The sequence below is a fragment of the Amycolatopsis sp. cmx-4-83 genome (assembly GCF_046548815.1).
Classification (GTDB): Bacteria; Actinomycetota; Actinomycetes; order Mycobacteriales; family Pseudonocardiaceae; genus Amycolatopsis; species Amycolatopsis pretoriensis_A.
Genome location: NZ_JAEBEF010000005.1, coordinates 168,676 through 224,693, shown reverse-complemented (window position 1 = coordinate 224,693; position 56,018 = coordinate 168,676). Strand labels below are relative to the sequence as shown.

Annotated in this window: 50 protein-coding genes (2 of these 50 only partly in view); 27 read left to right on the top strand and 23 right to left on the bottom strand. The window is 72.2% G+C overall.

Features of this window, described 5'->3' with window-relative positions; all coding sequences use genetic code 11:
* Positions 1-1,068: the 3' portion of an FGGY-family carbohydrate kinase gene (locus tag ACLJQM_RS16760; protein WP_410631963.1), read on the top strand. It extends 486 nt beyond the left edge of the window; only the last 1,068 of its 1,554 coding nucleotides appear in the window; the start codon falls outside the window, past its left edge; it ends in the stop codon at positions 1,066-1,068.
* On the opposite strand, the gene ACLJQM_RS16755 is transcribed toward ACLJQM_RS16760, so the two are convergent.
* The 3 genes from ACLJQM_RS16755 to ACLJQM_RS16745 form a co-directional block, all read right to left on the bottom strand.
* Complete coding sequence (locus ACLJQM_RS16755; protein ID WP_247019335.1) at positions 999-1,340, bottom strand: hypothetical protein; 342 nt, start codon at positions 1,338-1,340, stop codon at positions 999-1,001. The two genes, ACLJQM_RS16760 and ACLJQM_RS16755, sit on opposite strands and share 70 nt — an antisense overlap.
* Before the next feature lie 218 nt (positions 1,341-1,558).
* The gene (locus ACLJQM_RS16750) at positions 1,559-2,449 is read right to left on the bottom strand and encodes a hypothetical protein (protein WP_410631962.1); all 891 of its coding nucleotides are present in this window, start codon (positions 2,447-2,449) and stop codon (positions 1,559-1,561) included.
* A 100-nt stretch (positions 2,450-2,549) separates the two neighbouring features.
* Positions 2,550-3,014 (bottom strand): GNAT family N-acetyltransferase, encoded by a 465-nt coding sequence (locus ACLJQM_RS16745; protein WP_410631961.1) that lies wholly within the window; start codon positions 3,012-3,014, stop codon positions 2,550-2,552.
* A gap of 70 nt (positions 3,015-3,084) precedes the next feature.
* Here ACLJQM_RS16745 and ACLJQM_RS16740 point away from each other — a divergent pair, with 70 nt between their 5' ends.
* Positions 3,085-3,666, top strand: a complete 582-nt coding sequence (locus tag ACLJQM_RS16740) for a TetR/AcrR family transcriptional regulator (RefSeq protein ID WP_360765705.1) — start codon at positions 3,085-3,087, stop codon at positions 3,664-3,666.
* Here the strand turns inward: ACLJQM_RS16740 and ACLJQM_RS16735 are convergent.
* Positions 3,663-4,445: a hypothetical protein gene (locus ACLJQM_RS16735; RefSeq protein WP_247019342.1), complete on the bottom strand. Its 783-nt coding sequence runs from the start codon at positions 4,443-4,445 to the stop codon at positions 3,663-3,665. The genes ACLJQM_RS16740 and ACLJQM_RS16735 overlap by 4 nt on opposite strands.
* A 153-nt stretch (positions 4,446-4,598) precedes the next feature.
* On the opposite strand from ACLJQM_RS16735, the gene ACLJQM_RS16730 reads away from it, so the two are divergent.
* Complete coding sequence (locus ACLJQM_RS16730) at positions 4,599-9,821, top strand: hypothetical protein (RefSeq protein WP_410631960.1); 5,223 nt, start codon at positions 4,599-4,601, stop codon at positions 9,819-9,821.
* Positions 9,822-9,823: 2 nt separating this feature from the next.
* Here the strand turns inward: ACLJQM_RS16730 and ACLJQM_RS16725 are convergent, their stop codons facing one another.
* Entirely contained in the window at positions 9,824-10,789 is a 966-nt protein-coding gene (locus tag ACLJQM_RS16725) for a GlxA family transcriptional regulator (protein WP_410631959.1), read from the bottom strand.
* A 52-nt stretch (positions 10,790-10,841) separates the two neighbouring features.
* Between ACLJQM_RS16725 and ACLJQM_RS16720 the strand changes: the two genes are divergently transcribed.
* The 6 genes from ACLJQM_RS16720 to ACLJQM_RS16695 all read left to right on the top strand — a co-directional run bounded on the left by ACLJQM_RS16720 (position 10,842) and on the right by ACLJQM_RS16695 (position 16,254).
* Positions 10,842-11,222: a cupin domain-containing protein gene (locus ACLJQM_RS16720; RefSeq protein ID WP_410631958.1), complete on the top strand. Its 381-nt coding sequence runs from the start codon at positions 10,842-10,844 to the stop codon at positions 11,220-11,222.
* 56 nt (positions 11,223-11,278) lie between these two features.
* A complete protein-coding gene (locus ACLJQM_RS16715) occupies positions 11,279-11,782 on the top strand; it encodes a winged helix-turn-helix transcriptional regulator (RefSeq protein WP_410631957.1) in 504 nt (167 codons plus the stop codon).
* Between the two features lie 69 nt (positions 11,783-11,851).
* On the top strand, positions 11,852-12,343 hold the full coding sequence (locus ACLJQM_RS16710; protein WP_360766212.1) for an SRPBCC family protein: 492 nt from the start codon (positions 11,852-11,854) through the stop codon (positions 12,341-12,343).
* Positions 12,340-13,365 carry an LLM class flavin-dependent oxidoreductase gene (locus ACLJQM_RS16705; RefSeq protein WP_410631956.1) on the top strand — a complete coding sequence of 342 codons (1,026 nt, stop codon included), beginning with the start codon at positions 12,340-12,342 and terminating at the stop codon, positions 13,363-13,365. The genes ACLJQM_RS16710 and ACLJQM_RS16705 overlap by 4 nt, the downstream gene beginning before the upstream one ends.
* A gap of 11 nt (positions 13,366-13,376) precedes the next feature.
* Entirely contained in the window at positions 13,377-15,683 is a 2,307-nt protein-coding gene (locus tag ACLJQM_RS16700) for a molybdopterin-dependent oxidoreductase (RefSeq protein ID WP_410631955.1), read from the top strand.
* A gap of 25 nt (positions 15,684-15,708) precedes the next feature.
* Positions 15,709-16,254 (top strand): dihydrofolate reductase family protein, encoded by a 546-nt coding sequence (locus ACLJQM_RS16695; RefSeq protein WP_410631954.1) that lies wholly within the window; start codon positions 15,709-15,711, stop codon positions 16,252-16,254.
* A gap of 36 nt (positions 16,255-16,290) precedes the next feature.
* On the opposite strand, the gene ACLJQM_RS16690 is transcribed toward ACLJQM_RS16695, so the two are convergent.
* Both ACLJQM_RS16690 and ACLJQM_RS16685 read right to left on the bottom strand, forming a co-directional pair.
* Complete coding sequence (locus ACLJQM_RS16690) at positions 16,291-16,530, bottom strand: hypothetical protein (RefSeq protein ID WP_410631953.1); 240 nt, start codon at positions 16,528-16,530, stop codon at positions 16,291-16,293.
* Complete coding sequence (locus ACLJQM_RS16685) at positions 16,500-18,026, bottom strand: AMP-binding protein (RefSeq protein ID WP_410631952.1); 1,527 nt, start codon at positions 18,024-18,026, stop codon at positions 16,500-16,502. The genes ACLJQM_RS16690 and ACLJQM_RS16685 overlap by 31 nt, the downstream gene beginning before the upstream one ends.
* A gap of 61 nt (positions 18,027-18,087) precedes the next feature.
* On the opposite strand from ACLJQM_RS16685, the gene ACLJQM_RS16680 reads away from it, so the two are divergent.
* Together ACLJQM_RS16680 and ACLJQM_RS16675 are read left to right on the top strand one after the other, a co-directional pair.
* The gene (locus ACLJQM_RS16680) at positions 18,088-18,915 is read left to right on the top strand and encodes a hypothetical protein (protein WP_410631951.1); all 828 of its coding nucleotides are present in this window, start codon (positions 18,088-18,090) and stop codon (positions 18,913-18,915) included.
* A gap of 177 nt (positions 18,916-19,092) precedes the next feature.
* A complete protein-coding gene (locus ACLJQM_RS16675; protein WP_410631950.1) occupies positions 19,093-19,809 on the top strand; it encodes a nitroreductase/quinone reductase family protein in 717 nt (238 codons plus the stop codon).
* Here ACLJQM_RS16675 and ACLJQM_RS16670 read toward each other — a convergent pair whose 3' ends face one another.
* From ACLJQM_RS16670 to ACLJQM_RS16650, 5 genes are all read right to left on the bottom strand, one after another.
* The gene (locus ACLJQM_RS16670; RefSeq protein ID WP_410631949.1) at positions 19,810-20,658 is read right to left on the bottom strand and encodes an LLM class F420-dependent oxidoreductase; all 849 of its coding nucleotides are present in this window, start codon (positions 20,656-20,658) and stop codon (positions 19,810-19,812) included.
* A 32-nt stretch (positions 20,659-20,690) separates the two neighbouring features.
* Complete coding sequence (locus ACLJQM_RS16665) at positions 20,691-21,380, bottom strand: TetR/AcrR family transcriptional regulator (protein WP_410631948.1); 690 nt, start codon at positions 21,378-21,380, stop codon at positions 20,691-20,693.
* A gap of 87 nt (positions 21,381-21,467) precedes the next feature.
* The gene (locus ACLJQM_RS16660; RefSeq protein ID WP_410631947.1) at positions 21,468-22,391 is read right to left on the bottom strand and encodes a phosphotransferase enzyme family protein; all 924 of its coding nucleotides are present in this window, start codon (positions 22,389-22,391) and stop codon (positions 21,468-21,470) included.
* Between the two features lie 11 nt (positions 22,392-22,402).
* Positions 22,403-23,596 carry a pyridoxal phosphate-dependent aminotransferase gene (locus ACLJQM_RS16655; protein WP_247019366.1) on the bottom strand — a complete coding sequence of 398 codons (1,194 nt, stop codon included), beginning with the start codon at positions 23,594-23,596 and terminating at the stop codon, positions 22,403-22,405.
* A gap of 21 nt (positions 23,597-23,617) precedes the next feature.
* Entirely contained in the window at positions 23,618-24,526 is a 909-nt protein-coding gene (locus ACLJQM_RS16650; RefSeq protein ID WP_410631946.1) for a hypothetical protein, read from the bottom strand.
* Between the two features lie 179 nt (positions 24,527-24,705).
* Between ACLJQM_RS16650 and ACLJQM_RS16645 the strand changes: the two genes are divergently transcribed.
* The 3 genes from ACLJQM_RS16645 to ACLJQM_RS16635 all read left to right on the top strand — a co-directional run bounded on the left by ACLJQM_RS16645 (position 24,706) and on the right by ACLJQM_RS16635 (position 26,473).
* Positions 24,706-25,005 carry a YciI family protein gene (locus ACLJQM_RS16645; protein WP_410631945.1) on the top strand — a complete coding sequence of 100 codons (300 nt, stop codon included), beginning with the start codon at positions 24,706-24,708 and terminating at the stop codon, positions 25,003-25,005.
* A gap of 119 nt (positions 25,006-25,124) precedes the next feature.
* On the top strand, positions 25,125-25,739 hold the full coding sequence (locus tag ACLJQM_RS16640) for a dihydropteroate synthase (RefSeq protein ID WP_410631944.1): 615 nt from the start codon (positions 25,125-25,127) through the stop codon (positions 25,737-25,739).
* Complete coding sequence (locus ACLJQM_RS16635) at positions 25,736-26,473, top strand: dihydrofolate reductase family protein (RefSeq protein WP_410632184.1); 738 nt, start codon at positions 25,736-25,738, stop codon at positions 26,471-26,473. Before ACLJQM_RS16640 ends, ACLJQM_RS16635 begins: the two co-directional genes overlap by 4 nt.
* A 17-nt stretch (positions 26,474-26,490) precedes the next feature.
* Here the strand turns inward: ACLJQM_RS16635 and ACLJQM_RS16630 are convergent, their stop codons facing one another.
* On the bottom strand, positions 26,491-27,480 hold the full coding sequence (locus ACLJQM_RS16630; protein WP_410631943.1) for an RNA polymerase subunit sigma-70: 990 nt from the start codon (positions 27,478-27,480) through the stop codon (positions 26,491-26,493).
* Positions 27,481-27,568: 88 nt separating this feature from the next.
* Here ACLJQM_RS16630 and ACLJQM_RS16625 point away from each other — a divergent pair, with 88 nt between their 5' ends.
* Complete coding sequence (locus ACLJQM_RS16625) at positions 27,569-28,030, top strand: YdeI/OmpD-associated family protein (RefSeq protein ID WP_410631942.1); 462 nt, start codon at positions 27,569-27,571, stop codon at positions 28,028-28,030.
* On the opposite strand, the gene ACLJQM_RS16620 is transcribed toward ACLJQM_RS16625, so the two are convergent.
* Positions 27,996-29,471, bottom strand: a complete 1,476-nt coding sequence (locus ACLJQM_RS16620; protein WP_410631941.1) for an amidase — start codon at positions 29,469-29,471, stop codon at positions 27,996-27,998. The two genes, ACLJQM_RS16625 and ACLJQM_RS16620, sit on opposite strands and share 35 nt — an antisense overlap.
* A gap of 113 nt (positions 29,472-29,584) precedes the next feature.
* Between ACLJQM_RS16620 and ACLJQM_RS16615 the strand changes: the two genes are divergently transcribed.
* Together ACLJQM_RS16615 and ACLJQM_RS16610 are read left to right on the top strand one after the other, a co-directional pair.
* Positions 29,585-29,887 (top strand): hypothetical protein, encoded by a 303-nt coding sequence (locus tag ACLJQM_RS16615; protein ID WP_410631940.1) that lies wholly within the window; start codon positions 29,585-29,587, stop codon positions 29,885-29,887.
* A 7-nt stretch (positions 29,888-29,894) separates the two neighbouring features.
* Positions 29,895-30,071: a hypothetical protein gene (locus ACLJQM_RS16610; protein ID WP_410631939.1), complete on the top strand. Its 177-nt coding sequence runs from the start codon at positions 29,895-29,897 to the stop codon at positions 30,069-30,071.
* A 43-nt stretch (positions 30,072-30,114) separates the two neighbouring features.
* Here the strand turns inward: ACLJQM_RS16610 and ACLJQM_RS16605 are convergent, their stop codons facing one another.
* Complete coding sequence (locus ACLJQM_RS16605; protein WP_410631938.1) at positions 30,115-31,194, bottom strand: DUF5937 family protein; 1,080 nt, start codon at positions 31,192-31,194, stop codon at positions 30,115-30,117.
* 99 nt (positions 31,195-31,293) lie between these two features.
* Between ACLJQM_RS16605 and ACLJQM_RS16600 the strand changes: the two genes are divergently transcribed.
* On the top strand, positions 31,294-32,514 hold the full coding sequence (locus tag ACLJQM_RS16600; protein ID WP_410631937.1) for an MFS transporter: 1,221 nt from the start codon (positions 31,294-31,296) through the stop codon (positions 32,512-32,514).
* On the opposite strand, the gene ACLJQM_RS16595 is transcribed toward ACLJQM_RS16600, so the two are convergent.
* Positions 32,471-33,049 carry a CGNR zinc finger domain-containing protein gene (locus tag ACLJQM_RS16595; protein WP_410631936.1) on the bottom strand — a complete coding sequence of 193 codons (579 nt, stop codon included), beginning with the start codon at positions 33,047-33,049 and terminating at the stop codon, positions 32,471-32,473. The two genes, ACLJQM_RS16600 and ACLJQM_RS16595, sit on opposite strands and share 44 nt — an antisense overlap.
* An 83-nt stretch (positions 33,050-33,132) precedes the next feature.
* On the opposite strand from ACLJQM_RS16595, the gene ACLJQM_RS16590 reads away from it, so the two are divergent.
* Positions 33,133-34,320, top strand: coding sequence for an epoxide hydrolase family protein (locus tag ACLJQM_RS16590; RefSeq protein ID WP_410631935.1), 1,188 nt, complete (start codon positions 33,133-33,135; stop codon positions 34,318-34,320).
* On the opposite strand, the gene ACLJQM_RS16585 is transcribed toward ACLJQM_RS16590, so the two are convergent.
* The 3 genes from ACLJQM_RS16585 to ACLJQM_RS16575 form a co-directional block, all read right to left on the bottom strand.
* Positions 34,282-34,677: an NUDIX hydrolase gene (locus ACLJQM_RS16585; RefSeq protein ID WP_360765772.1), complete on the bottom strand. Its 396-nt coding sequence runs from the start codon at positions 34,675-34,677 to the stop codon at positions 34,282-34,284. The genes ACLJQM_RS16590 and ACLJQM_RS16585 overlap by 39 nt on opposite strands.
* 16 nt (positions 34,678-34,693) lie before the next feature.
* Positions 34,694-36,361: a hypothetical protein gene (locus tag ACLJQM_RS16580; RefSeq protein WP_360765775.1), complete on the bottom strand. Its 1,668-nt coding sequence runs from the start codon at positions 36,359-36,361 to the stop codon at positions 34,694-34,696.
* Positions 36,362-36,437: 76 nt separating this feature from the next.
* Positions 36,438-36,797 (bottom strand): VOC family protein, encoded by a 360-nt coding sequence (locus tag ACLJQM_RS16575; protein WP_410631934.1) that lies wholly within the window; start codon positions 36,795-36,797, stop codon positions 36,438-36,440.
* Positions 36,798-37,057: 260 nt separating this feature from the next.
* On the opposite strand from ACLJQM_RS16575, the gene ACLJQM_RS16570 reads away from it, so the two are divergent.
* Together ACLJQM_RS16570 and ACLJQM_RS16565 are read left to right on the top strand one after the other, a co-directional pair.
* Complete coding sequence (locus ACLJQM_RS16570; protein WP_360765778.1) at positions 37,058-37,234, top strand: hypothetical protein; 177 nt, start codon at positions 37,058-37,060, stop codon at positions 37,232-37,234.
* Between the two features lie 207 nt (positions 37,235-37,441).
* Positions 37,442-39,934 carry a CHAT domain-containing protein gene (locus ACLJQM_RS16565; RefSeq protein ID WP_410632183.1) on the top strand — a complete coding sequence of 831 codons (2,493 nt, stop codon included), beginning with the start codon at positions 37,442-37,444 and terminating at the stop codon, positions 39,932-39,934.
* A gap of 91 nt (positions 39,935-40,025) precedes the next feature.
* Here the strand turns inward: ACLJQM_RS16565 and ACLJQM_RS16560 are convergent, their stop codons facing one another.
* Both ACLJQM_RS16560 and ACLJQM_RS16555 read right to left on the bottom strand, forming a co-directional pair.
* Positions 40,026-41,057, bottom strand: coding sequence for an aldo/keto reductase (locus ACLJQM_RS16560; RefSeq protein ID WP_410631933.1), 1,032 nt, complete (start codon positions 41,055-41,057; stop codon positions 40,026-40,028).
* A 1-nt stretch (position 41,058) separates the two neighbouring features.
* Positions 41,059-41,844, bottom strand: coding sequence for an SDR family oxidoreductase (locus ACLJQM_RS16555; protein ID WP_410631932.1), 786 nt, complete (start codon positions 41,842-41,844; stop codon positions 41,059-41,061).
* Between the two features lie 204 nt (positions 41,845-42,048).
* Between ACLJQM_RS16555 and ACLJQM_RS16550 the strand changes: the two genes are divergently transcribed.
* From ACLJQM_RS16550 to ACLJQM_RS16530, 5 genes are read left to right on the top strand one after another with little or no spacing between them, the layout of a single operon-like run.
* Positions 42,049-47,811, top strand: coding sequence for an SDR family NAD(P)-dependent oxidoreductase (locus tag ACLJQM_RS16550; RefSeq protein ID WP_410631931.1), 5,763 nt, complete (start codon positions 42,049-42,051; stop codon positions 47,809-47,811).
* Positions 47,805-51,641 (top strand): beta-ketoacyl synthase N-terminal-like domain-containing protein, encoded by a 3,837-nt coding sequence (locus ACLJQM_RS16545; RefSeq protein ID WP_410631930.1) that lies wholly within the window; start codon positions 47,805-47,807, stop codon positions 51,639-51,641. Before ACLJQM_RS16550 ends, ACLJQM_RS16545 begins: the two co-directional genes overlap by 7 nt.
* Positions 51,638-51,928, top strand: coding sequence for a phosphopantetheine-binding protein (locus tag ACLJQM_RS16540; RefSeq protein WP_247019403.1), 291 nt, complete (start codon positions 51,638-51,640; stop codon positions 51,926-51,928). The genes ACLJQM_RS16545 and ACLJQM_RS16540 overlap by 4 nt, the downstream gene beginning before the upstream one ends.
* Positions 51,916-52,692, top strand: a complete 777-nt coding sequence (locus ACLJQM_RS16535; RefSeq protein ID WP_247019405.1) for an alpha/beta fold hydrolase — start codon at positions 51,916-51,918, stop codon at positions 52,690-52,692. The genes ACLJQM_RS16540 and ACLJQM_RS16535 overlap by 13 nt, the downstream gene beginning before the upstream one ends.
* Positions 52,668-53,795 (top strand): glycosyltransferase, encoded by a 1,128-nt coding sequence (locus ACLJQM_RS16530; protein ID WP_410631929.1) that lies wholly within the window; start codon positions 52,668-52,670, stop codon positions 53,793-53,795. Before ACLJQM_RS16535 ends, ACLJQM_RS16530 begins: the two co-directional genes overlap by 25 nt.
* Here ACLJQM_RS16530 and ACLJQM_RS16525 read toward each other — a convergent pair.
* Both ACLJQM_RS16525 and ACLJQM_RS16520 read right to left on the bottom strand, forming a co-directional pair.
* Entirely contained in the window at positions 53,792-54,625 is an 834-nt protein-coding gene (locus ACLJQM_RS16525; RefSeq protein WP_410631928.1) for an ABC transporter permease, read from the bottom strand. The genes ACLJQM_RS16530 and ACLJQM_RS16525 overlap by 4 nt on opposite strands.
* Positions 54,622-55,557 (bottom strand): ATP-binding cassette domain-containing protein, encoded by a 936-nt coding sequence (locus ACLJQM_RS16520; RefSeq protein ID WP_247019409.1) that lies wholly within the window; start codon positions 55,555-55,557, stop codon positions 54,622-54,624. Before ACLJQM_RS16520 ends, ACLJQM_RS16525 begins: the two co-directional genes overlap by 4 nt.
* A 254-nt stretch (positions 55,558-55,811) precedes the next feature.
* Between ACLJQM_RS16520 and ACLJQM_RS16515 the strand changes: the two genes are divergently transcribed.
* Positions 55,812-56,018, top strand: the 5' end (the start) of a protein-coding gene (locus ACLJQM_RS16515; RefSeq protein WP_410631927.1) for a DUF6801 domain-containing protein. The gene runs 1,374 nt beyond the window's last position; only the first 207 of its 1,581 coding nucleotides appear in the window; it begins with the start codon at positions 55,812-55,814; the stop codon falls past the right edge of the window.

Below are 56,018 nucleotides of genomic sequence, written 5' to 3'. Positions count from 1 at the left end.
CTGGTGCACCGGCTGACCGGCCGGTACGTCCTGGACCACCACTCGGCCAGCCAGTGCACGCCGATGTACGACCTCGCCGCCGGCGGCTGGGCGGCGGACTGGGCCGAGCGCGTCGCACCCGGGCTGCCGCTGCCGGAACTGCGGTGGCCGACGGAGATCGCGGGCGAGGTCACCCCGGCCGCGGCCGCGGCGACCGGGCTGCCCGCGGGGTTGCCGGTGACGGCCGGGACGGTCGACGCGTGGGCCGAGGCGGTCAGCGCCGGCGTCCGCGAGCCGGGTGACGTCATGATCATGTACGGCAGCACGCTCTTCCTGGTCCAAGTGCTCGCCGAACCGCGCCCGCACTCCGGTTTGTGGAGCACCCGCGGCGTCGACCCGGGCAGTTTCACGCTCGCCGCGGGCATGGCGACGTCCGGCGCGGTCACCGGCTGGCTGCGGGACCTGGTCGGCGGTTCGTACGCGGAGCTGACGGCCGAGGCCGCTTCGGTGCCGGCGGGCAGCCGCGGGCTCCTGCTGCTTCCCTACTTCGCGGGGGAGCGGACGCCGTTGTTCGACCCGGCCGCGCGCGGGGTGCTGGCCGGGCTGACGACCGGGCACGGCCGCGCGGAGATCTACCGCGCGGCCCTCGAAGGCACGGCGTACGGCGTGCGCCACAACCTGGAAGCGATGGCCGTCGCGGGCGGTGCGGCCGGGCGGCTGGTCGCGGTCGGCGGCGGGACCACGGGCGGGCTGTGGACGCGCATCGTCTCCGACGTCACCGGGCTGCCGCAGCAGATCCCGGCCGAGACGATCGGGGCCGCGTTGGGCGACGCGGTGCTGGCGGCCGAGGCCACCGGCGTCGAGCTGGATTTCGCCCGCGTGAACCCGATCGCCGAGACGGTCGTGCCGGATCCGGGGGCCGGCGCGCGGTACGGGGAGTTCTACCGGCACTACCGCGCGCTTTACGAGGCCACGATCGAGACCACGCACTTCCTGGCCGCGCAGCAGCACGCGGCCGGTCAGCTCCGGGGCGCCTGCCGGCGGGTGGCCGCGCCCCGCCACCCGCGGCCGGCGGCCAGCCCCCGGTAGTGTTCCAGCGCCGCCACGGACTCGGTGACCTGCTCGAAGCTGGGCAGCGCGCGGACGTTGGCCACCAGCGTCATGTCCTTGCGCGGGATTTCGACGAAGCACACCTCGACGCCGGACCGCTCGGCCTCGGCGGCCACCTGGGCGCGCCAACCGGGGAGGTCGTGGTCGTCGCCGAGCCATTCGTGCAGGTAGACGCACCACTTGCCGCGCTGCAGCTCGCCCGCGATGGCCTCGAGATCGACCAGGTACGGATCGGTCACGCGTTCGGCCATGACCGTTCCCCGCAACACCAAGGCACTACTTCCCTCCTGCACTCCGGCGGTGACCCCTACCGTCCGGAAAGCGCTTCCTCCGGCGGTCACCTCCCCGTTTCCGCCGTGCAGCGCGCGTCGCCAACTTACCGGCGGAACGCGCTGCACGGCAACCGGATCGGCGGATCTTGACATCCCGTGCACGACTCGCGTGCGGATGCACGTGCCGAATGGACCTTTCAGCGCACCCGCAGGAGGTTCGGCGTGCCACCGAAGTACGCACTGTCCGTGACGTACAGTTCGCCGCCGCGCACGGCGATCGCGGTGGGGTTGGCCAGACCGTCCGAAGTGGACAGGATGGTGCGGACGCCGTCGCGGCCGGCCACGACGACCCGGTTCTCCTGGTTGATCGCCGCGACGACGGTAGCGCCGCGGAAGGCGAAGTCGTCGACCGGTCCGAGTCCGCTGACGACGACCCGGCCCGGTGCCCCGTTCAGCGGGAACCGCACGAGCGTGCCGCGGTCCAGGTTGGACACCCAGACCGCGCCGTCGTGGACTTTCACGCCGTTGGCGCCGAAGCCGCTCACCGGGGCGAGCAGGTCGCCGGTGGCCCAGTCGGTGACCTGCCCGGTGCGCGGCGAGACGCGCCGGACGACCGAGCCGAACGAGTCGGCGACGAACAGGTCACCGCTGGCGGGATCGCGCGCGACGCCGTTCTGGAACCCGGACGGGGGCAGGGAAGCCACCTTGACCGGGGTACCGCCGGGGCGCACGCGGTAGAGGCCGGTCGCCGCCGTGCCGGTGGAAACGGCGACGTACAGGTCGCCGCCGGGGGCCCGCACGATGCCCCCGAGGAACAGTTTCTTGTGCACCACGGGGATGTCGCCGTCGTCGGGCACGGGGAAGCGGGCGATGACGCTGACCCGTCCGCCGGGCGTGACGCGGCCGATTTCGCCGGTGTAGGCGAAGGTGAGGTCCGCGGAGCCGTCGGGTTCGAGCGCGATGTTTTCCGGCTGCTGCCCGGCGGCGAGGTCGAGCGGGACGATCCGCGTGGTCGCCTGGGCGGGCGCGGCGGGGAGGACGAGGGTGGCGGCCGCGGTCAGCGCGACGCCGATCTGCTTGATGCGCAAGGGAACTCCGTCGTGGTCGGGATCTCCGTGCCTTCGACGGTAGGGGCGGCGCACCCCCGGCCACCAATAGCTCGACGTGGGCCGCCCATCGGAAAACCGATCACAGGTCGCGCGCGAAACACCGCGAGAGCGGCTCGCCGACGTAGGGCCCGTAGGCCTCGATCGGTTCGTAGCCTTCGCGCTGGTAGAAGCGGATGGCGTCGGGCTGCCCGGTGCCGGTCTCCAGCAGCAGCCGGGCGATGCCGAGCTCCCGCGCGTGGTCTTCGAGCGCGCGCAGCAGGGCGGTCGCGACGCCGGTGCCGCGGGCCGCCGGGTCGACGTACATGCGCTTGACCTCGCCGGACCCCGGCCCGAGCAGCCGCAGCCCGCCGCACCCGAGCGCCGTTCCGGAGGCGTCGCGCGCGACGAGGAACACGGCCATGGTCTCGGCGGTCGGGAGCGCGCCGGGCTCGTGGTCGTCGGTGCCGTAGCGGGCGTCCAGCTCGGTGCGCTGGGCGGCACGCAGGCGGACGGCGTCGACGTTGTCCCAGGTCACCGGGTCGATGGCGAACGTGCAGTCGAGCATCAGGTCGTACCCCCGTTTCGTAACGTTTGTTACCGTAGCATCTGTTACGCTTCCGGGGAAGGAGGCGGACTTGCCGAAGCAGCGTGACGTCGAGGCCCAGCGCGAACTCCTGTCCGGCGCGACGTGGCGGGTGCTCGCCGAGAACGGCCTTCCCGGTCTGACGCTGCGCGCGGTCGCCGAGCGCGCCGGCTGCACGACGGGCCTGGTCATGCACGCGTTCCCGACCAAGAAGGCGTTGCTTCTACACGCGCGAGACCTGCTCTACGAACGCACAGCCGTCCGCGCCGACGCGGCGGAGACGGCGAGTCTTGACGCGTTCGGGGCGCTGGAAGCGGTCCTCGGCCAGGCGGTCGACCTCCCGCACGGCCACCACGACGAATCCCGCGTGTGGGTGGGTTTCCTGGCGGCGGCACTGGCGGACGACGACCTGGCGGAGCGACACCGCGCGGCGAACCGTTCGTTCCTCGCCAGGGTGGGCCGGTTGGTGGCGTCGTGCCGTCCGGAGTGGACGGAGGAGCGGCTCGAACTGACGACGAAGAGCCTGGTGGCGTTGGTGGAGGGCCTGAACGTCCTGGCGGCGGCCGACCCGGGCGGTTACCCGGCGCGGTTGCAGCAGAACGCGCTGGCGGCCGCCCTCGCCCCCCTGCGTTAGCTTCCGCCGTGGTGCACGTTCCCGTGCACGCGGCCGATCTGGATGGCAGTGCCGCCGTGCATCTGTTCGATCACGTTCGAGGTCACTTCGGCGCGTGCTTCTTCTGTAGCGGCCAGCTTCTTTTCGTATTCCTTCCCGACGCCGTTCTTCAGGAGGTCGCCGCTCGGATTCGGCACGTAGAGGTAGACCGTGCCGCGGTATTCCTTCACTTCGACGTCAGCCGGGATGACGCGCGATTTCGGCAGCTGCGCGTAGCCGCTGGCGAGCACGTCGTCGAAGATCCGCTGCGAAAGCACGACGGCGAGGAACGTCTGATCGGGATCGGACGCGGTGAGTACCTCCCGCACCGGCGCGGAATCGAGCAACCGGTGCGTGGTGATCACTGCGGCCCCGATGGCGACCGCGGAGCTTTCGCCGTCGGCCTCGCGGATCGGCCCGACGTTCAGGCTGGCCCGCATCCGCATCCGCAGGTACCGGCTGGTGGCCCGAAGCCGGACATCCCGCTCGGCGAGCACGCTTTCGAGCGCGTCGAAGAGCCGCGACACGACGGCGGGCAGAAACCGCGGCTCGAACCCGATCCCGTACCCGTCCCCGGTCCCGTGCGGGAAAAGCGCGGTCTTCCAGACCTCGTCGAGCCCGGCCCGTTCGAAAGCCTGGGCGAGCACATCCGGAATCATCGCGGCGAGCACCCCTTGATCGGCATCGGAATTGCTCCCGAACGCCTTGGTGTCCACCACCAGCAAAGCCCGATAAGGCGGCAACTCGACATCGGCCGTCATGCGGTCCTCCCCTGTCCGTCATCACCGAGTGTGGTTCGGCCGAGCGGGTGAGCTTTCCGCTTTCCACACGGCCACCCGATCCACCGGTCCCGCAGAATACGCCGCAGGAGCGGTCCCGCGTGGGAGGATCCCGGCCCGGCAGGAGGAGGCTGCGTGGCAGAGGAAGAGCCGGCCAACGTGATCGCGGGCGAGGTCACCGGCCAGGCGGTCCAGGTGGGGTCGGTGCACGGGGACATGTACGTCGGAGTGCCTCGGGCGGTGCCGCGGGCTGTGGTGGAGCCGCCGGCGGGGTGGGATGACCTGCCTTCGTTGCCGGGGAAGATCGTTTCCTTGCTGCGGGCACAGATCGAGAACGCGGAGATCATGCCGTACCGCCTGCGGGGCGCACGGCGTCCTTCGCTGTCGACCGTGTACGTGCGCCAGGACGTGACTACGGGGTCCGAGCTCCAGCCGTCCGACCAGGCGCGACCACTCCCGGTACTCGACAGCAAGGGCCGGCTGATCGACGTCCCGTACCCGCCGGTGGCGCGCCTGACCGTGCGGCCGCCGTCGAGAACTCTGCCGGAGGTGCTCGACGGTGGCGAACACATGCTCGTCACGGGCGGGCCGGGCCAGGGGAAGTCGACCCTCTCGCTGCAGCTGGCGGCCGACGTCGCTCGCCACTGGCAGGAGAGTGACGGTGCTCCGCCGCTGAGCGAGCCGGTGGTCCCCCTCCGGTTGACCGCACGCGAACTCGCCGCGCGACTCGACCTACCGTTCTTCGAAGCGCTGGCCGACACCGTCCGCGGCGAATACGGGGCGATGCTCGATCAGCCGATCGGCGCGGACGACCTGGTCGGCCGGGTCGCCGGCTGCCGCTGGCTGTTGCTCGTCGACGGGCTCGACGAGGTGGCCGACACAGCCGTTCGGGACCGATTGGTCACGGTGCTCGCCGTCCGGGCCTCGGACGCCGCTGCCGCGTACCGCGTCGTCCTCACCACCCGGCCGATCGAAGGAGCCACCCTGGCTCCGCTCCAACGCATCGGCGCGGCCCGGTACGAACTGCTGCCCTTCGACGAAGCAGCGTTCCGGCTCTTCGCCGAGAACTGGTTTTCGGACAGCCCGGACGAAGCGAAGAAGTTTGTCCGGCAGGTCCGCGATGCCCACTTGGACGAGCTGGTCCGGGTTCCGTTGCTCGCCACGATCGCGGCGATCATCTTCGCTGAGTACGCCGACCGGCCGTTGCCCGACAACCAGTACGAGCTCTATGAGACCTACCTGGACTTCTTGCGATCGGCGCACCCCGCACCGGCCAGTACTTTCGACGAATGCCGCGGCCGGCTGATCGAGCACCTCGGTCGCGTTCGGCTCGAAGAGGACACCTCCCTGATCACCGCTGCCTGCCGCTGGGTGACCGCGCACCTGCCCGGGCTGGGCCCCGAGGCGGACTGGCGCGAAGAGCTCACCGCCCACCTGGCCGGTGTCGGCCCGTTCCTCCGCCGCGGCGGCGACCTCGGATTCCTGCACCACAGCTTCGCGGAGCACCTCGCGGCGACGGCGAAGGCCAGGCGGCTCCCGGAGACCTTCGACTCGTCGCACCGCGAGTTCGTCGAACTGCTGCACGCGGCCGAGCCCGAGGATCGCGGCCGCTATGCCCGGCGCGTGTTGCTGCACTACACCCGGCTGCACCCGGCGGAGGCGGATTGCCTGACGAGGTTCCTCCACGACGGCGGTCCTCAGCAGCACCTGCTCGCCGCCCGCCTGCTGGCCTGGCACGTACCGGCGAGCACGGAGGACATGGACGCGTTTCTGGCCACGGCTCGCGCTTGGGCCGCTACGACGCAGTATCCGGGCGGCGAGATCCTGGCCGAGGTCAGCCGGGCCGCGCACCACCCCGGCCTGGTGGGTTGGCTGCAGGGCCTCATGGGCGACGACGGAATACCGTGGTCATCACGGGTCGAGGCGGCCGTCGCGCTCGCGACCCGCCTCAGCAACGTAGAACGCCCGGAGGCTGTCGGAACACTCCGGGACCTCGTGCACGACACGACCATCGAGGTGCAGGCCCGGCTCGACGCCGCCGAGGCGCTCGCCCAGTGCGGTGACGACGAGCGGAACACGGCGATCTTCGGCTTGGAATCCGTATTGAGCAGTCCGGCGGCTACAGTCGCCCAATGCGGGGACGCAGCCGTAGTCCTCGCCGGATTAGGGCGAGAGGCCCGGCTGCGTGCGGTGAACTCGCTGACCGCGGTGCTGGACGATCCCCGGGTGATCGATGCGGACCGGGCGGCTGCCGCGCTCAGCTTGAGCGAGATCGGTGTCGAGTTCCACGAGCGCTGCGCGTCGGTTTTGCAGGCGATCTTGCGACGCCGTTCGTGGTCGTCGTCCGGAGTGGAAGCAGCAGTGCGAGGTCTGGCATCGCTGGGAGCGGAGCACCTCGCCGAGGCTGCCGCAGAGCTGGACCGACGAATCACCGATGCCCGGTTGCACTACACCGATCGGTTCGGGGCGGCTCGTGCTCTGCTGAGGCTGGGGCCGCAGTACCGCGTGGGAGGCCGCGAACGGATCCTCGAGCTGGCGAGCAACCCGGCCGCGAGCACCTTGGACCAGGCGTACCTCGGCTCGGTACTCGCCGACTGCGGGCCGGATCTCCACGAACAGGCTCTGAAAGTCATCCGTTCGGTGCTTCAGGACCCCGTCGCGGCCGTGGGTAGTTTGCAGATGGCGGGCCGGAAGCTGGCCGAACTGGGACCCGAACACTGGCCGGATGCAGTCCGGGCGTTGACCCGCGCCGCCGTTCATCCACTGGGTGGTGACGGCCCGGAGGTGGCTGCGTGGGGGCAGCTCGCCAAGCTCGGCGAACCGCACAAAGCGATCGCTGTCGAAGGGCTCCGGTCCGCGATGAAGGACCCGGAGTCGTCGGCGGGCTTGCGGTGCCAGGCGGCTTCCGAGCTCTTCCGCCTCGGTCCGGAATTTCATGCTGAAGCAGCCAACCGGCTGACCGGCTTCACCGGGCCGTCGGTTCCGGTGAAGGTTCGGATCACAGCTTGGCGGCAGCTGAAGCAGGTAAGTCCTGAGATGGCGAAGCGTGCTTCCGCGGAGGTCCTCGGTTTCATCACGAACAGCAGTACGGAACCCTGGCCCGAAGAGCTTACCATCTGGGAGGAAGATGTTCTGGATTCGACCGAGTTGGCACGGGTACTGGAGAGCGTCGTCGATGGCGATGAATTCAGCGGTCGGCAGCGGAAGGACGCGGCAGTCGGTCTTTCGATGATGCATCATCGGTACCACGCTGCGGCTACCCGGGGGTTTTTGCGGCTGATCACCGACGGCGTCGCTCGAGACTTCGAAGTGGCTGTCGCCGGCCGCAATCTGAGTCGCACTGGAGCCGCAACGCGCGCTGCGGCGGCCGACGTTTTCCGCGATCTCGTCGTTTCCTCCTGCAGCCGGCCCGAAATGATCTGCGGCGCAGCAGAAGCCTTGGACGCTCTGGATGCTCTGGATGCCGTGCGTGACGATGAGGTGATCGGCGCGTTGGCCGCGCTGGTTGACGATTGCGCTGCTGACGTCGCGTCGCGTTGTCGAGCCGTGGTCCTCTTGGCGAGGAACCAGATCGTGGTCCCGGCCGAGGCCGGCAAGTTGCTGACCCGGCTGTTGCCGAAGATGGAATCTTACACGTGGATGAGGTACGTCAGGGAGATCGCCGCCGCCGGAGCGGACATGGTAGGCGAGATCCGCTCGAGGTCGGTCGATCGTGACACGCCCTTTCTCATCCGCCAGCAGTCGGCGACTCTCCTTTCAGAGATGAAGGCGGAACTGGCGCACGAGTCGATCATCGAATTGCGATCGCAAGCCGACGACCCGTTTCTGGACAGTTACTACCGGACCGGTGCCATGTCGAGACTGGCTACCGTGGATCCGGGCACCGCCGTCCGTGCGGCTGATGCCCTCCGCACGATGATGGAGGACGAACAGATTCCGATCGAGTGGCGTGCGGACGCCGCTTTCGAGTTGGCGGGGATCGATCAACCAGCAGGTGAGCTGGCGCGTCGTACCTTGCGGAGACTCGCCGCCGCGCCGGAATCGACGGCGCAGGAACGAGGCGAGGCGCTGCGCGTGCTCGGATACTTTCAGGTCGACGGTTCCAGGACGGTCGGACTTCGGCTTGCGCTCGCTCACGACCCGGGTGCCGTGGCCGGCAAGGTTCAAGCCGGTCTGCTGCGCAACCTGCCTGGCAAGGACTGCAGAACTGTCGGACGGGCCATGGTGCTGGATCGCCTTGTCTCGTCGGCTGCCTGGGCGGACACTGTGACGGAGTGGAGCGATCCGGACCTGGCACACGAGGCGGTCCGAGAACTCGCCGACCGGCTCGCTGGTCCTGAGTCGACACCGGCTGCGCGCATCGACGCGGCCATGGCGTTGAGCCGGATATCGCTGGGGCACGAGCCGGCCGCGGTGGAAGTGCTCGAGGACCTGGGCCGCGGCGGTACGGCCACTCGTCGCGTCCGGCAGAAACTGGCCTCATTGTCTCCGTGCTGGCGCGAACGCGTTATCGCTGATGCGCGTGCGGTGCTGGCCGATGTCGATCGGCCCGGACGAGATCGCGCGAACGCCGGGTCCGTCATCATCGAGCTGACCTCGGAGCTGCCCGATGAGGTCCGGGTCCAGCTGACCGGGCTGCTGGCCGACGAGCGGATCGCGCAGCGTCTGCGTCTGCGTCTTCTTTTCGAGCTGCGGCGCTTGGACGAGGTCCGGGCAATCCGGGACGACCAACGCGAACCGATCCTCATGCGCAGGTTTGCCGCACTGTGGCTGGCGAATTACAGCAGTGAAGACCGCGCCACCGGAGCTGAGCTGCTTCACACGATCGCGATCGATCCGGGGCGTCACCCGAGACTCCGCTGGTGGGCCGCCGACGACTTGGCCGAATGGGGAATTCGCGGGCACGACCTTGGCGCCGCGGTGCTGGAACAGCTCGTGGTGGACGAAGCACTCCCAGTTTCCGTGCGGCACAACGCTGCTCGCACGCTGGGTTCGTACCGACCCGATCTTCGCGGCGAGGTGCTCGTCGTGTTGCGTCGGCTCGCGATGACCGGAGGGGCGCTCGTTCGCGTCCAAGTTTGGGATTCGATCGGCTTTTTCGACCCGGGTGAAGGTGCGTTCGGATTGATGGGTCTCGCGCGCGACCGCGGCTTGGGACCGGTCGTCCGGTGCCGGAGCGCCTGGGCTGCCGCGCGGCTGCATCGGGATCACCGGGAGGCCGCCGCCATCGTGGCTCGCGAGATCGCGCACGACGAGGAGGCTCCGCGGCACATCCGGGTTTCCGCTGCGCGGTTGCTGGCCCTCGTGAGTGAACTGTGCCGCCCCGAGGCGCGTGAACTGCTTGAGCGGTTGCGCTGACCTCAAGCCGCCGGGCCGAAGCGGCGGCGGTACGCGCTGGGGCTCAGCCCCGTGTGCCGGCGCAACTGCAACCGCAGGTTCGCTGCCGTTCCGAAGCCGCTTGCCGAGGCCACCCGGTCCAAGCGCAGCTCGCCTCGCTCGATCAGGCGGCAAGCCAGCGTCACCCGCTCCGTCGTCAGCCAAGCCAACGGCGTTGTCCCCAGCTCGGCCCGGAACTTCCGGTGCAGGGTCGCCGGGCTGGTTGAAGCGTGGGCCGCGAGGTCGGCGACCGTAAGGGGCTCGTCCAAGTGGGCGAGGGCCCAGGCCAGCACCGGAGCCAATGAAGTGTCAGGGACCGTCGGCACCGGGCGGGCGATGAACTGCTGCTGCCCGCCGTCGCGGTGGCCCGTGAACACCAACCGCCGGCTGACGGCGTTCACCACCTCGGCGCCGTGGTCGCGGTGGATCAGGTGGAGGCCCAGGTCGAGGGACGCCGCGCTGCCGGCCGCCGTAAGAACATCACCCTCGTCGACAAAGAGCACGTCCGGCTCCCATCGCACCGCCGGGAAGCGTGCAGCGAACTCCGGGGCCCACTGCCAATGGGTCGTCGCGCGGTGGCCGTCCAGGACGCCGGCCTCCGCGAGGGCCAGGGCGCCCGTGCAGAAGCTGACCAACCGTGCGCCTCGGGCGGCTGCGCGGTGGATCGCCGCGATGATCGAGGGGTTCGTCGGGACCCGCGTGTTCGGGCGGGCCGGCACGATCAGCGTGTCCGCTGTGTCGGCCGCCTCCAGGCCGGGGACGTCGGTGAGCGTGAACATGCCCAGGTTCATCCGCACGGCGGGCGTTGCCGAGCACAAGGTGAAGTCGTACCAAGGGCGGTTCAGCTCGGGCCGGCGGAGGCCGAACAGCTCCGTGGTCACGCCCATCTCGAACGGGTTCGACTCCTCCGTCACGATCGCCACGACGCGGTGCGAGAATTCTTGCGGCATGTGCGATTCCTAGCACTCGTGCCCGGGAAACGCCAGGTCGAGGATGGGGTGCATGAACCCGATCGACCTCAATGAAGTCCTCGCGAGCTTCGACGCCGCCTGGAGTCCGCGGATCGTCAGTCGTGTCAACGACTACGACGTCCGGCTCGCTCGCTTCGATGGTGAGCACGTCTGGCACGTCCACCGGGACACCGACGAGTTCTTCCTCGTTCTCGACGGGGAGATCGAGATTGGGCTTCGCGACCCCGTCGAACGAGTGGTCACGCTCGGAAAAGCGCAGGCTTTCGTCGTGCCCAAGGGCGTCCACCACAAGCCGTCGTCGAAAGCGGGGGCCAGTGTTCTGCTGGTCGAACCCGCCGGGACGCTCTCGGTCGGGGACGACCACGACGAGGTGCCCGGCCACGTCGACGTCACCACCGGGCACCTTGTCTGACGGCGACCGCCGCTGACCTGCTGAGTCTCTCTGCGAAACGGCGTACCCTCGGCCGCATGAAACGGACGTCGTTCGCGCAGTGGCCGTGCTCGATCGCGCGCACCATGGATCTGCTGGGGGACTGGTGGACCCCTCTGGTGCTGCGGGACGCCTTCTACGGTGTGCACCGCTTCGACGAGTTCCAGCAGGCGCTCGGCATCGCGCGCAACACCCTCGCCGACCGGCTCAAGCGGCTGGTCGAGGAGGGTTTGCTGGAGAAGGTCGCCTACCAGACCGAGCCGGTGCGCTACGACTACGTGCTCACCGAGAAGGGCCGCGACTTCTACCCGGTGCTGCTCGCGATGACCCGCTGGGGCGACAAGTGGCTCGCCACCGAAGCCGGCCCGCCGATCACCGTCCACCACCTCACCTGCGGGCACGACACGCACGCCGAAATCGTCTGCGCGGAGTGCGGTGAGCCGATGACGCCCGAGGAGACGCGCATGCGCCGCGGGCCCGGGTTCCCGCCCCGGCTGGCGCAGCGGCCGGACGTCGAGGCGCGCTTCGCTCGGCAGGAGTGACGTTGACAGCGTAGGTCTATCTACGCAACTATCGTGGTCAGGCGGCTCTTCGAGAGGGGTGCGACCACGATGGAGTGGACCGGCGCGAGGTACGCCGACCTGCCGACGGCCGAGGTTTCGACCTGGATCGACGCCGTGCCCGAGGACGTCTGGCCGGTCGTTTCGGACATCGCGCTGATGCCCGAGCTGAGCGCCGAGCTCCAGTCCGTCGAGTGGTGCGAAGTCGGGCGCAAGTTCCTCGGCCGCAGCAAGCACGACGCCTTCGGCGAGTGGGAGACCACCTCGTACGTCGTCGAGTGCGAGGCCCCGCGCGTGTTCTCGTGGGCCGTCGCCGACCCGGCCGAGCCGAGCGCGGTCTGGAAGTTCACCCTCGAACCCGACGGCGGCGGCACCCGGCTGAGCCAGTGGGTGCGGATGGGGCCCGGCCGGTCCGGGCTGTCCTTCGCCATCGACCGGATGCCCGAAAAGGAACAGAAGATCGTCTTCGTCCGGCTGCGCGAGTTCGAGACGGCGATGGCCGGCAACCTCGCCGCGATCAAGGACCGGGTGGAGAACCGGTGAGGACCGCGACCACCGTCGAGTTCTCGAAGGACACCCGCGAGACGGTCGACTTCGTGCTGGAGGCGGAAAAACTCGGCCTCGACGTCTGCTGGGTCGCCGAAGCCTGGGGTGCCGACGCGCCGTCCGCGCTCGGCTACCTCGCCGCGCGCACCGGCCGGATCCGGCTCGGGTCGGGCATCATCCAGCTCGGCACCCGCACGCCGGTCGCGATCGCGCAGGCCGCGCTCACCCTCGCCGACCTGTCCGGCGGCCGGTTCGCGCTCGGGCTCGGCGCGTCCGGGCCGCAGGTCGTCGAAGGCCTGCACGGCGTCCCGTTCGCGAAACCGTTGACGCGCATGCGGGAGACCGTCGAGATCATCCGCCAGGTGTTCGCCGGCGAGAAGGTTTCCTTTTCCGGCAGGGCGTTCGAGATCCCGCTGCCCGGGGAGGCGCGGCCGATGCGGCTGTCGACCGCGCCGAACCCGGACATCCCGATCTACCTCGCGACGCTGTCGCCGAAGCTCCTCGAGCTCACCGGCGAGGTCGCGGACGGCTGGCTCGGCACCAGTTTCGTCCCCGAAGGTGCCGAGGCGTACTTCGGCCCGCTCGACGCCGGACTCGCGAAGGCCGGCCGGAAGCGGGCGGACATCGACGTCTGCCAAGGCGCCGAAGTCGCGTTCGCCGACGACGAAGCCGCACTGCGCGCGCTGGTCGGCAGCCGCAAGAAGGAACTCGCCTTCAGCCTCGGCGGGATGGGCTCGGCCACCACGAACTTCTACAACAACGCCTACAGCCGCCAGGGCTGGGCGGACGTCGCCGCCGAGGTCCGGGAACGCTGGCAGGGCGGGGATCGCGACGGCGCCGCCGCGCTCGTCACCGACGAAATGGTGCTCGGCACGACATTGATCGGCACCGAGGACATGGTGCGGGACCGGCTGCGCGTCTGGCGCGAAACCGGCGTCGACACCGTCCGGCTGTACCCGGCCGGCGAAACGCTCGAAGCGCGCTTGAGCACCCTCGGCCGCGCGCTCGACCTGCTGTGAAGGGAACCGCCATGGGCGAGTGGCAGCGCACCGCGTGCAGCCTCTGCTACCTCAACTGCGGCCTGGAGGTGCAGGTCGAGGGGCGGAAGATCACGCGCGTCCGCGGGGACAAGGCGCACCCGCGCTCCGCCGGGTACCTCTGCCAGAAAGCGCAGCGCCTGACCTGGTACGGCGACCACGACGACCGCTTGACGACGCCGCTGCGCCGTCGTCCGGACGGCACGCACGAGCCGATCGACTGGGACACCGCGCTTTCCGAGATCGCCGCCAAGCTGCGCGCGATCCGGGACGCCGACACCGCGGCCGGGCGGCCCGGCTCGTTCGCCTACGTCGGCGGGGGCGGCCAGGGCAACCACTCCGGCGGCGCATACGGCGCTTCACTGCTGAAGTGGATGAACTCGACGCGTCACTTCAACGCGCTTTCGCAGGAGAAGACCGGCGACTTCTGGGTCAACGGGCAGCTGTTCGGCTCGGCGCTCGTGCACACCGCCGAGGACGTCGAGCACTGCGACCTGCTGGTGGTGCTCGGCTGCAACCCGTGGCAGGCACACGGGTTCAGCAACGCGCGGCACGCGCTCAACACGTTGAAGAACGACCCCGCGCGCCGGATGATCGTGATCGACCCGCGGCGCACCGAGACCGCCGAGATGGCCGACCTGCACCTGCCGCTGCGGCCGGGCACCGACGCCTACCTGCTGGGCGCGATCCTGGCGTTGCTGCTCGAACGCGGTGGCGCGGACGAGGAATTCCTGGCCCAGCGCACCGAAGGTTTCGACGACGTCGCCGCCGTCCTGGCGAAAGTGCCGGTGGACGCCTGGATCGCGCACGCCGAAGTGTCCCGTGTGGACGTCGAGCACGCGGTCGAGCTGATCCTGGCGGCGGAAGCGATGACCGTGCGCGTCGAGCTGGGGATCCAGCAGGGGCGGCACTCGACGCTCAACAGCTACCTCGAAAAGCTGCTGTACCTGCTGACCGGGAACTTCGGGCGGCGCGGCACGAACAACCTGCACTCGTGGTTGCTGCCGCTGTGGGGTTCGGGGAGCGGGAAGCGGTCGGAGATCACCGGGTTCGAGTACATCGGCGGGCTGCTGCCGGCGAACACGCTGGCCGAGGAGATCCTCGCCGACCACCCGAACCGCGTCCGCGCGCTCTGGGTGGAGTCGTCGAACCCCGCCAACACCTTCGCGGGGACGCGGGAGGTCGAACGCGCCATCCGCGCCGCCGAGCTGTCCGTGGTCGTCGACATCGCCTACACCGAAACGGCCGCGCTGGCGGAATACGTGCTGCCGGCCGCGTCGCAGCACGAAAAGTGGGAGTTCACGCTCTTCACGTTCGAATGGCCGACCAACTACTTCCAGCTGCGGCCGCCGTTGCTGGACCCGTTGCCGGGCACGCTCGTCGAAGCGGAGATCTACACGCGGTTGTTCGACGCGCTCGGCGTGCTGCCGCCGTCGGACGTGCTGGCTTCGCTGGCGCTCGGCCCGCGGTCCGAGGTGCAGGCGGGGATCGGTGCGCTGGTCCAGGCGATGCCGGAGCGGGCGGCGATCCTGCCGGTGCTGCTCTACCGGACGCTGGGGGCTTCGCTGCCCGGCGGCGCCGCGTCGATCGCGCCGCTGTGGGCGGGGTGCCACCGCGCGGCGAAGACGATGACCGTGCCGGTGCAGCGCGCGCTGGGCAGCACTTCGACCGGCTCGGAGCTCGGCGAGGAGCTCTTCGACCGCATTTTGGCCGGGCCGACGCCGTTTTCCGCGCACGAGCAGGACGAAGTGTGGAGCCTGCTGCGGCGCCCGAAGGTCCGGCTGGCGGTGCCGGAGTTGCTGGACTGGCTGACCGCGCTCGACCCGGCGGCCGAGGCGGCGGACCCCGCGTTCCCGTTTTCGCTGCTCAACGGGCAGCGCCGGGCGCACAACGCGAACCAGATCCTGCGCGACCCGCGCTGGCGCCGCACCGACCCGGATGGCGCGTTGCGGGCGCGTCCGGAGGAACTGGCGTCGATCGGTGCGGTGCCGGGGGATTGGGTGGCGGTCGTGACGCCGGCGGGACGCGTGGTCGTGCGCGCCGAGGCCGATCCGGGGATGCGGCCGGGACAGCTGGCGCTGCCGCACGGTTATGGCATGGCGCACCCGGCCGCGGACGGTGGCCGGGTGGTGAGCGGGCCGCGGATCAACCTGCTGACCGATGCGCTGGACCGGGACCCGATCGCGGGGACGCCGCACCACAAGGACGTCCCGGCGCGGTTGGCGGTGGTGACGGCGGAGGAACGGGCGCGGGCGGAAGCGGACAGCGCGCGGGTGCGCGTCGCCAGTGGACGGTCTTAGCGGTTCGCCGGTTTATAGTGGGCCGATGCGGAAGATCGTCGCGAACCTGTTCATTTCCCTCGACGGCGTCGTCGAAGCGCCCGACAAGTGGTCGCTGAAGTACTGGAGTGACGAGATCGGACAGGCGGTCGGCGGCGGGATGGCCGCGGCCGACGCGATGTTGCTCGGGCGCGTCACCTACGAAGGGTTCGCCGAGGCGTGGCCCGGGCGGACCGTCGAGGACGACGAAGGCGCCGAATTCATGAACAACGTGCGGAAGTACGTGCTGTCGTCGACGTTGTCCGAGGTCACCTGGAACAACTCGGTTCTGCTGACCGGCGACCCGGCCGAGGCGGTGCGGGCGCTGAAGGCCGAGGCGGGTGGGGACATCATGACCAGCGGCAGCACCACGGCGGTGCGGTGGCTGCTGGCCGAAGGCCTGGTCGACGAGCTGAACCTGCTGCTGTACCCGATCGTCGTGGGGCGCGGGCGGCGGCTGTTCCCCGACGAAGGTCCGTCGTTTCCGTTGCGGCTGGCGAAATCGGCCACGTTCTCCAACGGCGTCGTCCAGCTGACCTACGTTCCCGAGTGATTTCGCCGGAGCCAAGGGACGCCGCCGGCTGGTCCGTCAGCGCTGGAAGCCCTTCGGGTCGGCCAGGTAGCGGTCCAGCTCCGGGTCCTCGTGCAGCTCCGTGAACCCGCCCTCGACCACCCAGCCCGGCCCCAGCTCCGCCAGGTTGTCCAGCTCCGCGCGCAGCCCCTCGCTGAGGGGCAGCGCGGCGAGGTCGGCCGGGCCCACCTCGGCCCACAGCACGACGCCGTTGTCGAAGAAGAACCTCAGTTCACCTGGCGCGACCGGCCCTGCCAAAACGGCTCCCGCAGCTTGAACTTCTGGATCTTCCCCGTCGCCGTCCGGGGGAGCTCGGCCAGGAACTCCACCCGCTTGGGGCACTTGTACCCGGCCAAGTACGAGCGGCAGTGCTTGATCAGGTCGTCCGAAGTCACCGGCGAGCCGTCCGTGACGACCAAAGCCGTCACCAGTTCGCCCCACTTTTCGTCCGGGATGCCGATCACCGCGGCCTCGCGGACCGCCGGGTGCGAGTTCAAGGCGTCCTCCACCTCGATCGACGACACGTTCTCGCCGCCCGAGATGATCACGTCCTTCTTGCGGTCCGCGATCGTCAGGTAACCCTCTTCGAACGTGCCGCCGTCGCCCGTGTGGAACCAGTTTCCCTCCTGGACGCGGGCCGTCTCCTCGGGGTTCTCCCAGTAGCCGTCCAGGTTGTGGTTCGACCGCGCGAGGACCTCGCCGTCGGTGTCGACGTCGATGCGGACGCCCAGGGCCGGCGTGCCCGCGCGGCCGAGCAGGCGGGCCTGCTCGTGCGGGTCGAGGTCGGCCCACTCGCTGCGCATGCGGTTGACCGTCAGCAGCGGGGCCGTCTCGGTCAGGCCGTAGATCTGGATGAACTCCCAGCCCAGCTCGGCGCGCACCCGCTCGATCGTGCGCGTCGGCGGGGGTGCGCCGGCCACCACGATCCGGACGCGGTCGCGGCCCGGGATCTCGCCCTCCCAGGTCGCCGCGCCGTCCAGGGCCGCCGTCACCACCGCCGGGGCCGCGCACAGGATCGTCACGCCGTGCTCCTCGATGCGCCGCAGGATCTCGGTGCCGTCGACCTTGCGCAGCACGATGTGCCGCCCGCCGAGGCCGGTCACCGCGTACGGCATGCCCCAGCCGTTGCAGTGGAACATCGGGAGGGTGTGGAGCAGGACGTCGTTGTCGCTCAACGTCGTGTGCAGGCCGAACACCACCGCGTTCAGCCAGATGTTGCGGCGCGTGAGCTGGACGCCCTTGGGCCGCGCGGTCGTGCCGGAGGTGTAGTTGACGGTCGCCGTGGCGGACTCGTCGCCGTCCCAGGGCCGGGGGACGCCGTCGCCGCCCCAGAGGGCGTCGTCGTCGCGGCCGAGGACGAACACGTGCTTCGCCGTCACCGTGTCGAGCAGGTGTTCCAGCTCCGGGTCGACGATCAGCACCTCCGCACCGGAGTGCTCCACGATGTACTTGACCTCGGCCGGTGCCAGCCGGAAGTTCACCGGCACCAGGATCCGGCCCCAGCCGGACACGCCGAAGAACGACACGAGCAGCCGCGCGGCGTTGTGCGACACCATCGCGACGCGCCCGCCGGGCGGCACGCCCAGCGCGTCCAGGTGCGCGGCCTGCGCCCGCGCCCGCTTCGCGACCTCGCGGTAGGTGAGCGAACCCCAGCTCGGCGCCGGCTGGTCCGGCTCGTCGACCACCGCGACGCGGTCCGGGTACACCGTTTCCGCGCGGTCGAGGAAGTCCCGGACACCCAGATCGAAGAACATGCCCCCGATGATGACTCTTCGCAGGTGCTCGCACCAGTCCGATGTGGTTCGCTGGAGCACGATGGACTTGGACACGGTGGCCGGCGAGCTCTACGGGGGTGACCTCGCGGAGTTCGTCAGCGCGCGCAACGCCGCCGCGAAGGCCGCCAAGGCCGAGGGGGACGCCGAGCTCGCGAAGCAGATCAAGGAGCTGCGGAAGCCGACGACGGCCGCGGCGATCGTCAACCGGCTGGCGCGGGAAGACGACAGCCGGCTGCGGGAGCTCGCCGAGCTGGGCGAGGAGCTGCGGGACGCGCACACCCGGCTCGCCGGCGACGACCTGCGCGCGCTGACCCGGCGCCGCGGTGAGCTCGTGCGGCGGATCGTGCACGGGCTGCCGTCGATGAGCGACACCGTGTCCCGCGAGGTCGAGGCGACGCTCGAAGCCGTCGCGGCCGATCCGGACACTGCCGCGCTCGCGGTCGCCGGGCGCCTGACGTCGGTCGCGCACCAGGACACCGACCAGTGGTTCACCCTCGCCGCCACCGTGCCGCCCGCCACCGGGAAGCGGTCGAAGAAGCTGGTGGACCAGGCCGAGCCGGCGAAGCCGAAGCGCGATCACCGCCGTGAGGAAGAGGAGCGGGCGCGGGCCCGCGCCGAACGCGACCGCCTGCGCAAGGAAGCCGCCGAACTGGCGAAGGAGCGCGCGGTCGTCGAGCGCGACCTCGTCCGCACGCAGCGGGCGGCCGAGCAGGCGACCGCGCGGGTCGAGGACCTGCGCACGCGGCTTGCCGAAGCCGAGGAACGCGCCGAGCGCGCGACGGCCGAGTTCGAGCAGGCGAAGGAAAGCTACGAACAGGCCGACGCCGCCGCCAACGAGGCGCAGAAAGCCGCCGACGCCGCGCGCTGATCCCGTGCTACTGTGCGGATGCGCCCCGGATGGGCCTACGCACGGAGGTAGTGGCTACTCAGCCCCCTTGAGATCGACACGTTCTGCCTTTCCCCGGCAGGAGTGTGCCCTCCGCGCGCCCCAATTCCGTGTCGGCTCACGGCCTCCGGTGATTTCCCTTCATCGGAAAGGACCAGCTTGATCCAGCTCACCACGACCGGTGCCCGCACGGGCCGGCCGCACCGGGTTCCCCTGGGGGACTTGACGATCGACGGCCGGCTCGTCGTCGTGGCTTCGGCGATGGGGTCGCCGAAGCACCCCGCCTGGTACCACAACATCCGCCACAACCCTTTGGTCACCGTGGAAACCGGCACGGAGACGTTCGAGGCGATGGCCGCGCTCCCGCCGGACCGCGACGCGTTGTTCGCCGCGGTGGTCGAGCGGGAACCGGGGTTCGCGGCCTACCAGGCGCGAACGACCCGGATCCTGCCCGTGGTCGAGCTGCACCGGCTCGACGACGGCCGTCGCCTGGGCGATTGGCTCGTCGAGGTGCACGACTGGTTCCGCGCCGAGCTGCGGGACCTGCGGGGCGGGGAATCGCGGCGCTTGAGCACGAAGTGTTCCGGCTTCTGCACCGCGCTCACCCGCCACCACACCGGGGAAGGCACGGCGATCTTCCCCATGCTCGCCGCGCGCTTCCCGGCGCTCGCGCCCGCGTTGGCGAAGCTCGGCGAGGAGCACGCCGTCGTCGCGCTGCTGCAGGAGGAGATCCAGCGGCTCGTGGACGAAGAAAGCGATCCTGCGCGGCTACGCGCCGAGCTCGACCGGCTCGCGTCCGAATTGGAAGGTCACTTCGCCTACGAGGAGCGCACGATCGTCAAGGCGCTGAACGCGCTGGCCCCGGCACCGGACTGATCAGAGCAGCACCTCGGCCAGCTGCCGCTGGTGCACCAGTTCGACGTCGGGGGACGGGCCGAGCACCTGCACCGCCACGTGGTCCGCGCCGGCGTCCACATGGGACCGCAGGTCCTTCGCGATCGTCTCCGGTGAGCCGTGGCGGACGAGGTCGTCGATGAGGCGGTCGCTGCCGCCACCCGCGACGTCGGCCTCCGGGTAGCCGTGGCGCCGCAGGTTGGTCACGTAGTTCCGCAGGCCCAGGTACGGGTTCTGGACGTACGGGCGGCCGATGGCGCGCGCGGCCACCGGGTCGGTGTCGACGACCACCTTCTGCTCGGGGGCGAGCAGCTTGCCGGGGCCGAGGATCGACCGGGCGTGCCGCGTGTGCGCCACCGGGACCAGGTACGGGTGCGCGCCCGCGGTGCGCTCGGCGGCCAGCTTCAGCACGCGGTCGCCGAGCGCGGCGAGGATCCGGGCGCCGGTCGGGACGCCGGCCGCGTCGAGCCGGTCGAGGTAGTCGACGATCTTGTCGTAGGGGCTGCGGTACTCGGTCACCGACTCGGGGTGGCCGACGCCGACGCCCAGCAGCAAGCGCTTTCCGTAGCGGCCGGCGAGCCGGTGGTAGGACGCCGCCAGGGTTTCCGGCTCGTCGACCCACATGTTGACGATCGCCGTCGCCACGGTGATCCGCTCGGTCGACGCGAGCACGTCTTCGACGAACGCGAGGTCGCCGACCGAGTTCCGGCCGGTGCCGAGCCAGACCGCGCCGTAGCCGAGCCCGTCCGCCGCGATCGCCTGCTCCTTCCGGGCCGCGTCGTCGCGGTGCGGGGCGAGGAACAGGCCGAACTGCTTCACTACACTTGTCATAGACGTCAATGTAGCGAATGTAGCGCTCAGCGTCAGCCCGCGATCCGGTGCAGCCACTCCCGCAGCATCTGACGCTCGGTGGTCGTCAGCGCGTCGACGTCTTCCGCGAGCGCGGTCGACAAAGCGACAGCCAGTGCGCCGACGGAAGAGCCGCCGGTCGGTTCGTCCGCGAGCAGCCCGGCCAGCACGGACTCCCTGACCTGCGCGGACATCGCCGGGTCGCGGTCGTCCTCGGGCTGGGCGATCAGGCTCAACGTGACGCCGCTGTTGGCCGCCGCGAACTGCCGCGCGGCCTCCGCGGCCTCGACGCGCAACCGGCCTTCGCGCGCCAGCGGCGTGAACAGCTCCAGCAGCAGCGCTTCCGCGCTCGAGGTGAGGTTGCACGGCACGCCCGGCTCGATCTGGCCGTAGAGCAGCACGTAGAACGCAGGGTGCGCCAGGCCGTACTCGACGTGCCGGTCCCAGCCCGCGCGGATCCGGGCCACCGGGTCGCCGCCGGCGTCCGGGGCCTGGACGTACTGCGTGAAGCCGTAGTTCACGACCGCGTCGAGCAGGCCCTGCTTGCTGCCGAAGTGGTGGTAGAGCGTGGGGGCCTGGACGCCGGCGCGCTCGCAGATCGCCCGCGTCGACACCGGTCCGTCGCCGGCCTCGTGCAGCAGCTGACCCGCGGCCAGCAGCAGGCGGTCGCGGGTACTGGTGGCGTTGCTCGATCGTCCGGCCATGTAGCAATTGTAACGCCGCCCTGTAACGCCGTAGCTTTCCCTATGAAAGTGGCGCGCACTTTCACGTGAAAGTGCGCGTTGGCGGGGTCAGCGGAGGCGTAGCTGGACGCGGCGGAGGCCGGCGAACGCGGCCAGCACCAGCGGGTCGGTCGTCGCGGCGGCCGGGCGGACCGAGCGGTAGCCGTCCAGTAGTGCCTCCCGCAGTTCTTCTCGCTGTGGCAGGTGCCGGAGCTCGGCGAGGGTCACCGCCAGGTCGTAGGCGTAGTGCCCGAACCCGCAGTCGTCGAAGTCGATCGCCCGCACCCGGCCGCGGTGGAACAGGTAGTTCTCCTGGCGCAGGTCGCCGTGCACCAGGCCGAACGCGTCGGCGCCGAAACCCAGCTCCGCCCGCACCGCGCGGGCGCGGGCGACCGCGTCGCGGATCCGCTCGTCGCCCGTCCGCGCGACCGCCCGGTCGACGACCGCCGGGGAGAAGCCGTCCACCTGCGTGCGGCCGAACTCGGTGAGGTCGTCGACGCGGCCGCGGTCGAGGCCGTTCATCCGCGCGCCGTGCAGGTGCAGCCGCGCGGTGAACTCGCCGAGCGCGTACAGCTGCGGCGGGCTGAGCCGCTCGTCGACGAACCGGCCGTCGACCCAGTGGCAGAGCACGCACGTGCGGGGTTCCGGCACCGCCGGGTCGGCGACCACGGCGATCAGGTCCCGCTCGCGCGTGGGCACCGGCCGCGGGACGACGAGGTCGGTTTCGCGGCACAACGCGGCGAGCCACGCCATCTCGGACCGCACCCGCGCCGGCCCCGGCCCGTCCGGGCGCTGCACGCGCAGGACGTACCGGTGGCCGTCCGCGCCGTCGACGCGGAACGCCGTGTTGAGCCCGTGCGCCAGCGGGGTCAGCCGGGCCACCGGCACGGCGTAGGCGGTCAACGCCGCTTCGGCGAGCCGGCGCAGGCGGCGCGTGCGGCCGGCGCGGTCGAGTTCGGCGAACGGCCGGGTGTTCGCCTGGAAGTCGGCCATCGCCCAGGTGCTCAGCTGATCGACCGTTCCGGTTCGCGGGAGTGCGAGACGAGCTCGATCGCCGGCGTCGCGTGCCGCCCGCCGCCGAGCCGCTCGACCCCGCGCAGCCCTTCGACCAGCCGCTCGACCTCGGTGTCCGGCCGCACCCCGAAGCGCATGAACTGGCTGGTCATGCCGATCTTGTTGCCGCACTGGCGCACCAGGAGGTGGTGCTCGGCGAGCAGGTATTCGCACAGCTCGGCGCCGTCGACCGAGCCGGGCAGCTTGACGAGCAGGAAGTTCGCCTGCGACGGGTAGACCGTCAGTTCCTGGAACTGGTTCAGCTGCGAATTCATCATGAACCGGTCGAGCGCGAGCTTCTTGAGGCTTTCCTCGTATTCCGCGCGGCGCTCGGCGAGCATGAAGATCACGGTTTCGGCGAGCGAGTTCAGGTTCCACTTCGGCAGCGCACCGGACAGCTTGCGCGTCAACGCCGGGTTCGACACCTGGTAGCCGAACCGGATCCCGTGCAGCCCGAAGTTCTTTCCGAGGCTCTTCAGCACGATCACGTTCGGCCGGACGACGGCTTCCGCGGCCACCGACGCGTTCATCTCCACCTCGACGAAGTCGATGAACGATTCGTCGATCACCACCAGGTCGAGGTCTTCGAGGGCGTCCATGAACCGGATGACTTCGCGGCGGGACAGGTAGCCGCCGTCGGGGTTGTTCGGGTTGCACAGCACCGCGACCCGGGAACCGCGGCGCTTGATGAAGTCGAGGTACTCGTCCACGCGCAGCTCGAAGTTGTTCGCTTCCTTGAGCACGAACATGTCGACGCGCTTGCCGGTTTCCAGCGGCTGGTCGGTCCAGCGGCCGAACGTCGGGATCGGCACCGCGACGCTGGACCCGACCAGCAGCTGGTCGATCCAGGTGATCAGCTCGGTCGAGCCGTTGGCGAGTGAGATCGTCGACGGGTTGAGCCGCAGCACGCTCGCCAGCTGCGCGGTGATCGCGCCGGAATCGCTCGGGTAGAACTTGAGGATCGTGCGGAGGTTGCGCTCCAGCTCGCCGAACATCTCGTCGGTGGGGAAGTAGGGGTTGCAGGGGATGCAGAAGTCCGCGAGGTCGTCGGCGTGCTGCCCCATCGCCCTCGCCACGGAGAAGAACGACGGGCTGTGGGCTTGGCCCTGCTGGAAGAGGCCCCTGGTGGTCGTACCGTGCCGCACGCGTGTTCTCCGTCCGCCGCTTTACCGGCCCCTTGCCTTCCCATCGCCAACACGTACGGATCGGGAACGCGGTTCACCGCCGCTCAGCGCGTAGCCGCCGGTGCCGGCCAGCACGAGGGCGGCCAGCGCGGAAAGGGCCATGACCGGCAGCGGGGCGGCGAAGGGATCCGTGCCGGTGAAGGACTCGACGCCGATGACGGCGGTCAGCACGGCGTCGGCGGCGACGGCCACCTTCACCACGAGCAGGCGGTGCGCCTCGGGCCAGCGGGTGAACCGCAGCAGCCAGGCCAGCCCGGGCAGCACGAGGATCGCGTGCATCGCGACCGCGTGCAACGGCTTGAGCGCGCCCGCCGTCGTGTAGGCCAGCTGCGGGTCGCCGCCGCGGGCCGCCACGACGCCGCGGCCGATCATCACCGCGCCGGTGGCCAGCGCGACGAGCAGCACGAGGAGGCCGGCGCGGACGGCCAGGCGCAGGCTCGGCGCGGCCGGTCCCGGCTCGACCAGCGCGGCGGCCGTGAAGCCGATGACGACCACGATGAGCACGCCGCCGCCCGCGGCGAGCGTCATCGAAACGACGTTGTCGAACGGCGTCTCGAAGTTGAAGTGCGACGGCACCCCGCGCCAGGCCTGCATGCTGACCAGGACGACTTCGACGACGCTCGCGGCGGTGAAGGCGCCGAGCAGCGCGGCGCGCCACCGGGCGCGGAGGGTGAGGAACGACGTCGTCCACGCGACCGACGCCAGCGTCAGCCCGAAGGACAGGCCGAACGTGACGGCCTTGCGCAGCGACAGCGGCCCCAGCCACGAGCCGCCGGTGGCGAGCAGCGCGACCGCGTGCCCGGCGCCGCTGAGGAACAACGCCGCGCCGACGACGTAGGCGACGCGTTCGGCCCGCCGTCCGTCGTGCCAGATCCTCGTCAGTGCGTTCATGGTCTGAAGTGTCGCGCGCCGGCGAAGCCGCCGCGTCGGCTCTGCGGCGACACCGCGTCGTACGACAACGGGCGTACGGCAACCGGCGAGAATGTCGAAAAAGTGTTGGTAAAGGAATTCTCTTTTTCTTGACCGGAACTTCGGGTGCGCGGTGGCCGCCGGAGTTCTACCATCGAATCATGTACATCGCACTGCTGACCTACACAGCGCCCGAAACAGAAGTCGACTACGCGCTCCCGGACCATTCGAAGTGGGTGCGCAAACAATTCACGAAAGGACTGTTCCTGGTTTGCGGAAAAGGTAGCGGCGCCGCCGACCACGTGATACTGACCCGCCCGATGCTGCGGGGCAAGCTCGACGCCGTGCTCGCCAGCGACCCGTTCGTGGTCCAGCGCCTCGCCCGGTACGACGTCATCGAGTTCGCCGCCACCCGCACGGCGCAGGAACTGCAGGCGATCAACGAGGCGCTCGCCTCCTGAGGAAGTCCGTCGAAAGTCGGGTGGCCCGGCGACGGTGCCCCGCCACCTGACGGCGAAGGGTGTTGCCCTGCCTGCTCGCTTATGATCGCGAAGCACGGATGTCCAGCAGGGAGCACGCGATGAGAACCCCCGACCTCGTCTTCCGGGGCCGCCGGTCGAGCAGTGACCACGCGCTGGTGCTGGCCGTGGTGCAGGTGCTCCCGGAGCCCGACGCGGCGAGGGAGGCGGTCACGAGCGCCGTCGCGGACGGCGCCGACCTGGTGGGTTTCGCCGGAACCGGCGTCGAACCCCTGGTCGCGTGGGCCCGAGCGACTTTTCCCGGCCTCGTCCTGGCGGTCGACACCGCGGACGCTTCGGTCGCGGCGGCCTGTTGTGGGGCGGGCGCCGACCTGATCCTCGCGCGAGCCGACCTCGTCGACGTCGCGGCCCGGTACGGCGCGGGTTACGCCGGCCCGTCGGTGTCCGACGCGGTCGCGCGCGGGGTGCCCGCCGAGGGGGCCGTCCTCGACGTGGGAGTGGTGCGCGAAGCGCCGTCGCTGCCGTCGGACGTGCCGGTGCTGGCCGCAGTCGCGGGCGACGGCACCCCGGCCGGGCTGGCGCTGGCGGCGCTGACGGCGTCGGCCGGCGCGGCGATCCTCCGCACGGCGCACCCGCGCGCGACGCGGCACGTGGCCGAGATGGCGGCGAGCATCGCGGGCACCCGCCCGCCGGCGAAGGCGGTCCGGTGGGAGTGATCCGGCAGGTCTGGCCGGCCGGGCGCGACCTCGCCGACGCGGACCTCGAGCAGCTGTACGCCTACCCGGCCGACCCGCGCTGGGTGGCGGTGAACTTCGTGTCGAGCGCGGACGGCGCGATCACGGTCGACGGCGTGTCGGGGGCTCTCTCGACGCCCGCGGACCGGATCGTCTACCGCCTCGGCAACGACCTGGCCGACGTCGTCCTGGTGGGCGCGGGGACGGCGGTGGCGGAGGGGTTTGAGGGCATGCGCCCGGACGAGCGGACGGCCGAGCGCCGCCGCCGGTTCGGGCTGGCCCCGATCGCGCCGGTGGCGGTGGTGACTTCCGGCCGTTCGTTGCCGGCGGACGCCCCGGTGATCACGAAAGCCGCGGTCCCGACGCTGGTGTTCACGTCCGCGGCGGCCCCGGCGTCGTTGCGCGCCGCGTGGGCGTCGAACGGCGCGCGGGTGTTCGTGGTGGACGGGGTCTCGGGCGTGGTTTCGACGTTGGTGGCCGAGGGTCTGGGCCGCATCGACTGCGAGGGCGGGCCGAAGCTGTTCGGCTCACTGATCGAGGCGGGCGTGGTCGACGAGTTCCGGTTGACGGTGGCGCCGTTCCTGGTGGCGGGGACGTCGAGCCGCGCCGCTGTCGGCGGGGTGGTGGATCCGGCGGGGCTGGAGCTGGCCTCGGTGCTGACGGACGGGGCGAGCGTGCTGTTGCGGTACCTGGTGAAACGAGCTCCGGGCGGCTGACGACCTCTTCGCCGGCTTCACCTGCCCGTCGGTGCCGTCTCGGTGACCGCCGGCAGGCGCTCCGGTAGGCCGAGCCGCGGGAAGCGGTCGGCGTGGAACGTGGTGATCTCCGCGATCGCCCCGCCCGCGACGCGCAGGACGTCGATCGTCAGCGGCAGGTACGCGCCCTCTTTCTCCCGCCAGAGGTAGAAGGCGACGGCGGGCTGCCGGTTCACCGGCGTGGGGACCGCGCGCAGGCCCTTCATGCTCTCGAAACCGTCCTCGCGCCAGTCGTCCACGACCGCGGCGCGGCCGATCCGCAGGCCCGGGGTGGGCGGCATCGAGCAGCGGACGTCGTCGCGCAGCAGGGCGGCGAGCGCGTCGATGTCCGTGGCGACGCTGGCGTCGGTGAAGCGTCGGACCAGTTCGCGCGTGCCGGCGTCCTCCTCGCCGCTCGTCCAGTCCCGGCGCTCGGCGGGCAGGTGCGCCCGCAGGCCGGCGCGGGCCCGCTGCAGTGCGCTGTTCACGGAGTTGACGGAGTCCCCGAGCAGCTCCCCGACGTCCTTCGCGGGCCAGCCGAGCACGTCACGCAGGATCAGCACGGCCCGCGGCCGCGGCGCCAGGTGCTGGACGGCGACCAGGTAGGCCAGCTCGATCGTCTCCCGCGCGACGGCGACGGCCTCGGGTTCGTCCGCGCCGCCCGCGGGCAGCTCGTCGAGCAGCCGGTCGGGGTAGGGCTGCAGCCACCGCACCTCGCCGCCGGTCGCGGGCTCCGGGCGGCACTTGGCCAGCAGGTCCAGGCAGGCGTTGGTGGCGATCCGGTAGAGCCAGGCCCGGAACGTCGACCGCCCCTCGAAGGTCTCCCGCCGCCGCCAGGCGCGCAGGAACGTCTCCTGCACGGTGTCCTCGGCGTCCTCGAAGGACCCGAGCATCCGGTAGCAGTGCACGTGCAGCTCCCGCCGGTGCCGCTCCGCCAGCCCGGTGAAGGCCGGCTCGTCGACCTGGGCCAGGTCCTCCGGTGCGCTCATCTCGGTCATCCTTCCGCTCGTGGTGTCCGGTCGAAAGGTGAGACGGGGAGAGGCCCGAGAACTCATCACGCGCGGCTAGCATCGGGGCATGCGGCGGCAGCGCTTCACCGGGACGATCACGACCGGCCCCCGGGGCCGGGTGTACCTGCCGGTGCCGTTCGACCCGGACGAGGTGTGGACCCGCAAGGACACCCACCACGTCACCGGCACCGTCGGCGGGCGCAAGGTCCGCGGTCCGCTCGGCCGCTTCGGCACCGACCTCGGCCTGGGACTGGGCGAGGCGTGGCGGCGGGACAACGGCCTCGGGGCGGGCGACCGGGTCGACGCGGAACTGGCGCCGGAGGGCCCGCAGCGCCAGGACCTGGCCGACGACATCGTGGCGGCGCTGGCGGCGAGCCCGGCGGCCAAGGCGTTCTTCGACTCGCTCGCGACGTTCTACCGCAAGGGTTACCTGCGCTGGATCGACGCGACGACCCGCCGCCCCGACGTCCGCGCGGCCCGCATCGCCGAACTGGTCACGTTGCTGGAGCAGGGGAAGAAACAGCGTTGAACCGCCGACCGGGCTCCGGGGGCCGGAAGCCGCCGATGCGCTGTTCGAGCAGTTCGGCCAGCCGGAGCGGGGTGCGGTCCTCGAAGGCCGGGCCGATGAGCTGGACGCCGACCGGCAGGCCCTCCGGCGACCGGCCCGCGGGGACGGCCGTGGCGGGCAGGCCGGGCATGGTGGCCAGGCCGGCCCAGACCAGCTGGTCGAAGTACGGGTGCTCGGCGCCGTCGATGGCGATGCGCCGCTCCATCGGGTTGGGGTGGTGGTCGTGCGGGAACGCCGGTGTCGGCGTGATCGGGCAGACGACCGCGTCGAACTCCGCGAACAGCTGCCGCCAGCCGTGGCGGTGGGCCTCGCGGCGGTTGTTCGCCTCGAGCCAGTCGCGGTGGCTGAACTCCATGGCGTCCAGCCGGACGGCGTCGAGACCGGTGGCGCGGGCCTTCAGCTGTGCCGGCGACTCGATGGGGAAACGCGCGATCGCGCCCGAAATCAGCAACTGCATATAGAGCGTCGCGGCTTCGGTCAGGTCGGGCAGCAGCGGGCTGTGCCGTTCGACGCGGGCGCCGCCGTCGGCGAGCGCGGTGGCCACGCGGTGCACGGCCGCCCGCACGGCGGACCCGACCGGCAGGAGCGGGTGGTCGTCGAGGACCAGGACCCGGAAGTCGCCGAGCCGCTCGTGGCGGGCGGGCGGCAGCGTCAGGTCGTACGCCTTGCCGAGCGTCAGCGGGTCCGGGCCGGCCATGACGTCGAGCAGGAGCGTGAGGTCGCGGGCGGTGCGCGCCATCGGGCCGACGACGGCGAGGTCGAGCTCGACCGGCAGGGCCGGCTCGGACGGCGCGACCATGCCGCGGTTGGCCACCAGCCCGAGCGTCGGCTTGTGCGCGTACACCCCGCAGAAGTGCGCGGGGGTGCGCAGCGAGCCGGCGAGGTCGGAGCCGAGGGACAGCGCGCCGAACCCGGACGCCAGCGCCGCCGCCGATCCACCGGAGGAGCCGCCCGCCGTGCGGTCGCGGTCCCACGGGTTGGTGGTGGTGCCGTAGAGGTCGTTGAAGCTCTGGATGTCCTGCAGCCCCAACGGGACGTTGGTCTTGCCGAGCACCACCGCGCCCGCGGCCTTGAGCCGCGCCACCTGCACCGCGTCCGCGGCCGGCCGGTGGTCGCGGTGCGCCGGCAGGCCCCAGGTCGTGGGCAGCCCGGCGACGTCGTAGGACTCCTTGACCGTCACCGGAACGCCGAGCAGCGGCCGGTCCTCACCCCGCGCGCGGGCCTGGTCGGCCTGGCGCGCGGCGGCCCGCGCACGGTCGAAGTCGGGCACGCAGATCGCGTTGACCACCTCGTCGTCACGTTCGATCCGGGCGATCGCCTCGTCGGTCAGTTCCCCTGATGTCACGGCACCGGTGCGCAACGCGGCAATGAGTTCTTCGGCTGATCGAAAGCTCCATTCCATGGCGGCGAAGCTAACGGCCTGCTCGAGGAGCCACGAAATGCCGGTTCGCGCAATGGGTGGCGGGAAGGTGCGCTCCACCTGGGACGCCACGAAATGCCGCGTGGTGCAACGGGATGGACGTCACGGCGTGGTCGAATGGTGCGTGCTCGAAGCTTGGTTCGACCGGCACCGGCCGTCCACGATCCGCGCCCGGCGTCACGGTCGCGTTGTGGGCGGCGGAGCCGGACCTGGCGGAGCTGACAGCGCGGCCGGAGGGCCCGGAACGCAACGCGATCGTGTACGACTCCACCGGGACGCCGCTGCTCGAAGGGACGCTTGGTGACGGCATCGAGCACGTGCGGACTTCGGCTGGGGTGAGCCGGAAGGCCCGCCGCCGGTGGGCGCGAGCGGGCTGGTGCGCTTCTCCGCCGCGCTGACGCGGGAATGGGAGTTCTCGACGCAGAACGCTTCCAGGTGACCGGCGAGCACCTGCTCGCCGACCCGGACGGGAAGCCGCTGCCGGCGGGAACGCGGGTCGTCGGCAGGGGACCGGACTTGCACGCGATCGCGGGCGAGAACTGGTGGCGGCTCGGTCTCGAGGACCTCGAAGGCGCCCGCTGACCGGGCCGGGAACCACGGCACCTGACCCGCTTCGACGGGCCGCTCACCGCAAGACGGCCGCCAGCAGGTCGGAGCCCAGCGTCCGCAGTTCGGCCAGCTTGACCGAGTAGCGGACGTACCGGCCCTCCCGTCGTCCGGTCAGCAGGCCCGCGCGGCGCAGGACGGTGAGGTGGCGGGAAACCTCCGGCGGCGAAAGCTCCCAGGCGCGGGCCAGCTCTCCCGTGGTGTGCGGCCCGCGGGCCAGCGTGCGGAGCAGGCGCAGCCGGACCGGGTGGGCGAGGGCCGCCAGCCGGAGCGTCACCGTCTCCAGGGGCACCGGCTCCGGCGGGTCCGGCTCGGCGACCGGGTACTGCACCACCGGCGGCCACCCGCGCGCGTGGATCGCCACCAGGTGGGGGTGGCCGAAGACGCTGGGGATGAACACGACCCCGGCGGCGGTGGTCGCGTTGTCCTGCAGCTTGTCCACGACGATGCCGCCGCCGTCCGGGGACGGGGTGACCGAGCCGGAGACCGACGCGAGGGCCGCCGCGATGCCCTGGTGCCGGAGCAGGTCGTTCTTCCGGCGCAGGTCCGCGGTGAGCTGCGGGGCGACGCCGGCCCACGCGGCGTCGAAGAAGGCCTCGGCGCACTGTTCGAGGGTGTGCCGCACCCGTGCCCGCACGGCCGCCGGGTCGGCGAGCAGCCGTTCCGCGAAGGCCTCCTGGCGGGCGCCGCGGGCTTGGGCGAGGTCCAGGGCCCGCTCTCGTGCCGTCGCGTCCGCGAGCGGGGACGGGGCACCGAAGTGGACGCGGTTGTTGCCGCACGTGGTGATCAGCGCGGCCGTCACGTAGGTCTCGTCGTCGATCCGGTCCACCTCGTCCAGTTCCTCGGCGAGTGCCGGGCGGGGACGGGCGGGGACCAGGAAGTCCGCCCGCGACGAACGCCAGAGGAACTCCGCCTCCCGGAGCCGCTCGGCCAGTTCCGGCCGCAGCCCGGCCCAGACGTCCGCGGCCCAGCCGGCGAGCCGCGGGTGGTGCGCGGGTTCGGCCAGGACGTGCAGCATCGCGGTCAGCTCGGCCAGCGGCGAGACGGCGAACCGCAGCCGCTCGGCCGGCGGGCCGCTGAGGGCGATCTTCAGCGTCATCCCCGCATTCTCGCTGGTCCGCCGCTCGGCGACCGCATCGGTTGACGGTGTTCGTCAACCGGCGCGGCGAAACCGGCGCTCGGCCGCACGGTGGACGCCATGACGACCAAGATCCGCCCGCGCGCCCTCGTCCGGGCTTCCGGCGGCCCGCGCTACGCCGTCGCCCTGGCCGTGGACGCGCTCGGCACCGGCCTGCTGCGGCCCTTCCTGCTGCTCTACGGGGTGCTGGTGCTCGGGCTGTCCGCACCGGTCACCGGCCTCGCCATGACGGCCGGCGTCGTGGTGGCGCTGGTGGCCATGCCCGCGGTCGGGCGGTGGCTGGACCGGGGCGCGCGCAGCACGGTCGTGGCGGCGTCGATGCTGGTGCGGGTGGTGGGCGCGGCGCTGCTGGTGGCCGCCCCGGCGGGGTACGTCTGGCCGTTCGCGGCCGCGGCGCTCTTCCTCGGCCTCGGCAACCAGGCATGGCCGGCCGCCCACGCGGCGCTCGTCGCGACGGTCGCCCACGGACGGGAACGCGACGCCGCGCTCGCGGGAGCCCGCGCCCTGCGCAACGCCGGCCTGGGTGCCGGTGCGCTCCTCGCCACGGCGTGCCTGGCGGGCGGTACCGCCGCCGTTCAGGCGTCGGCCGCGTTCACCGGGCTCGCCTACCTCGTCGCGGCGATCCTGGCGTGGTCGGTGCACGTCCGCGCGCAGCCGGCCGATACCCCGGCCGCCGGGCCCGCACCGCGGATGCGCGCGCTCCTGGCCGCCAACGTGGTCTACGTCTTCTGCCTCAACGTCCCCGAAATCGCGCTCCCGCTGGTCCTGGTGACCCGGCTGCACGCGTCCCCGGTGTGGTCGGCGGCCACCTTCGTGGCCAACACGGTGCTGGTGGTCGTCCTGCAGGTCCCGGTCACCGTCCTGTTGTCCCGCTTCCCCCGGCGGACCGTGCTGGCGTTCGGCGGCGTGGTGCTGGCCGTGTCCTACCTCGGTTTCCTCGGGGCCACCTCACTGGGTGACGGCTGGGGTGCGCCGGCCGTCGCCGCGGTGTCGGTGGTCTGCACGGTCGGCGAGATCGTCTACGCCGGCAGCGCCACGGCCCTCGTCACCGCCCTCGCCCCGGCTCAGGTGCTGGGCCGCGCTCTGGCTCGCTTCCAGCTCTCCACGGGCTTCGGCCTCGCTGTCTCCCCGGCGGTCATCACCGCGCTCGCCGCCCGTGGCCCGGCCGCTCTCTGGGGCAGCCTCGCCGCCGCCACGCTCGTCTCCGCCTCCGCGGTCGTGAGTGGGAAACAGTGTTCTAACCCTGTTTCGCCCTCACGACCCGGCGGCGGCCGGCGTTGAAGCGCGCTTTCTTCTGCCGGTTCCCGCACGTGTTCATGTCGCACCACCGGCGGCTGCGGCTCTGGCTGGTGTCGAAGAAAGCCGCCCGGCAGGTCGGCGACGCGCACAAGGCCAGCTTTCCGTCCCGTTCGCCCGCGACGATGCTGATCGCGTCGGCCGCGATCACGCCGAGGGCGTCTTCCACACCGGTCGCCGGGCCGAGCCGCCAGATCCGCTTTCCTTCGGGCGTCAGGAAAGCCGCCGCCCGGCCCTGGGCGCTGCGGGCGTTCAGGACTTCGACGGCGGCCGCGGGGAGGGGCTCATCGAGGGCCGCCGCGGTCGCCGTGGCGTGGATCGACTCCCGCAGTTCGCGCGCGAGGGCGAGCTGGGCCGGGGTGCAGGACGGCACGGCGAGGCCGCTGACCGCCAGCCAGTCGGCGAGGCGGTGCGGGGTCGGGATGCGCTCCACGGCGTCGCCCTGACGCTCGGTCAGCGTCGCCGTGAAGCTGGTCGCCAGGACGCTGCCGAGGCGGAAGTCGGGGTGCTCAGCACGCATGGAACCAGCTTAGCCGGTTGCCCGCGGCCGTGGTGGCGTGTTAGAACCGTCTAAGCCGGTTCACTCTCGACCGAGGAGGTCTCATGCCCACCAGCGACGTCCACGCCTTCGAAGCCCGCGCGACCGACGCCGACCTCGACGAACTGCGTGCGCGGCTAGCCGCCGCGCGATTACCCGAAGCCGAGACCGTCGACGGCTCGCGCCGGTGGGACCAGGGCGTTCCGCTCGCCGATCTCGCCGAGGTCGTGGACTACTGGCGCACCGGGTACGACTGGCGAGCGTTCGAAGCGCGCCTCGACCGGATCGGGCAGTTCCGCACGACCGTCGGCGGGCTGGGAATCCACTTCCTGCACCGCCGATCCGCGCGTGCCGACGCCACGCCGCTGCTCCTCACGCACGGCTGGCCGGGCAGCGTCGCCGAGTTCGTCGACGTCGTGGCCGAGCTGGCCGACCCGGAAGACGCGGCCGCGCCGGCGTTCCACGTCGTGGCGCCCTCGCTGCCGGGCTTCGGTTACAGCGACAAACCGGCCACGACCGGGTGGGGAACCGAGAAGATCGCGGCCGCGTGGGTGGAGCTGATGGGCCGGCTCGGCTACCGCGAGTTCCTCGCGCACGGCGGCGACTGGGGCGGCAACATCACCACGGTGCTCGCCGGCCGGTTCCCGGCGCACGTCCTCGGTATCCACACGACGTTCGCGGAGGGGCCGCCCGGGCTGCCGGCGGACGGGCTGACGGCGCTCGAGCGGAAGTGGGCCGAGGAGACGCGCGACTTCTGGCACAACCGTGCGGCGTACGCGAAGCAGCAGGCGACGCGGCCGCAGACCATCGGCTATTCGCTCGTCGACTCACCGGTCGGGCTGCTCGCCTGGATCCTCGACAAGTTCGCCGAGTGGTCGGACACCGAAGACAGCCCGTTCGAGCGGATCTCCCGCGACCGGATCCTCGACGACGTCACCCTGTACTGGCTGACGCGGACCGGCGCGTCGGCGGCCCGCATCTACTACGAGAGCCACAACTCGCTCGATCCCGAACTCCGGGTCGACGTCCCGGCCGCGATCACCATGTACCCGCGCGACATCGAGAAGTGCCCGCGTCCGTGGGCGCGGGAGCGGTACCGGCGGATCGTCCGGTGGTGCTCGCCCGAAGCCGGGGGACACTTCCCGTCGCTGGAAGTGCCCGGATACTTCGTCGGGGATCTGCGCGAGGGCCTCGCCGCGGTGCTGGCCGCCCGGTCAGGACGGACCGAGCAGTCGCCGGAAGTGGTCCGGTAGCGGCAGTTCCCGGGCTTCCGCCGGCGTCAGCCACGCGAAGTCGTCGTGCTCCGCCGGGTTGAGCACGACCTCGCCGGTGCCGGTTTCCTCTGTCGTGTAAACGAAAGCGTGGATCCGCAGGTCGCGGCCCGCGATGTCCGGCCACGAATCCCGCGCCAGCTCCCCGGTGACGCGAACCCGCAAACCGGTTTCCTCCACCGCTTCCCGGACCGCCGTCGTCTCGAACGGCTCGCCCGGCTCGGCCGTCCCGCCCGGCAGTTCCCACTCGCCCGCGCGGAACACCCCGGCCGTGCGGCGGAGGAACAGCACCCGCTCGCCGCGCGGGATCCAGCAGTACGCCAGGTTCTTTTCCGTCATGAGCGCCGATTCTCGCTCAGTTGGTCTTCGACGTCGGCAGGTGGGCGCCCAGATAACCGACATACACCCGGCCCGTGCGGTCCGTGTCGTCCAGGAAGTGCAGGCGCGGCGCCGGTGCTTTGAAGCGCTCCAAGGCGATGTGGGCACCGAAGTAGTCGCGGCCCGCCGGGTTGGTGCGGGGGTCGACGCGGAACGTCCTGGCCTGGCGGAGCCGTTCGTTCGTGGTCACCGTGTCGGACTCGGCCAAGGCGATGATGTTGGCGCTGATCAGGGAACCCGGCTGGCCGGTGCGGGCGAACGCGAGGACGTCCGACAGCTCGGGGCCGGGGTCCTGGCCCGCGTCGAGCAACGACGTGCGCGCGCTCGCGTACGCGTCGAGGGTCCGCAGCGCGTCCCACGCCTTGCGGCGCCAGGCCGCGGCTTTCGGGTGGTGGTCGAGGATCGCGGCCGGCGCCGGTTCCGCCGTGAGCACGAGGTGCGCGAGCGACGCCGCCGCCTTGACCAGCTCGGCGAAGCTGGAGAACTCCTCCGGCGGGCGGCCGGCGGCGGCCACTTCGTCGTCCGCGTCGTGGTGGCGGGCGAGGCGGCCCGCCAGCAACCCGTTGACGCGCCTGAGTTCGTCGCGTTCGGCTTCGGTCTCCTCAAATTCGCGCGCGTAGTCGTCCACCGTCGCCTGCAGCTGCGCGAGCTGCTCGCGCAGGCACCCGACTTCGGTCGCGGAGACGTCCTCGAGCCGGCTGCGCAGCGCCTTCACCTCGCAGGCGTGGCGATCGCGCTCTTCGGCGTGGGCCTTGGCCTTCTTCCGCAGGATCGTGATCACCCGGCGGGCCTCGGCCAGCTCGCGCTCGGCCCGGTCGAGCTTCTCGGTCAGGCCGGCGTCCGGCTCGCGCTCCGGCGAGACGAACGGATCGGCCGCGTACCAGGCCCGCACGCTCGCCACGTCGGCCCACTCCTCTGGCAGCGGTGTCCGGCCGCGCGCCTGGATGAGCTGCGTGATCGCGCCTTCGAGGGCTTCGCCGTTCACCGGGCTGGCCGTCTCGACGAAGTCCGGGAGCTGGTCGCACGGCGGCGCGTACAGTCGCGCGCCCGCCGGGACCGCGCAGCCGAGGGGGACGTTCCGGTTGAGCGTGCGGCGGAAGCGGTCGTCGACGTCGAAGACGTTGACCAGCCCGGCCCAGCCCGCGACCGGCACCGTCGGCGGCTCGGCGAGCACCAGCACCGCCGACGTCCGCCACGGCGCCACCAGCGCCTCGCCCAGCAGGTCGGCGAGGTGGTCGCACTCCTCGCGGGACCAGCCGCGCATGGCCAGCACCGGGGTTTCGATCGGGATTTCGTCGTGGCCGCTCGCGCCCAGCTCCTCCAGCCCGATCCGGTGCGCGGGCGCGACGTGGCAGCTGCGCCACGGCCGCGTGCACGCCGCGGCCAGCAACCACGTCACCCGATCCTCGCCGGCGCGGTAGCAGAGGGACAGGAATACCTGAACGGAGTAGCGTCCTTCGCCGTCGCCGTAAGCGAATTCGAGGTCGCACCGGCGCGATCCGCCGTCGTCGGACGAGCCGAGATCGGTGACGGTGTAGTCGTCGTGCTGCCGCTGGCGGGTGATCAGCCTGCTGCGCAAGGCGTCCAGGGGGCGTTTTCCTTCGGTGGGGACCAAGCCGTGGTGCCAGATCCGGTGCACCCCCACAGGACTCAACTCCGTTCGCCACGACCAGGACCTGAGCCGAACATAGCGGATCCTGTGACCGGTCGAACGCGGGGCGTCACCTCGTCCAGAGGCAGAACGGGTGCCCGGCGGGATCGAAGCAGACGCGCACGTCGTCCTGCGGCTGGAAGTCCGCGACGACGGCCCCGGCGGCTCGCGCGGTGGCGGTCGCTCCCTCGAGGTCGTCGACTTCGATGTCGAGGTGCAGCTGCATCTGCTGGGTGCCGTCGGCGGGCGGCCAGACGGGCGGCACGTGCCCGGTTTCGAGCTGGAACGACAGCCCGGCGCTCCCGTCGTCCGGCCGCAGCGTCACCCACTCCGGCTCATCGGTCCGGATCGGCCAGCCGAGCAGTGTCGAGTCGAACGCGGCGAGCGCGCGCGGCTCCGGCGCGCCGAGCACGGTGGAGGTCAGCTTCATGGTCGGGTGGTACCCGCGGATCCGCCCGGAATGCACGTCCGGTGTGGACGTCGTTACAGACTTCACCCTTTAGGACGTTCCCGCCGGGACGTCGAGCCTGTTCACAGCCGGTTGGGCTGACTTTCCGTAGCTAAAACCCTCCCGATCATTGCTCCGTTGTGCAACTATTGGGCCGTTCGCGGGGAGAGGGCCTCGCGACGGGGGACTCACCGTCACGGTCAGCGTCCCCATGCAGATCCCCAGGGGAGAGGAGATCGACCATGTCGACGCCCACGGACACCAAACCGGAAGAGACGCCGGAACCGATCGAGAAGGCCGGCCCGGTGGTCCCGCACCCGGAGCCCGACGAGCACGGCTGGGTCCACGTCGGGCACAAGCCCGAAACGCCGGTGGTTTCGCCCAACTGCGGCGACCCCTGCTACCAGCGCGTCAACTGAAACACCCGAGGGTGGTCGCCCGCTTGCCGATCTTTCGCCGGTAGGCGGGCTTCCTTCTGCCCTCGGCTGTGCTGTCATAGGAGTGTGCCTGTGACAAACCCCAACCCTGCCGATGTGCTCGAGCGGGTGCGCACGTTGCAGAAGGCGGCCTCCGCCGCCTCTTGCCTGGGGCGCTACCACGACGGGGTCCGGCAGCTCCGGCAGGGGATGACCCTGCTCGACTCGATCCACCCCGTGGCTTCCGCCCACCGGTCCGACTGGCTGGTGACGCGCATCCGCCTCGCCAGCACACTGGCCGCCATGTCCACCGAGATCACCGGGGACGTCCCCGCCGGGCTGGCCGGCCTCGACGACGTGCGCCTGCTGATCGACGCGGTCACCGATCCGGTGCTCAAGGCCGAGCTCAGCGCGTCGCTGAACCACAACTACGCCATGAAGCTCATGACCGTGGGCCGGAACGAAGACAGCATCGGGTACTTCGAAGAGTCGGTCGGGCACCACGAGTACCGGCTGGCGCACGGCCCGAACCCCGCGGCTCGGATGGGCGCTTTCGTGCAGACCCTCTCCGCGCGGGGGTGGTCGCACGCGAAGCTCGGCAACGTCCGCCAGGCGCACGTCGACCTCACGCGGGCGCTCGAGCTCGCCGAGAAGCACGAGCTGCGGGTCGAAGCAGCCGACGTCCGGCGCAGCCTCGGCGTGCTCGCCCACCGCACCGGCGATCTGCCCGAAGCGCTGCGGCTGTACCAGATCGGCGAGCGCACGTACCAGGCGCTGGGCCTGGAAGTGCCGCTGCAGCTCCGGCTCGAACAGGCGCAGGCCCTGATGGCGGCCGGGCTGGCGGACGAAGCGGGCGGCCACCTCGACGACGCCCTCGCGATGATGGACGAGCAGCACAACGTCACCCGCAAGCGCGCCAACGCCGAGCTGCACCGCGCGTCCGCCGCCCTGATGAACGACGAGCTCGAGCTGGCGCGGAGCATGGCCGCGTCCGCCCGGCGCGGGATGCTCAAGGTCGGCTGCCGCACCTGCGTCGCCAACGCGACCGTGGTCGGGCTGCAGGCCGACGTGCGCGACATCCTGCGTTCCGGGGAGATCCCCGCGGCGTTGCCGACCCGCGCCCTCCGGATCGCGGCCAAGATGCCCGCGCCGCTGCTGACCGAGCAGGCCGCCACCGCGCGGATGCTCGCCGTGCGGCTGGACATCCGGCGGGGCAACCTCAAACGAGCCGCCGAGACGCTCCGCACCGTCCCGCGGCCCGGGCAGCTCACCCCCATCGACTACCGGATGCTGCGGCGCCTTTGCCGGGCCGAGCTCGCCGTCGCGCAGGGGAGCCGGGCGAAGGCGCTCACCGAAATCCGGTCCGGGCTCACCGAACTCGACGCCGTCCGTGACCGGATGGGTGGGCTCGACCTCGTCTCCGGGACCGCGTTGCACGGTCAAGAGCTCGCCGACCTCGCCGTGAAGCTCGTGCTCGAACGCAACGATGCCCGGCGCCTGTTCGTCTGGCTCGAACGCACTCGCGCGCAGACCTACCGGTACGAACCGCTTTCCGCCGGGACCGATCCCGAGCTCGCCGCGAGCGTGGCCGAGGTGCGGGGGCTCGGGCAGGCGATCCAGGAGGCCCAGCACGACGGGCACCCGATCGCCGGGCTGCGGGCGAAGTACAACGAACGGCTGCGGGAGGCCCAGCGGCTCGGGTGGCACACCGGGCGGTGGGGGCGGCCGCGGCCGGTGGCCGGGCTGCACGAGGTCGTCGCGCGGCTCGGGGAGCGGGCCATGATCAGCTTCGCCGCGTCCGGGGACGAGCTCGTCGCCGTCGTCGTGGCCGGCGGCGAGTGCCGGCTCGTGCGGCTCGGGTCGGCCGGGGCCGCCGCGGAGTCCGCCCGGGTGCTCAACGTCGACCTCGACGCGCTCGCGCCGGACAATCTGCCCGAGCGGCTGGCCGAGGTCGTCATGGCGTCCGCGCGCAAGCAGGCCGACAAGATCGACGCGCAGCTCATCCAGCCGCTCGCCGAGCTGTTCGGCGACCGCGAACTGGTCATCGTGCCGACCGGGCCGCTCTACGCCGTGCCGTGGGGCGTGCTGCCGGGGCTGCGGGGACGGCCGACCGTCGTGGCGCCGTCGGCGACCGCGTGGCTCGCCGCCGAGCTCACCAAGCTGTCCCGGGCGCGGCGGATCGTGCTCGTCCGCGGGCCCGGGCTGGCGGGGGCGCGCGGTGAGCTGGAGAAGCTGACCACGCACTACCGCACCGCGACGACCATGACCGGCGCCAAGGCCACCGTGAAGTCCGTCCTGCGCGCGATGGACGGCGCGAAGCTCGCGCACTTCGCCGCGCACGGGGCCCACGAGCCGGAGAACGCGCTCTTCTCCCGGCTGGAACTCGCCGACGGCGCCCTCTTCGGCCACGAGATGGCGGGGTTGCGGCAGCCGCCGCGGCAGGTCGTCTTCGCCGCGTGCGAGCTGGCGCTCAACCGGATCCGGCCCGGCGACGAAGCTCTGGGCTTCGCCAGCGCGTTGCTGGCCAGCGGTTCGCGGACGGTGATCGCCCCGCTGTCCCGCGTCGGCGACCTCGCCTCGGCGGCCGCGATGGACGACTACTACCGGGCGCTGGCGGAGCGGGAACGCCCCGCGCTGGCACTGGCCGACGCGATCGCGGTGGACCCGTTCCGCAGGCCGTTCGTCTGCCTCGGGGCGGGCTGAGCGGGTGGGGAGCTGGTCTTGAGGGTGGCGTGAGCTGGGCGCGGTGTCATGAACGAGTCGTTCATGTCGTCGGATGCGGTGAACGACTCGTTCATGATGTTCGGGGGGCGGGATGTTGGTTGGGTTCGGTGTCGCTGGGCTTAGGTGCTCCGGTCCTCTGCGCGGGCTGAGCGGGCGGGGACCACACCAGCCGCGGGTCGGTCTGGATGAAACTGCCGAGGAGGTGGTCGATCCGGGTCAGGACGTCCAGGTCGAGACGGATGCCGGCAGCCTTCGCGTTCTCCGTGACCTGCTCGGGCGTGCTCGCGCCGGCGATCGTTGAAGCGACGCCCTCGTGCTGCAGCGTCCACGCCAGCGCGAGCTGCGCCATCGTCAGGCCGGCGTCGTCGGCGACTCCGCGCAGCAGCGCCACCCGTTCCAGCAGCTCCGGCATCAGCAACGGCCGCGCGTACGCCGGTCCCGCCGCGCGAGAACCCGGCGGGATGCGGCCGTCGTGGTACTTGCCGGTGAGCACGCCCTGGGCGAGCGGTACCGAAGCGAACTGCCCGACGCCGATCCGGTCGCTCACCGGCATCACCTGCGCTTCCGCGACCCGCCACAGCATCGAGTAGTGCGGCTGGTTGGCGATCAGCGGGACGTCGTAGCGCTGCGCCGCTTCGTGGGCCTGCAGCAGCTGCTCGGCCGTCCACTCCGACGTGCCGGCGTAGCGGATCTTCCCCTGCCGCACCAGATCCGACAGCGCGAGGAACGTCTCCGCGACCGGGGTGCGGTAGTCGAAGCGCAGCAGCTGGTAGACGTCGACGTGGTCGGTGCGCAGCCGCCGCAGCGAGCCCTCGCACGACGCGATCACGTGCTTGCGGCTCAGCCCGGCGGCGTTGGGGCCCGGGCCCTCCGGCCAGAAGACCCCGGTGCACAGCACCAGTTCGTCGCGGTCCAGTCCGGAAAACACGGCCCCGTAAGCCTCTTCGGCCGCGCCGCCGTCCCACGCCGCCGCGGTGTGGAACGTCGTGACGCCGGCGTCCAGCGCCGCGGTGACGCAGCCGGGTTCGCCGTGCGTCAGCCAGTTGCCGTACGCGATCTCGCTGACGGCGAGCCCGCTCGCGCCGAGCCTGCGGTACTCCACTTCAGCCTCCCACGGCCATCTCGTCGATCCACGCGTCGACCGCGCTCGCCTTGCGCGCGAACGATTCCCGCACGGACTCGTGCGGCAGGATCAGGAACTCCTCCTTGCCGAGCCCGTGCACGACCGCCTCGGCGACGTCCTCGGGCTCGAGCAGCGGCGCCAGCGCCGCGATGGCCAGCGCGGCCGGGTGACCGGCGGCGATGCCGGGTTCGAGCAGCGCCGTGCGGACGCCGAGCGGGCACAGCGCGCTGACCCGGATCCCGCGCGGCCGGTAGGTGATCGCCAGCCACTCGGCGAGGCCGACGGCCGCGTGCTTGGTGACCGAGTACGGCGCGTCGCCCGGGGTGCCGAGCAGGCCGGCGGCCGACGCCGTGATCAGCAGGTAGCCCTCGCCGCGCGCGAGCATCGCGGGCAGCACCGCCTGCGCGGCGTGCACGTGCTGCAGCACGTTGAGCTCCCAGGACTTCTGCCACTGCTCGTCGGCGGCGTGCACGCCGGTGCCGAACGCCGCCCCGGCGTTGGCGCAGAACAGGTCCACCGGGCCGAACTCGTCTCGCGCGGTCGTGACCAGCGCTTTCAGGTCCTTTTTGGACGTCGCGTCGGCGGCCACCGCGACGGCCCGGCCGCCCGCGGTGGTGATCTCGTCCGCCACCCGGGCGGCGCCGGCCTCGTCGACGTCCGACACCACCACGCCCGCCGCGCCCTCGGCGGCGAAGCGACGGGCCATCGCGGCCCCGATCCCGTGGGCCGCGCCGGTCAGCACGACGACCCGTCCAGTCAGTTCCACGCGGGCTCCAGGTATTTCGGCGTCGAATTGTCACTTGTGTGCGGGAATTGCATTCCGAGATTGCGATCCAGGTGATAAAAGTGCTGGTCAAGGCCATGATCGTGGGGCGTTCTCGCTTTCGTACCCTAGCACGAGTATTGCTTTTCACCGGTCCGGTGCGTTATTTCTGAAGATCGCCACACCCCGCGCTCAGGAGGTCCGACGATGGCCGAGCTCGTCCCGCCGTCGCACGTTCGACGGCTGCGTTGCCTGGGCATCGGCGACCCGGACGCCGTCGCCGCGGTCGCCCGCGGTGGCGGCCTCGGTGTGCTCGACGGCGCCGATCCGGCGGCCGTGGCTCTGGTCGCGGCCCGGGTCCGCGTGCCCTACGCTGTGCGCACGGACGGCCCGCTGCCCGCCGGCGCGGCCTTCGGCGTCCGGACGAAAGCGCCGTGGGCGGGTGCGCTCGCCGAAGTCGGTGACGTGACCACGGCTGCCGAGGCGGTGCGCGGCGGTGCGCTCGGACTGGTCGCGCGCGGTGGCGAGCTGAGTGACTTCGTTCTGCTGCAACAGCTCCTGAGCACCTTCGACGTGCCGGTGTGGGGGACGGTGGCCGGGCCGCGGACCGCCGTCGGCGCGCTGGCGGGCGGTGCGGCCGGCGTGGTCACGAAGTCCACAGTGGAATTGAACGCTGTGGAATCGGACGTGCGCCGGATCACCGGTGCCGCCGTGCCCGCGGTGCCGCCGCCGGACCGGTTGCTGCGGACGCTGGGCACCGCGCTCCCGGTGGTCCAGGGCCCGATGACCCGGGTGAGCGACCAGCCCGGGTTCGCGGCCGCGGTCGCCGACGCCGGCGGGTTCCCGTTCGTCGCCGTGGCCACCGCGAACGGCCCGCGCACCACCGAACTCCTGAGCCGCACCGCCGAGCTGCTCGGCGACCGGCCGTGGGGCGCGGGGATCCTCGGTTTCGTCCCGGACGAACTGCGGGCCGCGCAGCTCGCCGCGATCCGGGCCGCCCGGCCGCGGTGCGTGCTGATCGCGGGCGGGAAACCCGGGCAGGCCAGGGCTTTGGAGGCCGAGGGGATCGCGACCTTCGTGCACGTGCCGTCGCCGATCCTGCTCGGCCAGTACCTCGACGCCGGCGTCCGCCGGTTCGTCTTCGAGGGCGCCGAATGCGGCGGGCACGTCGGCCCGCGCCCGAGTTTCGAGCTGTGGGAGGAACAACTGGCCGTGCTCGGCGCGGCCAAGGACGTCGAAGTGCTGTTCGCCGGCGGCATCCACGACGCCCGGTCCGCCGCCGTGGTCCGGGCGATGGCCGCGCCGCTCGACGCCGTCGGCGTGCTGATGGGCACCGCTTACCTCTTCACCGAAGAAGCCGTGACGCACGGCGCGATCACGGACCTGTTCCAGCGGCGGGCGATCGAAGCCGGCACCACCGTCACCCTGGAGACCGCGCCGGGGCACCGCACGCGCTGCCTGCCGAGCCCGTACACCGCGGAATTCGAGCAGGTCAAAGCGAACCTGCGAGACATGCCCGCGCAGGAAGCCTGGCAGCGGCTGGAGGAGCTGAACACCGGACGGCTGCGCGTCGCGAGCAAGGGCGTCCGCCACGGCGGGGCGGTGGTCGACGAGGAAACGCAGCTCGCCGAAGGGATGTTCATGGCCGGGGAGGTCGCCGTGCTGCGCGACCGCCGGACGACGATCGCGCAGCTGCACCGCGAGGTAGCGGCCGGGAAAATGTTCACCCGCCCGGAAGAGCCCGTCCCGGCGGAGGCCACCGGGGACATCGCCGTCATCGGGATGGCCTGCACGTTCCCGGGCGCCCCGGACCTCGAAGCGTTCTGGTCGACCATCTTGCGCGGTGAGGACGCCGTCACCGAGGTGCCGCCGGAGCGCTGGGACCCGGAAGTCTACTTCGGACAGTCGACGTCGAAGTGGGGCGGCTTCCTGCCACCGGTGGCCGTCGACCCGCTCGACTTCGGCATCCCGCCGTCCGCGATGGGCAGCATCGACCCGGCCCAGCTGGTGTCGCTGGAGACCGCCCGCCGGGCACTGGAAGACGCCGGGTACGCCGGGCGCGACTTCGACCGCGAGCGCACGAGCGTCGTGTTCGGCGCGGAAGCGGGTGGCGACCTCGCCAACGCGGGCACCCTGCGGTCCCTGCTCGACGGCTACCTCGACGAGGTGCCGCCAGAACTCCTGGCGCAGCTGCCCGAACCCACCGAGGACACCTTCCCCGGCACGCTCGCCAACGTCATCTCCGGCCGGATCGCCAACCGGCTCGACCTCGGCGGCGCGAACTACACCGTCGACGCCGCCTGCGGTTCGTCCTTGGCCGCATTGGACCTGGCCACCAAAGAACTGCGCGCCGGCACGAGCGAGCTCGTCCTCTGCGGCGCGGTCGACCTGCACAACGGCATCCACGACTACCTCATGTTCACCTCGGCGGGCGCGCTCTCGCCGACCGGCCGCTGCCGCCCGTTCGACGCCGCCGCCGACGGGATCGCGCTCGGTGAGGGCGTCGCGTGCCTGGTGCTCAAGCGGCTCGCCGACGCCGAGCGCGACGGCGACCGGATCTACGCCGTGGTCAAGGGCGTCGGCGCGGCCAGCGACGGCAAGGCGCTCGGCCTGACGGCGCCCCGTCCGGAAGGCCAGTACCGCGCCCTCGACCGCGCCTACCGCGACGCCGGGGTGTCCCCGGTGGACGTCGGGCTCGTCGAGGCGCACGGCACGGGCACGGTCGTCGGCGACGCGACCGAACTGCGCACGCTGACCGGGTTCTTCGCCGACGCCGGTGCCGCGCCCGGCAGCTGCGTGCTCGGGTCGGTCAAGAGCCAGATCGGGCACACGAAGTGCGCGGCCGGGCTGGCCGGCCTGATCAAGGCGGCGCTGTCGCTCTGGCACGAGGTCGTCCCGCCGACGCTGCACCTGAGCCGGCCGAACGCCGCCTGGGACCCGGCGGCCAGCCCGTTCACGTTCACCACCGCGGCCCGGCCGTGGGCCGAGCCGGCCCGGCTGGCCGGGGTCAGCGCGTTCGGCTTCGGCGGCACCAACTTCCACGCCGTGCTCGGGGCCGGCCCGGTCGCCCCGGACCGCCGTCACGGCCCGCGCGACTGGTCCGAAGGCGCCGAGAAAGCCCTTGCCGGGATCCGGCGCGCCGACGCCGACCCGGGGAAGATCGCGTTCCTCTTCCCCGGGCAGGGCAGTCAGCGCCCCGGGATGCTCGCCGAGCTGTTCGTGCACTTCCCGGAGCTGGCCGAGCCGCTGAAGCTCGCCCCCGACGTCGCCGGGAAAGCGTTCCCGCCGCGGGTGTTCGACACCGGCGCCGTCCAGGAGCAGGAGAAAGCCCTTACCGACACGCAGGTGGCGCAGCCCGCGCTCGGGCTCGTCGAATCCGCGGTCGCCCGGCTGCTGGCGCAGGTCGGCGTCCGCCCGGACTTCCTGGCCGGGCACAGCTACGGCGAGCTGGTCGCGCTGTCGGTCGCGGGCGCGTTCGACAGCGAGACGCTGCTGCGGCTCAGCCGGGCTCGCGCGCGGGCCATCGCCGAGGTCGCCGAGCCCGGCGCGATGGCCGCGGTCAAGGCACCGCGGGACGCGCTGACCGCCACCCTGATCGGCCCGGACGTCGTGGTGGCCAACCACAACGCGCCCGAGCAGGTCGTCCTCTCCGGCTCGGTGGCCGCCGTCGAACGCGCGATCCGGCGGCTGCGCGAGACCGGGTTCGCCGCCAAGCGGATCCCGGTCGCCTGCGCGTTCCACAGCCCGCTGGTCGCCGCGGCGGGCGACGTCTTCGCCGCGGAACTAGCCCGGGAGTCCGTTGTGGACCCGAAGCTGCCGGTGTGGGCGAACCGCACCGCGGCGCCCTACGGCGACGACGTCAAGGCCGAACTCGCCGCCCAGATCGGCGCCCCGGTCCGGTTCCTCGACCAGATCGAGTCGATGTACGTGGCGGGCGCGCGGACGTTCGTCGAGGCCGGGCCCGGCCGGGTGCTGTCCCGGCTGGTCGCGGAGATCCTCGGCGACCGCCCGCACACCGTCGTCGCCTGCGGCCCCGGCCTCGACGGCTTCCTGGCCGCGTTGGCGGCGCTCGCCGCCGCCGGGGTCGACGTCCGCACCGATCGCCTCCGGCGCGCGCGGCCCCCGGCGCCTTCGCCCACCGCGTGGGCCGTGGACGGGCGCTCCGCCCGCGCACCCGGCGCCGAAGTCCCCGCTTTGCCCCCGGCCCGACGAATCCGGAGTACCGCCATGACCCAGCCCGCTCCCGGCCGCGACCAGGCGGTCGTCGACTTCCTGCGCACCACCCGCGAACTCGTTGCGGCGCAACGGGAAGTGATGCTCGGCTACCTCGGCAGCACACCCGTCCCGGCGCCCGCGCCCGCGATCGCTCCGGCTCCGGTACCGGTGGTGCACGCGGAACCCGAACCGGTGGCCGAACCGCCGGCCGACGTCCTGGGCACGGTGATCGGCGTGATCAGCGAGCGCACCGGCTACCCGGCCGAGATGATCGCCGGCGACCTCGACCTCGAAGCCGACCTGTCGATCGACTCGATCAAGCGCACCGAAATCGCGGGCACGCTGCTGTCCCGGCTGGGGCTCCCGGCCGACGACCGGACCGACCAGCTCAGCCGCGACCGGACGGCCGACGCGCTGACCGCGCACCTGGAGAGCTGGCTGAGCCCCACGCCGGCGGCCACCGCGCCGACCCGGTACCGGCTCGACCGGGTGCCGGTGCCGCTCGACCCGGATCCCGCGCGGCTGCCGGGGAAGTCCGTCGCGGTGGTCGGTGACGACCCTGCCGTGGCGGCCGCGTTCGCCGCGGCCGGGGCGGCGGTCGTCGCCGGGGACGCGGACATCACCGTGCTCCTCGCCCGCGACCTGACGGACGTGTTCGCCCGGCTCAAGGCGCTGCGGGGGACCGTGCTCGTGGCGGCCGAGCCGGACGCGGTGCCGGGGCTGCGCGGCCTGGTCCGGTCGGCCGCGCTGGAACGCGACGGCGGCACCCGGCTCGTCGAGGTCACGCAGGACGTCGCCAAGGTGCTGGTCGACGAGGCCCTCAGCGACGGGCCTTCGGTGGTCGGCCACGACGACCGCGGCCGGTTCACGATCGAGCCCCGGCCCGCCGGCCTCGGCTCGATCGCCTACTCCGGCGCCGGGCCGGGCGGCGGCGAACTCGCCGCGCTGGGCCTCGGCCCGGACTCGGTGGTCCTCCTGATCGGCGGTGCCCGCGGGATCACCGCCCGCGCGGCCGTGGCGTTCGCCGCTTCCGGCTGCCGGATCGAGCTCGCCGGGCGCACGCCGTGGCCGGGCGAGCCGGACGACCTGCCCGCCGACCCCGCCGCGATGCGGGCGGTGCTGGCCGGGCGCGGTGGTTCGGTCGCCGGCATCGAGCGCCGCGTGCGGACCGTGCTGGCCCAGCGCGAGATCGGGCGCACGCTCGACGAGGTGCGCGCGGCCGGCGGCGACCCCGCCTACCGGTCGCTCGACGTGCGGGACCCCGAAGCCGTGCACCAGCTGGTCAAGGAGCTCGGCGGGCGGATCGACGGCGTCGTGTTCGCCGCGGGCGTCATCGACGACAAGCTCATGGCGGACAAGGACGAGCGGTCGTTCCGGACCGTCTTCGAGACCAAAGTGGACGGGGCGCGCACCCTGCTCGCCGCGCTCGCGGAGACCGGCGCCGAGCCCGGGTTCGTCACCTTCTTCGGCAGCATCGCCGCGGTGCTCGGCAACCGCGGCCAGACCGACTACGCCGCCGCGAACGACGCGCTGGAGTCGCTGGCGAGGACCTGCCCGGGCCGCGCGGTGACCGTCCACTGGGGACCGTGGGCGCCCGCGGCCGACCACGGCGGCATGGTCTCGCCGGAGCTGGCGCGCGAGTACGAACGCCGGGACGTCGGCCTGCTCGACGCGGACGAGGGCGTCGCGGCGCTGCTGCGCGAACTCGCCTACGGCACGGACCGCGCGGTGCTGTACACGGCGTCGTTGTGGTGAGCCAGGAGCCGGTGGCGATCGTCGGGCTGGGTGTGTTCCTGCCCGGTGCGTCCACTGTGGACCAGTACTGGCGGAACCTGGTGGCGGGCACCGACGCCGTCACCGAGATCCCGCCGCACCGCCGCGACCCCGCGTTCCACGGCCACGGCGGCGGCGCGCCCGACCGGACCCACGGCCGCCGCGGCGGCTTCACCGCGGAGACCCTGGACTTCGACCCGGTCGCGCACGGCGTGCCGCCGACGTCGCTCGACGGCACCGAGCCGGACCAGCTGACGGCGCTGGCCGTCGCGGTGGCGGCGGTCGGGGACGCCGGCGGTCTCGGCCGGCTCGGCGACCCCGAGCGGATCGGCGTCGTGCTCGGCCGCGGCGGGTACCTCTCGCCCGGGCTGCAGGGCTTCGACCAGCGCGTCCGCACCGTCCGGCAGATCACCCGCACGGTCGGCGAGCTGCTGCCCTCGGCCGGCCGAGACGTCCTCGACCGGCTGCGGACCGCGTTGCTGGAACCCCTCGGCGAGTTCCGGCCGGAGACCGCGGCCGGGCTGGTGCCGAACCTCGCCGCGGCCCGCGTCGCGAACCGGCTCGACCTCGGCGGCCCGGCGTACACGGTGGACGCCGCGTGCGCGTCCTCGCTGGTCGCGGTCGACCAGGCGATCGGCGAGCTGACCCGCGGCCGCTGCGACGCCGTGCTGGCCGGCGGGGCGCACCAGACGCAGGACGACACGCTGTGGGCGCTGTTCACCCAGCTCGGCGCGCTGTCGCCGAGCCAGCGGATCAGCCCGCTCTCCCGCGCCGCCGACGGCATGCTCATCGGCGAGGGCACCGCGATCGTCGTGCTCAAGCGGCTGGCCGACGCCCGCCGCGACGGCGATCGCGTGTACGCCGTGATCCGCGGCAGCGGCACGTCGAGCGACGGGCGGGGCGCGAGCCTGCTCAGCCCGTCCGTCGCCGGGCAGACCCTCGCCCTGCGGCGCGCGTGGGACGGGCTGGACCCGGCGGGGATCGGCCTGCTCGAAGCGCACGGCACGGCCACGCCCGCGGGCGACGCCGCCGAGCTGACCACCGTCGCCGACGTCTTCGGCCAGGCGAGCGGGTCGCGTTCGGTGATCGGCTCGGTCAAGTCGATGATCGGGCACACGCTGCCGACCGCCGGGGTCGCCGGGCTCGTCAAGGTCGCGCTCGCGCTGCACCACGGGGTCCTGCCGCCGACGCTGCACTGCGCCGACCCGAACCCGCTGCTGGACAAGACCCGGTTCCGGGTGCTGGCCGAGGCCGAGCCGTGGGGTGACCTGCCGCGCGTGGCCGCGGTCAACGCCTTCGGCTTCGGCGGGGTGAACGCGCACGTCGTGCTCGAAGCCGGGGACCCGGCGCCGAAGCGGCGGGTCCGCGTCGACGAGCCGGAACGCGTGCTGCGGCTGGCCGCGGCGACGCCGGAAGCGCTGCTGGAGCGGCTCGACGAGCCCGGCGGGGGCGACGGGCCCTGCCGGCTCGGGATCGTCGGCGCGGACGAGCGCAAGCTGGCCACGGCCCGCCGCGTGCTCGCGAAGGTGGCGGCCGAAGGCCGGTCGTGGCACGGCGGTGGCGACGTCTGGTGCAGCCTCGACCCGGTGCTGCCGGGCGGGAAGACCGCGTTCCTCTACCCGGGCCTGGAGGCCGACGCCGAGCCGCGCCTCGACGACGTGGCCGGGCACTTCGGCCTCGACCGTCCACAGTGGTCGACGGCGACCGTGCCCGCGCGGGCCACCAGCGTGTCGTCGACCGGGCTGCTGCTCGACCACGCCCTGCGGCGGCTGGGGATCCGCCCGGACGCGCTCGCCGGGCACAGCGCGGGCGAGTGGACGGCCATGCAGGCCGCCGGGATGTACCGGGCCGAGCCGGACCTGCTGGAGCGGTACTGGCCCGGCGGGTTCGAGCTGCCCGAAGCGGATTACCTGGTGCTGGGCTGCGCTGCCGCGCGGGTGACCGAGCTGCTCACCGGCGACCTCGTGATCTCGCACGAGAACGCGGCGCGGCAGACCATCGTGTGCGGTCCGCCGGACGCCGTCGCGGAGTTCGCGGTGAGCTGCCGCGGGCTCGGCATCGTGGCCCGGACGCTGCCGTTCCGGTCCGGCTTCCACACGCCGCTGCTGGAACCGCACCTCGCGCCGTTCGCGCGGCTGGTCGCGGACCTGGACCTGCTGGCGCCGGCGGTGCCGGTGTGGTCGGCGACTACGGCGCGGCCGTACCCGTCGGCCGCCGCCGACGTCCGCCGGCTCTACCTCGACCACCTGCTGCGCCCGGTCCGCTTCCGGCAGCTGACCGAGGCGCTGCACGACGCCGGGTTCCGGGCGTTCGTGCAGGTCGGCGCCGGGCAGCTCGGCTCGTTCGTCACCGACACCCTCGGTGAGCGGCGGCACCTGGTCGTCGCGGCCGCGTCCGGCACCCGGCCCGGGCTCGCGCAGCTGCGGCGGGTCGCGACCGCGTTGTGGACCGAGGGCGGCGACCCCGACTTCACGGCGCTGGAACCGCGGCGGATCCGGCTCAACACCGGGAAACCCCTGCTGTCGCTGGGGGAATCGGCCCGGGGCCTGCTGGACACCGCGGCGCCGCCGGAGCTGCCGGCGGGCGTGTCGGACGCGATCGTCGCCGAGTTCACCGCGCTGCTCACCGAAACCCGCCGGACCGCGGCGGACGTCGTCGCGGCGGCCGCGCGCCGGCGGATCGAGTCCACTGTGGACGTCTCGCTCGACGCGATGCCGTACCTGCGCGACCACCGGTTCTTCCGGCAGCGCGACGGCTGGCCCGACGAGGCCGACTTCCGGCCGGTGGTGCCCGCGACGACGCTGGTCGACCTCGCCTGCCGGGCCGTCGAACGCACCTGGCCGGGCACGAAGGCGGTGGCCGTGCGGGACGCGGTGTTCTCGCGCTGGCTGATCGCTTCGCCCGCCCAGCGGGTGCCGTTGTCGTTGAGCCGCGAGGGCGACCGCGTCACCGTCGAGATCGGACCGTACGCGCTGCTGACCGTCGAGGTGGGCGTGTTCGCTCCACCGCCGTCGCGGGCCGCCGTGCCCGGGCCGGAGACCGCGCCGCCGTTGAGCGCGGCCGAGATCTACGAGCGGCGCGAGATGTTCCACGGCCCGGCGTACCAGGGCCTGGCCCGGCTGACCGGCCTCGGCGAGCAGCACATCCGCGGCGAACTGGTCGTGCCGTCCGCGCCCGGCGGGCTGCTCGACAACGTCGGCCAGCTGCTCGGCTGCTGGCTGATGGCGACCCGGTCCGACGACCTCCTCGCGTTCCCGCGCTCGATCGGCAGGCTCACCTGGCACGGGCCGGAACCCGGGCCGGGGACGCGGCTGGAGTGCCTGGTGCGCGTCCGGTTGCCGCGGCCCGAGGTCCTCGAGATGGACGCCGAGCTGCTGCGGGACGGGCGGGTGCTGGCGAGCATCGAAGGCTGGCGGGACGTCCGGTTCCCGTGCGACCGCGCGGCCCACCGCGTCTACGCCTTCCCCGCGGAGAACCTGCTGTCCGAACGGCGGGAGGACGGCTCGGTCGCGGTCACCGACCGCTGGCCGACGGTCGCCGCGCGGGACATCTACGCCGGGATCTACCTCAGCGCGGAGGAACGGGCCGAGTTCGCCGCCGTGCCCCCGCGGCAGCAGCGCGGCTGGCTGCTGCGGCGCATCGCCGCCAAGGACGCCGTCCGGGCCCGGCTCGCCGAACCCGTGTACCCGGCGGAAATCCGCGTCCACGACGACGGCACGGTGTCCGGCAGGCACCGGGACCTGCCGCGTTCCGCCGTCACGGTCGAGCTGACCGGGGAGACCGCCATCGCACACCACAGGAGCACGCCATGACCACCGACCACGCGTCCGCGACGTTCGACGTCGTCGCCGAGCTGCTCGCCGAGCTCGTCGGCGACGCCGAGGTGCTCGGCATCGAGATCACGCCCGACACGACGTTCCACGAGGACCTGCAGCTGGAGAGCATCGACCTGGTGACCTTCGCGAGCATCCTCGCCGAGCACTTCGGCGCCGACGTCAACCTCGCCGAACACCTGGCGGAGAAGGACCTCGACGACGTCATCGGCCTGACCGTCGGCGACATCGCCCGGTTCGTGGGGGAGCGCACGTGCCCACGATGACCGTCAACGGGCTGCGCACCAACGTGCAGCTCGTCCCCGCCGGCGGCACCGAGACCGTGGTGTTCCTGCACGGCATGGGCACCGACAGCCTGGCCAGCTTCTACCTGACGCTGGCGCCGCCGGTCGCGGCCGCGGGCATCGACGTGATCAGCTACGACCTGCGCGGGCACGGCAAGACCGAGCGCCCGGTGCACGGGTACACGCTCGGGGACTTCGTCGCCGACCTCGACGACCTGCTGGTGCAGCTGGCCGTCGACCGGCCGGTGCACCTGGTGGGCAACAGCTTCGGCGGCACGCTCGCCTACAGCTACGCCGTGGCGAACCCTTCGCGGGTCCGCAGCATCGTGTGCATCGAGTCCGAGCCGGCGACCGAGGTGTGGGCGGGCAAGATGAGCGAGATCCTCGCGCACACCATGCGGTTCCTGCAGGTGGAGGAGAGCTTCGACTGGATCGAGGCGAACTTCAGCGCGCACCACCGGCGGCTGGCGCGGCTGGCGGCCGAGCGGATCACGTCGACGAAGATGGCCGAGGAGGTGCCGCTCGGGCCGTTGCTGACCTGGGACCAGGTGGCGGCGATCGGCTGCCCGGTGCTGTCCATCCTGGGCAGTCACGGCTACCAGGCCGACGACCTCGAAGCCTTGACGTCGTTGCTGCCGAACGGCGAGCTGCACGTCTTCGAGGGGCAGGGGCACTCGGTGCTGGTGGAGCAGCACCGCGAGGTGCGCGAGCTGGTGCTCAAGTGGATCGATCGGCACGCGGCGTGAAGTTCCTGCTGGTCGTCCCGCCGCTGGCCGGGCACGTGGCGCCGTTGCTCGGGGTGGCTTCGGCGCTGGAGGCGCGCGGGCACTCCGTGGCTTGGTGCGGCCCGGTGCCCGCACTGTCCACAGTGGTCCCCGGCCGGGTCTTCCCGGCCGGGGACTCCGCGCCGTTCTCGCTGGCGCTTCGGCCACCGGAGCTGCGCGGGTTCGCGGCGCTGAAGTACCTGTGGGAGTCCTACCTGGTCCCGCTGGCGGACGCGATGGTGCCCGGCGTGCTGGCGGCCGTCGCCGTGTTCCAGCCGGACGTCGTCGTGGTGGACCAGCAGGCGATGGCGGGCGCGCTGGTGGCCGCGCGGTGCGGGCTGCCGTGGGCGACGTCGGCGTCGACGTCGACCGAGCTGGCCGACCCGCTGGGCTCGCTGCCGAAGATCGCGTCCTGGGTGGACGACCTGCAGGCGGGGTTGCGCGCCCGGCACGGCGTGCTGCTCGGCGACCTGAGGTTCTCCCCGCACCTGGTGCTGGCGTTCACGACCCGGGCACTGGCCGGCGAATCCCGGCTGGCGGTGCCGGTGTCCTACGTCGGCCCGGCGCTGCCTTCAGCGCCCGGTGAGTGGTCCCCTGTGGACGATCGGCCGCTGGTCGTGGTGACGCTGGGGACGTCGAACGCGGCGGCCGGAGCGCGGTTTCTCGCCGAGAGCGTGGACGCGCTGGCCGGGATGCCGGACGTGCAGGGGCTGGTGGTGGATCCCTCCGGGCGCCTGATCAGTGAAAGTGTCGCGCTGGCCCGGCGGATCCCGCAGGTGGCGGTGTTCGCGCGCGCGTCGGTGGTGGTCTGCCACGGCGGGCACAACACGGTGTGCGAAGCGCTTTCCGCCGGGGTCCCGCTGGTGGTGGCCCCGATCCGGGACGACCAGTCGATGCTGGCCCAGCAGGTGGTCGCGGCGTCGGCAGGGGTGCGTGTGCGGTTCGACCGCGCCAAGGCGGGCGATCTCCGGCGGGCGATCGAAGCGGCCGGGCAGTACCGGCCTGGGGCCGAGAAGATCCGGGAGTCCTTCGAGGCCGCGGGTGGCGCGGAGGAAGCGGCAACCCACCTGGAGGCACTGGGTTAGCCGCGATTGCGGAAGGTGCGGGCGGCCAGGGTCGAGCCCGTCACCGCGGCCACCGCCGCGATCACCAGGGCCGTCAGCACCGACCAGCCGATCGGGCGGGCCAAAGCCAGCGCGCGGGTCGCGTCGATCGCGTACGTCAGCGGGTTGACCGCCGAGACCGCCCGGACCCACGCCGGCATCGTGTCCAGCGGCATGTACGCGCTCGAGGAGAACATCAGCGGGAACATCACCACGAACGACGCCGCCTGCAGGGTTTCCGCCTTGCGCAGCCACGTCGTGATCGCGACGAACACCCAGCTCAGGCACCAGCCCACCACCAGCGTCAGCAGCAGCGCCAGCCCGAGACCCAGCACGCCGCCCGCCGGGCGGAAGCCGAGGAACAGCACGCTCGCCAGCGCCGTCACCACCAGCTGGACGGCCAGCCGCGCGGAGTCGGCCAGGGTGCGGGCGACCAGTACCGAGACCAGCGAAATGGGCAGGCAGCGGAGCCGGCCGGTGAAGCCGCCGTAGATCTCCGCCAGCAGGCCCGCGCCCGAGCTCATCGCCGTCGTCATCGCGATGTTCACCAGCGTCGCCGGCACCAGGAAGTTCACGTAACCCTGGTACGCCGCCACGCCCGGCAGGGCGCCGACGCCGCTGAACACCTGGCTGAACAGCAACAGCAGGACCACCGGCTGCAACAGTCCGAAGAAGACCAGCCGCCGGTCGCCGAACGCCGTGCGCAGCGAACGGCCGGCCAGCACGCGGACCTGCGTCCAGAAGCCGGATTCCGGCCACGCCGTGGGATCGCCGAGCGCGGAGACGGCCGCCCGGTGCCGTGCCTGCGTCACCAGCCGACCGCCGTCCGGTGCAGGGACAGGTAGACGTCGTCGAGCGTCGGCTCGGTCACCGTCAGGTCCCGCAGCGGCGCGCCCGCCGTGTCGAGCGCGCGCACCAGCACGGGGATGTCGCCGGGCCCGGTCAGCGGCACGGCGAGGACGAGCCCGGTGCGCCCGGCCGCCATTCCCAAGCGGGACAACGCGTCCACGGCCCGCTGCAGCGCCAGCTCGGTGCCGAACGTCAGCGTCGCCGTCCGGTTGCCCAGGCGCCCCTTGAGCTGCGCCGGCGTCCCGGACACCGTGATGTGCCCGAGGCCGAGGACGACGACGTGGTCGGCCAGCCGGTCGGCCTCTTCGAGGTACTGCGTGGTGAGCACGACGGTCGTGCCGCGCGCCGCGAGCCCTTCCACGATCGACCACAGCCCGGACCGGCTCACCGGGTCCAGCCCGGTCGTCGGTTCGTCGAGGAACAGCACCTGGGGCGCGCCGACGAGGCCCGCGGCCAGGTCGAGCCGCCGCCGCATGCCGCCGGAATACGTGCCGGCCCGCCGGTCGGCGGCGTCTTCGAGGCCGAAGGACGCGATGAGCTCGGCGGCCCGTGCCTGCGCCTGCCGCGGTTTGGCGCCCAGCAGCCGCGCGATCAGCACGAGGTTCCCGCGCCCGGACAGGGCGTCGTCGACCGCGGCGAACTGGCCGGTCACCCCGATCCGCCGCCGGACCGCGCGCCCGCGTTGCACGACGTCGTAGCCGCACACGCGGGCCGTGCCCGCACTCGGCCGGACGCGGGTGCTGAGGATGTCGATCAGCGTGGTCTTCCCGGCGCCGTTGTGGCCGAGGACCGCCAGCACCGCGCCGCGGGCGACGGTCAGGCTGATCCCGGCGAGCGCGGTGACTTCGCCGTACTGCTTCGCGAGGTCGGTCACGGCGATGACCGGCTGGTTCATGGCCGCTCCTTCCCCTACTTTCGGAAAAGGTAACGGGACGCGGGCGCTGCGAGCAAGAAGATCGCGGCCACCGGCCGTGCGCGTGACAATTTCCGCCGCCCCGATCCGTCCGCACGTGACAAGCGCTGACCTGCATGACCCTTCCCAGCGGGGGCGTTCCCATGCGCGTGACAAAGAAATCGGAGCGGCTTGTTCGGCCGGAATCGCGGAGGTAGTTTTCGCTGAAATTCCCCCATTCCCTGAGGTGACGACCCGTGAGATTTTCGTGGAAGTCGAGAAAGCCCGCGTACGGCTTGGCCGCCGCTACCGTCGCGGGGGTCGCGGCGACCGTCGTGCTCGTCGGGGCCGGGCCGACCGAGGCCGCGCCGGTGAGCTTGACGCTGAACTACAACTGCCCGTTCCCGCTGATCGGCGACCAGGTGCTGGCGGTGAAGATCGACACGAACCTGCCCGACAACGCC

Bases quoted from the DNA above. Each gene is read 5' to 3' on its own strand.
- ACLJQM_RS16670 (WP_410631949.1), bottom strand. From the start codon at position 20,658: ATGACAAGTGTAGTGAAGCAGTTCGGCCTGTTCCTCGCCCCGCACCGC.
- ACLJQM_RS16640 (WP_410631944.1), top strand. From the start codon at position 25,125: ATGAGAACCCCCGACCTCGTCTTCCGGGGCCGCCGGTCGAGCAGTGAC.
- ACLJQM_RS16715 (WP_410631957.1), top strand. From the start codon at position 11,279: ATGAAACGGACGTCGTTCGCGCAGTGGCCGTGCTCGATCGCGCGCACC.
- ACLJQM_RS16720 (WP_410631958.1), top strand. From the start codon at position 10,842: ATGAACCCGATCGACCTCAATGAAGTCCTCGCGAGCTTCGACGCCGCC.
- ACLJQM_RS16625 (WP_410631942.1), top strand. From the start codon at position 27,569: ATGCGGCGGCAGCGCTTCACCGGGACGATCACGACCGGCCCCCGGGGC.
- ACLJQM_RS16610 (WP_410631939.1), top strand. From the start codon at position 29,895: ATGGGAGTTCTCGACGCAGAACGCTTCCAGGTGACCGGCGAGCACCTG.
- ACLJQM_RS16615 (WP_410631940.1), top strand. From the start codon at position 29,585: ATGGACGTCACGGCGTGGTCGAATGGTGCGTGCTCGAAGCTTGGTTCG.
- ACLJQM_RS16680 (WP_410631951.1), top strand. From the start codon at position 18,088: ATGGACTTGGACACGGTGGCCGGCGAGCTCTACGGGGGTGACCTCGCG.
- ACLJQM_RS16645 (WP_410631945.1), top strand. From the start codon at position 24,706: ATGTACATCGCACTGCTGACCTACACAGCGCCCGAAACAGAAGTCGAC.
- ACLJQM_RS16600 (WP_410631937.1), top strand. From the start codon at position 31,294: ATGACGACCAAGATCCGCCCGCGCGCCCTCGTCCGGGCTTCCGGCGGC.
- ACLJQM_RS16570 (WP_360765778.1), top strand. From the start codon at position 37,058: ATGTCGACGCCCACGGACACCAAACCGGAAGAGACGCCGGAACCGATC.
- ACLJQM_RS16620 (WP_410631941.1), bottom strand. From the start codon at position 29,471: ATGGAATGGAGCTTTCGATCAGCCGAAGAACTCATTGCCGCGTTGCGC.
- ACLJQM_RS16665 (WP_410631948.1), bottom strand. From the start codon at position 21,380: ATGGCCGGACGATCGAGCAACGCCACCAGTACCCGCGACCGCCTGCTG.
- ACLJQM_RS16595 (WP_410631936.1), bottom strand. From the start codon at position 33,049: ATGCGTGCTGAGCACCCCGACTTCCGCCTCGGCAGCGTCCTGGCGACC.
- ACLJQM_RS16585 (WP_360765772.1), bottom strand. From the start codon at position 34,677: ATGACGGAAAAGAACCTGGCGTACTGCTGGATCCCGCGCGGCGAGCGG.
- ACLJQM_RS16695 (WP_410631954.1), top strand. From the start codon at position 15,709: ATGCGGAAGATCGTCGCGAACCTGTTCATTTCCCTCGACGGCGTCGTC.
- ACLJQM_RS16710 (WP_360766212.1), top strand. From the start codon at position 11,852: ATGGAGTGGACCGGCGCGAGGTACGCCGACCTGCCGACGGCCGAGGTT.
- ACLJQM_RS16575 (WP_410631934.1), bottom strand. From the start codon at position 36,797: ATGAAGCTGACCTCCACCGTGCTCGGCGCGCCGGAGCCGCGCGCGCTC.
- ACLJQM_RS16650 (WP_410631946.1), bottom strand. From the start codon at position 24,526: ATGAACGCACTGACGAGGATCTGGCACGACGGACGGCGGGCCGAACGC.
- ACLJQM_RS16685 (WP_410631952.1), bottom strand. From the start codon at position 18,026: ATGTTCTTCGATCTGGGTGTCCGGGACTTCCTCGACCGCGCGGAAACG.
- ACLJQM_RS16540 (WP_247019403.1), top strand. From the start codon at position 51,638: ATGACCACCGACCACGCGTCCGCGACGTTCGACGTCGTCGCCGAGCTG.
- ACLJQM_RS16590 (WP_410631935.1), top strand. From the start codon at position 33,133: ATGCCCACCAGCGACGTCCACGCCTTCGAAGCCCGCGCGACCGACGCC.
- ACLJQM_RS16700 (WP_410631955.1), top strand. From the start codon at position 13,377: ATGGGCGAGTGGCAGCGCACCGCGTGCAGCCTCTGCTACCTCAACTGC.
- ACLJQM_RS16735 (WP_247019342.1), bottom strand. From the start codon at position 4,445: ATGACGGCCGATGTCGAGTTGCCGCCTTATCGGGCTTTGCTGGTGGTG.
- ACLJQM_RS16520 (WP_247019409.1), bottom strand. From the start codon at position 55,557: ATGAACCAGCCGGTCATCGCCGTGACCGACCTCGCGAAGCAGTACGGC.
- ACLJQM_RS16550 (WP_410631931.1), top strand. From the start codon at position 42,049: ATGGCCGAGCTCGTCCCGCCGTCGCACGTTCGACGGCTGCGTTGCCTG.
- ACLJQM_RS16745 (WP_410631961.1), bottom strand. From the start codon at position 3,014: ATGCTCGACTGCACGTTCGCCATCGACCCGGTGACCTGGGACAACGTC.
- ACLJQM_RS16755 (WP_247019335.1), bottom strand. From the start codon at position 1,340: ATGGCCGAACGCGTGACCGATCCGTACCTGGTCGATCTCGAGGCCATC.
- ACLJQM_RS16605 (WP_410631938.1), bottom strand. From the start codon at position 31,194: ATGACGCTGAAGATCGCCCTCAGCGGCCCGCCGGCCGAGCGGCTGCGG.
- ACLJQM_RS16725 (WP_410631959.1), bottom strand. From the start codon at position 10,789: ATGCCGCAAGAATTCTCGCACCGCGTCGTGGCGATCGTGACGGAGGAG.
- ACLJQM_RS16630 (WP_410631943.1), bottom strand. From the start codon at position 27,480: ATGAGCGCACCGGAGGACCTGGCCCAGGTCGACGAGCCGGCCTTCACC.
- ACLJQM_RS16565 (WP_410632183.1), top strand. From the start codon at position 37,442: ATGACCCTGCTCGACTCGATCCACCCCGTGGCTTCCGCCCACCGGTCC.
- ACLJQM_RS16660 (WP_410631947.1), bottom strand. From the start codon at position 22,391: ATGGCCGACTTCCAGGCGAACACCCGGCCGTTCGCCGAACTCGACCGC.